We start from the raw sequence: 56,012 nt of genomic DNA on the forward strand, positions 1-56,012 counted from the left end.
TACAGTGCGGTCACGAGGGTGTTCAAGTTCGTCGTCACAAACGATCATGAACACCCTCTCTTGGCGCCCGCAGGCATTCGGAAAGACTCGTCTAGGAGGCCGCCGCCAGTGCCGGCTCCGTCGTCGCCCGCGTCGCCCGCGTCGCCGTCTCGTCGTAGCGGTGCAGGAGCAGACGGGCCATCAAGGGGTGTGCGCCCAGCGGGTCCGACGCGATGCCCGGGGCCGCCTCGGCGCACTCCGTCGCGAATCTGCCGGGCGCCGTGAAGTACGAGGCCACGGCGATGTCGTGACGGCCCTCCGCCCTGAGGATGCGGACCGCCTCCGAAACGGTGGGGGACGCGGCCGAGGCGTAGGCCGCCAGGACCGGGACGCCCAGGCGGGCGGAGAGGAGTCCTGCCGTGCGGCCGGTGTCGACCGCCGCGTCCGGGTCGCGGGAGCCGGCCGCGGCGAGGATCACGGCGGACGAGCGGCGTGCGGAGCCGGTCGCGGGGGTGCGCAGGCCCGCCTCGGCCAGGCGGGTGCACAGGGTCTCCACCAGGAGCGGGTGCGGGCCGAGGGGGGCGGCCACGCGGAGGCGGGCGCGGGCGGCGGCGGCCGTCTCGGGGATGTCCCGCTTGACGTGGTGGCCTCGGCTGAGCAGGAGCGGTACGAGGATCGCCTCCTCGTCGCCGAGTGCCGCGAGGGTGGCGGGCAGCAGGGGCTCGTTCAGCTCGATGTGGCCGAGGCGCAGGCGCAGGCCGGGGCGCAGCTCGCGGATCCGGTCGAGGAGGCTGTGCACCGTGGCGAGGGTGCGGGGGTCGCGGCTGCCGTGGGCCACCAGGACCAGTGCCGGGGAGCCGGGGAGGTGGCCGGTCTCGTCGTGAAGTGGAAGCAACGCCGTCATGAACCGATCGTTGCGCGACGAGGTTGCCTGCCCGTTGCGCGCGCGTCACGGGTGTTTTCGTCAGGTTCACCGTGCCGGGTCAGGGGTGTGTGAGGCCGGATGACCAGGGATTTCGGCAGCTGGCGTGAGGACGGTCACGGAACCCTTCGGCCTCGTGGGGCGTCTCTTCGTGTCGAAACCGATGTGTCGCCGACGTGTCGGAGCCGACCGGGAGGGCGTCCCATGAAGATTGGCCGACCGCGTCTGCCGCGCACCCGGACCGGGCAGCGGCGGCTGGTGCAGGCGCTGGTCGCGGGGTGCGTGCTCGCGCTGCTGCCGTCCACGTGGATGCGCCTCGGCACGGACGACCGGCTGCGTACGACCGCCGACGCGCCCCGCACGGGGGTCGCGGTCGTCTTCGGCGCGGGTCTGTGGAACGGCGAGCCGTCGCCGTACCTCGCCCACCGTCTCGACGCGGCGGCCGAGTTGTATCGCGCGGGGCGGGTGAAGGTGGTGCTCGTCACCGGCGACAACAGCCGGGAGGACTACGACGAGCCGGACGCCATGCGCGCCTATCTCACGCGCAACGGCGTGCCGGACGCCCGCATCGTCAGCGACTACGCGGGCTTCGACACCTGGGACTCCTGTGTGCGGGCCCGGAAGATCTTCGGGGTCGAGGAGGCGGTGCTGATCAGCCAGGGTTTCCACATCCGGCGCGCGGTCGCGCTGTGCGAGGCGGCCGGGGTCGTCTCGTACGGCGTCGGAGTGGACGAGCGGCACGACGCGACCTGGTACTACGGCGGCGTCCGCGAGATCCTCGCGGCGGGCAAGGGCGCGCTGGACGTCGTGTTCCGGCCCGATCCGCGGTTCCTCGGGCCGCGGGAACCCGGCGTGCGGCGGGCGCTGGCGGCGGGCGGGGACCTATGACGACGCCTTCTGAATCTTGACCGGAACTGGTCGCTGAGCTGCGGCTTTTGGGACGTTGTGAGTTCGGGCCGGTTCGCCTCGCACAGTGCTGAACCGGCGGTGACGGTGCCGGCCGCCGGTCCGCGTCCCGGCCGGCCACCCGCCGGACGCCTCACGACGGGCCGGGCCGGGCGGGGAGATGAGCGTCGCGCCCGTGTAACAAGGAGCCGTCGCGGCACGTAACACGGCCGACGCACGCTGACGTGCATGGAAACCTCCGCGACGCCCACGCACTGCCCCTACTGCGCCTTGCAGTGCGGCATGAACCTCACGCCCGCCCCGGACGGCACGGTCGAGGTGAGCGAGCGCGCGGACTTCCCGGTGAACCGTGGCGCGCTGTGCGGCAAGGGCCGTACGGCGCCGGCGGTGCTGTCGTCGCGGGTGCGGCTGACCACGCCGCTCGTGCGCGAGGACGGAGCGCTGGTGCCCGCCACCTGGGACGATGCCCTCGGCCGTATAGCAGGCGCGCTGTCCTCGATCCGCTCGGCGCACGGGCCGGACGCGCTGGGCGTGTTCGGCGGGGGCGGCCTGACGAACGAGAAGGCGTACACGCTCGGCAAGTTCGCGCGGATCGTGCTGGGCACCTCCCAGATCGACTACAACGGGCGGTTCTGCATGTCGTCGGCCGCGGCGGCCGGCGTCGCGGCCTTCGGGCTTGACCGGGGGCTGCCCTTCCCGCTGGAGGACATCCCGAGGACAGGGTGCGTGATCCTGGTCGGGTCGAACCTCGCGGAGACCATGCCGCCGGCGCTGCGGTATCTGACCGAGCTCAAGGACAACGGCGGCACGCTGATCGTCGTCGATCCGCGCCGCACCAGGACCGCCGAACAGGCCGATCTGCATCTGGCGCCCCGGCCCGGAACCGATCTCGCGCTCGCCCTGGGGTTGCTGCACCTGGTCGTGGCCGAGGGGCGGACCGACGAGGACTACATCCGGGAGCGGACGACCGGCTGGGAGGACGCGCGGGCCGCGGCGATGGCGCACTGGCCGGAGTACGTGGAGCGGATCACCGGGGTTCCGGTGCCGCAACTGCGGGAAACGGTACGGATGTTCTGCGCGCCTGAGGCCGCGATGGTGCTCACCGCGCGCGGTCCCGAGCAGCAGTCCAAGGGCACGGACACCGTGGGCGCGTGGATCAACCTGTGCCTGGCGACCGGGCGCGCCGGCCGTCCGCTGTCCGGGTACGGCTGTCTCACCGGGCAGGGCAACGGCCAGGGCGGGCGTGAACACGGCCAGAAGGCCGACCAGTTGCCCGGCTACCGCAAGCTGACCGACCCGGCGGCGCGGCGGCATGTGGCCGAGGTGTGGGGCGTCGACCCCGACAGCCTGCCGGGTCCCGGCCGCAGCGCGTACGAGCTGCTGGACGCGCTCGGCGGCGACATCCGGGCGCTGCTGCTCATGGGTTCCAACCCGGTGGTGTCCGCGCCGCGCGCCGCGCATGTGGAGGAGCGCCTCAGGTCCCTCGGCTTCCTCGCCGTCTGCGACGTGGTGCTGTCGGAGACGGCGGCCCTCGCGGACGTCGTGCTGCCGGTGACGCAGTGGGCGGAGGAGAGCGGCACGACGACCAGCCTGGAGGGCCGGGTGCTGCTCCGCCGGCAGGCGATCACCCCGCCGGAGGGCGTCCGCAGCGACCTGGAGGTCCTGCACCAACTCGCGGCCCGCCTCGGTGTGGAGAAGGGCTTTCCCACCGACCCCGAGGAGGTCTTCGAGGAACTCCGGCGCGCGAGCGCGGGCGGCCCGGCCGACTACTCCGGGATCACGTACCGCCGGCTGGCGCGGGAGAACGGGGTGTTCTGGCCGTGCCCGGGACGGGGGGAGGATGCGGAGGTGCTCCCCCGGGCGCACTCCGGCGGCACCGGCGCTCCCGGGGACGGGGGGCCGGTGGGCGGCGGCACCGAGGAGGCCGGGGACGGGGGGCCGGTGGGCGGCGGCACCGAGGAGGCCGGGGACGGGGGGCCGGGCGGCCTTTCGGAGACCGGAGCGAGGGACCAGGACACCACCCGCGGGACCGGGGCCGCCACCCGGGGCGGCATCGGGGAAGCCGGAGCCAGGGATCAACGCGGCGCCGGGGCAACGGGCGGGGCGGGCGGTGGCGCCGCCCGGCAGGCCGGGGCGGCGGACGCCGGCCCGCGGAGGGTGGGCCGTGAGGGCCGTGGCGCGTACCCGAGCGCGGCGCCGGACGTCGCCGTGCGCGGCGACGACGGGCCCGGCGTCCACCCCGGCACCCCACGCCTCTTCCTCGACCGCTTCGCCACGGCGGACGGTCGTGCCCGCTTCGTGCCCGTGTCGCACCGGGGCGTCGCCGAGGAACCCGACGCCGAGTACCCGGTGCTGCTGACCACCGGGCGCGTGGTGGCCCAGTACCAGTCAGGCGCCCAGACCCGTCGCGTGGACGAGCTCAACGCGGCCGCGCCCGGACCCTTCGTGGAACTGCATCCGCGGCTGGCGGCGCGGCTGGGCGTGGCCGAGGGCGGCCCGGTGGCGGTCGTGTCCCGGCGGGGCCGGGCGGTGGCGCCGGCCCGGATCACCTCCTCCATCCGCCCGGACACCGTCTTCATGCCCTTCCACTGGCCGGGCGAGGGCCGCGCCAACACCCTCACCAACCCGGCGCTGGACCCCACCTCACGGATGCCGGAGTTCAAGGCGTGTGCGGTTCGGGTGGAGGCCGTGGAGGCTGTGGAGGCGGCGGGGGGTTTCGCGGGCTGAGCCCGCCGGGTTCACCGCCGCCGCCAGTCCCCGCCCTCGATCAGCTCGCCCCGGGTCCGCAGCCGGGCGGCGACCGCGGGGGCGGCCACGTACACCCAGGCCCGCCGCGTCGTGCCGTCGGTGTCCAGGACCACCTCACGGGCGACGCGTTCGTAGAGGTTGCGGGCGTCTCCGGGGGCGTACTGCTCCAACTGGTCGAGGGCGGCGAGGAGTTCGCCGTAGGCGTCCGGCAGCGGCGTGATCAGTTCGCCGGTCACCACCGACTCGGGTTCCTCCACCGCGTACGGGTAGCCGGGGCCGGCGTACAGCACCGCGCCCGTGAGGCGGGCCGGTTCCTCGGTGTGCGTGCGGCCGCGCAGGAACGTGGCGTGGTGGGGCTCACCCGGGCGGAGGGTGCCGTAGACGAAGAACGGGAGGGTCACAGAAACGATTCTCACCCCTCACACACCCACACCGGACGCCTATGGACATGACAAGTCATGATCGCGTAAACCTCGGTGAACATCCGCGCCGCCCCCCACTGCGGCGCCTTCCCGAGGAGACCGATGAGTCGAATACGGCACGCGCGAGGTTCCCGACTCGCCGTCACCGCCGCCACCGCAGCCCTGCTGGCCGCCGCCCTCTCCCCCACCACCGCGGGCGCGGCCGACCGGCCCACCCGGGCCCAGGCGGTCCGGTACGCGGCCGTGGCACTCGCGCGGCAGGCCGGCCCCCTGGGCCTCACCGCCGTCCAGCAGACACAGGTCCGGGACGTCATCGTCGACCGGGACGGCACCCAGCACGTCCGCTACGACCGCACCTACCGCCGACTCCCCGTCCTCGGCGGCGACTTCGTCGTCCACCTGACGCCGGACGGCACCTACCGCGGGGCGAGCCGGGCCACCCGCGGCACCCTCTCCCTGCCGTCCGTCACGCCCCTGATCTCCGCGCCGAAGGCCGCCGGCCGCGCCGCCGACTCGCTGCGCGCCACGCGCCTCGGCGAGACGCTGAAGCGGCTGACGGCCAAGCCGGAACTGGTCGTGGACGCCCTGCACGGCACGCCGAAGCTGGCCTGGCGGACCGATGCGGCGGCCCTGGACGCGCGGGGCAACCCGGTCGCCCGCACGGTGCTGACCGACGCCCGCAGCGGCGCGCAGATCGACGCCTGGGACACGCTGGAGTCGGCCTCGGGGGACGGGCGTTCGCTGTACGGCGGGACGGTGCCGCTGGAGACGACGGCCACCGGATCGTCGTACCAGCTCAGCGACCCGACGCGCGGCGGCACCTACACCGGTGACGCCGCGAACCGGTCCGACCTGTGTTTCCTCGGCACCATCTGCGTGGTGCGCGCGCCCTCGACCGTCTTCACGGACGCCGACAACCACTGGGGCGACGGCACGACGGCGGACCGGGCGTCGGTGGCCGTGGACGCCCAGTACGGGACCGACACCACCTGGGACTACTTCCACGACGTCCACGGGCGCAACGGCATCGCGGGCGACGGGAAGGGCTCGTACAACCGCGTCCACTACGGCACCCGGTACAACAACGCCTTCTGGGACGACACCTGCTTCTGCATGACCTACGGAGACGGGGACGGCACGAACATGGGGCCGCTGGTGTCCCTGGACATCACCGGCCACGAGATGGCCCACGGCGTGACCTCCAAGACGGCCGCGCTGACGTACTCGGGCGAGTCCGGCGGACTGAACGAGGCCACCTCCGACATCTTCGGCACGCTGGTGGAGTTCCACGCGGGCAACCCGTCCGACGAGGGCGACTGGCTGATCGGCGAGAAGGTGGTGCGCGAGGGCTTCGGGCGCGAGGCGCTGCGCCACATGGACCGTCCGTCGCGCGACGGGCTCTCGGCCGACTGCTGGACCGCCACCGCCGGCAGCCTGGACGTCCACCACTCCTCCGGCATCGGCAACCACTTCGCGTACCTGCTGGCGGAGGGCAGCGGCACGAAGACCCTCGGCGGCGTGGCCCACACCTCCAGCACCTGCGACGGCTCGACGGTGCGGGGCATCGGCCGGGCCAGGCTGGGCGCGATCTGGTACCGGGCGCTGACGGTGTACATGACCTCGTCGACGGACTACGCGGGGGCGCGCGCGGCGACCCTGAACGCGGCGCGGGACCTGTACGGGGCGGGGAGCGCGGAGTACGCGGCCGTGGGGGCGGCCTGGAGTGCGGTGAACGTGGGCTGAGCGGCCCTGCGCCGGTTCCGGCCGGCCGTCCTCGGGGCTCCGGGTCCGCGACTCGTCCCGGGGACGGCCGGCCTCGCCGCTTGTCCGCCGTCCGTGCCGGCGGTGCCGTTCGACGTCGCCCCGTTCGCCGTCGCCCCGTCCGCCGTACCGGCGACGACGGCGCTCTTCGTGGCACAGGTGCCGGTCACCGGACTCGCGGCCGGCACCTGGACCGCCGCGCTCCGGCAGCGGCACCGGCCGGCGCCGCTGCCCGGCCCGCCCGGGGACCCACCACCGGCGCAGCGGCGGCGGCACGGTCTGCCCTGGCCGCGAAGCCGGCGCCCGGTCCCCGGAGCGGTGCGGAGGGCGGTGTCGCCCGGGTGGTCGGGAGGACGAGCCCGCCACGGGGGACGCACCGCGTACGAAAGACACCCCCGCGAGGCTCGGTCACCCGTTCACACCTCCACCTCGCGCCCTTCGGATTCCTTTGCCCGCGGCGCTCACCGAACGGCCGTGACCTGCTGAAACACCGCCGGGTGCATGAGCTTGGAGCGGCCCCGGGCACCCGCTCACCGTGAATCTGACGGACCCTCAGAGAGCGGGCCGCTCGTCATGCCCTTTACCTCGGAAGTGCAGGGGTGCGACCGACGGCGGCACATGGGGGTGCCGCGGGCCGTGGCCCGCCGGAGAGCTCGTGAGGAGCAGCGATGCGACGCACCGCCCGTCTGCTGATCGGTACGGCACTCGTCGCCGCGACCACGGGGTCGCTCGCCGCGCCCGTGTACGGCGCGGCGAGCGGGCGCCTCGAGGTGTTCCCGTCCACCGTGGTGCCCGGCGGCGACGTGACCGTGAACACCGCCGCCTGCGGCAAGGACGGTACGGCGGACGGCGACGCCAGCGCGGTGGGGGCCGGGCGCTTCACGCTGGCGCCCAGCACGCACGAGGGCGACGCGATCGGGCAGTTCCGGGTGCCGCCGAGCGCGCAGCCGGGGACGTACGAGATCGTCGCGAAGTGCCCCGCCGGCGGCCCGGAGGTCCGCGGCGACCTGGTGGTCGTCCTGGAGTCGGCGCGGGGCTACGTGCACCCCAGAGGGATTGTGAAGACGGGGGTCGGAGGCGCTCTGGGCTCCGACCCCGTGAAGACCGCGGCCGGCGTGGCGGCTCTCGCCGTCGCCGGCGCGGGCGGTACCTGGCTCCTGCATCGCCGGGCGAGAGGCGACGGGATCTGACGGACACCCTCCGCTGTCCGTCCGCCGGTACCGCAAGTCCCCGCCCCCTCCGGGTCCGACGCCCCTCGCGGCCCGGAGGGGGAACGGGTGGAACAGTCGAGCTGGGAGGCCGACATGGGCAGGTACGGCAACACCGGCGACGCCGCGATAGCCGGCGTCACCGTCTTCGCCCTGTGCGCCGGCGCGTGGCTGCTGACCGACGGCCGGGACGCGCCCGCCCCGCCGCAGCCGTCGGCCGCCGAGGCGCGGGTCGGCCCGGCCACACGGCTGTCCGCGGCGCCGGGGCTGCCGCCGTCCCCGCCGGACCGTATCCGCATCCCCGAGATCCGGGTGAACGCGCCCCTGATGGGCCTCGGCCTGACCCGCGCCGGCAGCCTCGACGTACCGCCCGCCGCGCACAAGAACCTCGCCGGCTGGTACGAGGCCGGCACCACACCGGGAGAGACCGGCACCGCCATCGTCGCCGGGCACGTCGACAACTCCGAGGGCCCGGCCGTCTTCTTCCGCCTCGGCGCCCTGAAGCGCGGCAGCACCATCGAGGTGGACCGCCGGGACGGCAGCGTGGCGCGTTTCCAGGTGGACGCGATCGAGGTGTACGACGCCAAGGACTTCCCCGACGAGAAGGTCTACGGCGCCGCGTCCCGTCCCGAGCTGCGGGTGATCACCTGCGGCGGCGGCTACTCGCGCAGCACCGGCTACCAGGGCAACGTCGTCGTCTTCGCGCATCTCACGGGCAGCGCGTGACTCCGGCCCGGGACCCTGCGCACGCTGCCGAAGGCGACCTGGGAGAAGCGCCGTACCGCGGCGGACCCTGCTGCGCACCGCCGAGGAGCAGGGCGTCAGCACGGAGCTGCTCACGCCGTTCATGGACCTGATGGAGCGCCGCCTGGCCGCCGGGCACGGCGACGAGGACACGACGGGGGTCGTCGAGCTGCTCGCGGCCGGACACACCGGCTAGGCGATCCACTGTTCGTACGCCAGGTTCGCCACCAGCGCGAAGACCACGGTCAGCAGCACGACGCGGACGAAGCCGCTGCCCTTCTTCAGCGCGGTGCGGGCGCCCAGGGTGCCGCCCGCGAGGTTGAACACGGCCATCAGCGCGGCCGGCTGCCACAGCACGGTGCCCTGCCAGGCGAAGGTGACGAGGGCGCCGGCGTTGGTGCAGCAGTTGACGATCTTGGCGGTGGCGGAGGCGGTGACCAGGTCGAGGTGGAGTACGGCGGTCAGGGCGAGGACCAGGAAGGTGCCGGTGCCGGGGCCGATCAGGCCGTCGTAGAAGCCGATGCCCAGGCCCGCGAGGCCGATCGCGGCGAGGACCCGGCGCCGGGTGACCGGGCCCGGCGCCGGGGCCGTGCCGAAGGCGGGCTTGAGGATTACGAAGGCCGCCACGGCGAGCAGCACCACCATGATCAGCGGCTTCAGGACCTCCGTGCTCATGCCGGCCGCGAAGAAGGCTCCGCCGCAGGAGCCCGCCAGCGCGGCGAGGCCGATGCGGATCGCCATGCGCACGTCCACGGGGGCCTTGCGGGCGTACGTCACGGCGGCGCCGGTCGTGCCGACGATGGCGACGGCCTTGTTGGTGCCGAGCGCGTACGCGGCCGGGGTGCCGGCGGGCAGCCCCAGCAGCAGGGCGGGCAGGAGCAGCAGGCCACCCCCGCCGACCACGGCGTCGATCCAGCCGGCCGCGAGGGCGGCGAGGCACAGGGCGGCGACCATGGTGAGGGGTATGTCGGGCATGACCGGGACCCTATCCCGCGCCCACCCGCCCCTTCGGCTGCCCTCACCTCACACCCGACCCCTCGCACCCGCCCCCTCACACCCGCCCCCCGCCCGTGCTGAGGGCAGCGTTCCCCGGGGGAAACAGGGGTGATGCGGCCGGGTAACACCCGCCGCGCACGCTGCGGTGCATGACCTCGACTACGCGTGTGGTGGTGATCGGCTCCGGCCTCGCGGGCGTACGGCTCGCCCGGCGGCTCGGGGAGCTCGGCACGCCCGCGCTGCTCGTCGGCGAGGAGGAGCACCGCCCGTACAACCGCGTCCTGCTCGCCGAGGTGCTGGCCGGCCGGTACGAGCCGGACGTCATCTCCCTGCCCGCCCTCACCGCCCCCGCGGAGCTGGTCCGCGCCCGGGTGACCGGGATCGACCGCGCCGCGCGGACCGTGAGCTGCGCGGACGGATCGGTGATCGGCTACGGCACGCTGGTCCTGGCCACCGGTTCCAACCCCGTGCTGCCGCCCCTGCGCGGACTGTTCACCCCGGGCGACGCGCTGCCCGAGGGCGTCCACGCCTTCCGCACCATGGACGACTGCCTGGACCTGTCCAAGGCGGTCCGGCCCTCCGCGCGCGCCGTCGTCATCGGCGGCGGCCTCCTCGGTGTCTCCGCCGCCCGCGCGCTCGCCGTGCGCGGCGCGCAGGTGGTGCTCGCCCAGCAGTCCGAGCGGCTCATGGAGCGGCAGCTCGACCCGGCCGCGTCCCAGCTGGTCGGGCGCCATCTGGCGGACCTCGGCGTCGAGGTGCACACCCGGTGCCGGGTGCGGGACGTACGGGTCGTCGCCGGCGCGGTCCGCTCGGTCGAGCTGGCCGACGGCTACGCCCTCGACGCCGACCTCGTGGTCCTCGCCTGCGGCGTCCGCCCGCGCGCGGGTCTCGCCCGGGCGGCAGGGCTCGCGGTCGGCGAGGGCGTCCTCGTCGACGGTGAGCTGCGCACCTCCGACCCGCACATCCACGCGATCGGCGACTGCGCCCAGCACGACGGCACCGTGTACGGCCTCGCGGCCCCCGCGCTCGACCAGGCCGACATCCTCGCCGGGCTGCTGACCGGCAGCGCGACCACGCGCTACACCGGCACCCGCGCCCTCACCCGCCTCACCCTCGCCGGCCTGACCCCCTTCGACCTCGCCGCGTTCGGGGAGACGGATCCCCGCCCCGGGGACGACGTCGTGCAGCTCGCCGACGCCACCCGGGGCACCTACCGCAAGGTCGTCGTCCGCGACGACCGGCTGGTCGGCGGGGTCCTCGTCGGCGAACTCGGCGCCGTCGGCGCGCTCGCCCGCGCCTGGGAGGGAGCCGAACCCCTTCCCGGCGAGGGCCCCCTGCTTCACCTGCTCACCCACGATGGAGGCTCCTGAATGTCCGCCACCCCGGGGGCCACCCCCACGATCGTGCTCGTCGGCCACGGCATGGTCGGCCAGCGCTTCCTCGAGGCGCTCGCCGAGCGCGGCCTGACCGCCACGCACCGCGTGGTCGTGCTCTGCGAGGAGCCGCGTCCCGCCTACGACCGCGTCCAGCTGACCTCGTACTTCTCGGGCAGGACGCCCGAGGACCTCTCCCTGACCGACAGCGGCTTCATCGACGGGCACGGCATCGACCTGCGCGTCGGCGACCCGGCGGAGACGATCGACCGCGAGGCGCGCAAGGTCACCGCCCGTTCCGGGCAGGTCTTCGACTACGACGTCCTGGTCCTCGCCACCGGCTCCTACCCCTTCGTCCCGCCGGTCCCCGGCAAGGACGCGGCCGGGTGTTTCGTGTACCGCACGATCGAGGACCTGCTCGCCATCGAGGAGTACGCGAGGGGCGGGGCCCGGACCGGCGCGGTGGTCGGCGGCGGGCTGCTCGGCCTGGAGGCCGCGGGTGCGCTCAAGGGACTCGGGCTCGCCACGCACATCGTGGAGTTCGCGCCGCGCCTGATGCCGGTGCAGGTCGACGACGGCGGCGGCGCGGCGCTGCTGCGCACCGTCGAGGGCATGGGCCTGACCGTCCACACCGGCACGGGCACGCAGGAGATCGTCACCGACGCCGCGGGCGCCGTGACCGGCATGAAGCTGTCCGACGGCGGCGAACTCGCCGTCGACATGGTGGTGTTCAGCGCCGGCGTCCGCCCCCGCGACCAGCTGGCCCGCGACTGCGGCCTGGCGGTCGGCGAGCGCGGCGGCATCCGCGTCGACGAGCGGTGCCGCACGGTCGACGACCCGCACGTGTACGCGATCGGCGAGTGCGCGCAGGCGGTGGACGGCCGGGTGTACGGCCTGGTCGCGCCGGGCTACGAGCAGGCCGAGACGGCGGCGGCGACGATCGCGGCCGACGAGGCCTCCTTCACCGGCGCCGACCTGTCCACCAAACTCAAACTGCTCGGCGTGGACGTGGCGTCCTTCGGCGACGCGCACGGCACCGGCGGCGACTGCCTCGACGTCGTCTACTCCGACTCCCGCAGCGGCCTGTACAAGAAGCTGGTCGTCGGCCGCGACGGCACACTGCGCGGCGGCATCCTGGTGGGTGACGCGGAGGCGTACGGCACCCTGCGCGCCCTGACCGGCTCGGTCCCGCCCGTCACCCCCGAGTCCCTGGTGCTGCCGGCTGGTTCCGGCGGCGGCGCCCAGCTCGGCCCGTCCGCGCTCCCCGACGACGCGGTGATCTGCTCCTGCCACAACGTCACCAAGGGCACGGTCCGGGCAGCGGTGACGGACCACCGGTGCGTGACCGTCCCCGAGGTGAAGAAGTGCACCAAGGCCGGCACGGGCTGCGGCAGTTGCGTCAAGGTGCTCGGTCAGCTGGTCACCGCCGAACTGGAGGCGAGCGGCGTCGAGGTCGACAAGGGCCTGTGCGGCTGCTTCGGGCAGACCCGCGAGGAGCTGTACGAGATCGTCCTCGCGCTGCGCATCACGTCGTACCAGGACCTGCTGGACCGCTACGGCCGGGACGGCGCCCGGGGCGGCGACGGCTGCGAGGTCTGCAAGCCGGCGGTCGCCTCGATCATCGCCTCCCTCGCCCCGGCGATCGGCGCGGACGGCTACGTCCTGGAGGGCGAGCAGGCGGCCCTGCAGGACACCAACGACCACTTCCTCGCCAACCTCCAGAAGAACGGCTCGTACTCCGTCGTCCCCCGGATCCCCGGCGGTGAGGTCGCCCCGGAGAAGCTGATCGTGATCGGCGAGATCGCCCGCGACTTCGGCCTCTACACGAAGATCACCGGTGGGCAGCGCATCGACATGTTCGGGGCACGCGTCGAGCAACTGCCGCTGATCTGGGCCCGCCTGGTGGACGCGGGCTTCGAGTCGGGCCACGCGTACGGCAAGTCGCTGCGCACCGTGAAGTCCTGTGTGGGGCAGACCTGGTGCCGCTACGGCGTCCAGGACTCCGTCCGGATGGCGATCGACCTGGAGCTGCGCTACCGGGGCCTGCGCTCCCCGCACAAGCTCAAGTCGGCGGTCTCCGGCTGCGCCCGGGAGTGCGCGGAGGCCCAGTCGAAGGACTTCGGGGTGATCGCCACGTCGAACGGCTGGAACCTCTACGTCGGCGGCAACGGCGGGGCGACTCCCCGCCACGCGGACCTGCTGGCGCAGGACCTCACGGACGCCGAGCTGATCCGCCTGATCGACCGCTTCCTGATGTTCTACATCCGCACGGCGGACCGTCTGGAGCGCACGTCGACGTGGCTGGAGCGCGTCCCCGGCGGCCTGGACCACGTACGGGAGGTGGTGGTGGAGGACTCCCTCGGCATCTGCGAGGAGCTGGAGCGGCTGATGGCGTCCCACGTCGCGCACTACCGCGACGAGTGGGCGGAGACCATCGGCGACCCCGAGAAGCTCGCCCGCTTCGTCTCCTTCGTGAACGCGCCCGACACCCCCGACCCGGTCGTCGCCTTCGTCCCCGAACGCGACCAGATCAAGCCCGACCTGCCGCTGCTGTCGATCGGCATGCACCGTGCGGCAGACGTCCTGGAAGGAACCGCGCAGCGATGACCCTGGCACCCGAGACCACTGACCTCAAGGTCCAGCTCCAGCTGGCCGGCGGCTGGTTCACGGTCTGCGACCTGCATCTGCTGGTACCCGGCCGTGGAGTGGCGGCCCTGCTGCCGGACGGCGAACAGGTCGCCGTCTTCCGCGACCGGGGCGGCAGCCTGTACGCGATCGGCAACCGCGACCCGTTCACCGGCGCGGCGGTCCTCTCCCGGGGCCTCACCGGCACCCACCTGGGCCGCCCGTTCGTCGCCTCCCCCCTGCTCAAACAGCGTTTCGACCTGCTCTCCGGCCAGTGCCTGGACGACGAGACGGTGCGGGTGAAGGCGTACGAGGTACGGGCGGCCTGAGCGGTGCGGCGGCTGCCCGGCCGGCCGCCGCGTCACCGCTCCAGGAAGGCGTCGGTGACCGCCAGCGCCGCGGCCATGATGCTCAGCTGCGGGTTCACCTCGGGACAGCCGGGCAGCACGGAGGCATCGGCGATCAGGACGCCCCGTACGCCGCGCAGCCGCCCCTGCGGGTCGGCCGGGGCGCGTGCGGCGTCGGAGCCCGCGGCGACCGTGCCGGTGGGGTGGTAGGCGGACAGGTGGAGCCGGCGCGCACCCGCCCCGGCGAGGACGGCGTCCAGATGGGCGGGTGTGCGGGCGCGGGGAGCGGAGGGGATGCCGGTGAGGACCTCCTGCGCGCCCGCGGCGAACAGCAGCTCGCCCATGGCGCGCACGGCCCGCATGAGCCGGCCCGCGTCCCGCCGGTGCAGGTCGTAGCGCAGCAGCGTGCGCTCGCGGCCCAGGACCCGGCCGGAGGGGCGGTCGGCGATCATCGCGCCGAGCGTGGCGAGGTGCCCGGCGCCCGCCAGCTCGCGCCGCAACTGCCTGCCCAGCCCCGGCAGGACGAACGACCCCATGCCCGGCGGGGTGGCCGTGGCCTCGATCAGGACGCCCTCGTCGTGGTGTTCCTCGACGCCGACGCTCTGCAGTACGCCCTCCCAGGCGGTGACCGGTTCGGAGAACCGCCCGGCGACACTCGTGGCCGGATGGACGCTGAGGTTGCGGCCCAGCCGCGGATGGCCGCCCAGGCCGGAGCGGCGCAGCAGCGGCGGTGACTCCAGGGCGCCCGCGGCGACGACCACGAGCGGCGCCAGGATCTCGAACTCCCCGCCTCCCTCCCGCCGCACCCGCACGCCCGCGGCACGCGGCAGGCCGGGCCGGTCGCCGTCCACCAGGATCCGGCGTACGCGTGCGCCGGTCACGATGCGCGCGCCGGCGGCACAGGCGCCGGGCAGCACGGAGAGCTGGACGCTCTGCTTGGCGCCGGCCGGGCAGCCGACCACGCACTGGCAGGAACCCTTGCAGCCCGGCGCGTTGCGGCGCAGCGGTGCGGCCCGCCAGCCGAGCCGCGCCGCGCCGGCCAGCGCGAGGCGGCCGTTGGTGCCGAGGACGTCGAGGGGCTGGCGGCCGACGCGCAGGGTGCGTTCGGCCTCGTCGAGGCAGGGACCGAGGCGTTCGGCGAGCACGAACCCGAAGTGGCGGGTCCAGCGGTCCAGGACGTGGCCGGGGGTGCGGTAGCAGGTGCCGGAGTTGACGACGGTGGTGCCGCCGACCGCCCGGCCGACGGGCAGCAGCAGGGGCGGGCTGCCCAGGGCGACGGTGGCGCCGCCGTCGCGGTACAGCTCGGCGAACCGGTCCAGCGGGGCACGCCTGCCGAAGGAGTCGGTGCGGTGGTGGTGCCCCTCCTCCAGGACGACGACGTCGAGCCCGGCGCGGGCCAGGGTGCGGGCCGCCATGGCGCCGCCCGCGCCGGAGCCGACGACCACGGCGTCGGCGGTGGAGCGCGCGGGCCAGGCGTGGGCGGGCGTGCAGTCGAGCGGGGGATCTGCGGGCGCCGCGGCGGTGGCCGGCCCCCCGTCCTGGAGCATCCGCTCGGTACCGGCGGCGAGCAGGACGGGCACCTTGAGCACGTCGAGGAGCGGGACCAGCGCACGGCGGGCGCCGAGGCCGGCGAGCACCGACTCCCGCTCGGCGGCGGTGAGGGCGGCGAGCGGGCGGCCCGCGCGGGCCAGGGCGTAGGCGTCGACGGCGAGCGCGGCCGCCCGTACGCCGCAGCGGGCGGGAAACGGCATCGAGTCGAGCACTCGGTCGAGACGGGCGGGCACGCGGGCGGCCCAGGGCTCGGTGCCGTCGTCGGCGAGCAGCGCGGCCACGAATCCGGCCGCGCTCACCGGGTGCCCACTTCGGCGTGGGCGGTGCCGTCGAGATGCCACTCGGCCTCGGTGCGCCAGCCGCCCGGCCACCACCGGCGCTCCAGCAGCACATGGGCGTCGGCGCGTTCGGAGTTGCGGCAGAGCGCGCGGGCGCCGTCGGGGTCGGTGTAGTCGAGCGCGAGGGTGCGGTCCGCGGGCTGGGTGACCTCGACCCGGATCCGGCGCCGCCCGGCGCGGCCGCTCACGGTCCAGGTCGGCAGGGCGACGTCGGCGCGGAACCGGCCGAGCCCGGCCCAGCCCACGGCGCTGCGCTCCGCGCGGCGCGGCCAGGTGGCGCCGCTTCGCCGCAGCCGCAGGAACACCAGTGGGGGCAGCCGGCGCAGCACCGGCCGCATGGACACCGCGGCGACGATCTCCAGGACGTCGCCACCGCCCAGGTCGGCGTGCAGCCAGGCCCAGCGGCGGGCGTTGCCGTGGCCGTAGATGCGGGCCGAGCCGCCGGGGGCGCCGTCGAGGGTGAGGGTGGTGCCCTCGAAGGTGAAGGTCCCGTCGTAGGCGGCACGTGCGGCGGGCAGGATCTGGGCGGCGGGCAGCAGGGGCCGGCGCCAGGACCAGCGCGGGAAGGTGAACAGGGGTGCGCCGGCCCGTCGTTCGGCGAGGTCCCAGCGGAAGGTGCCCGCGGATCCGGTCAGCCGCCCGGGAGTGGCCGACACCCCCGCCGCCGTGAATCCCTCGCCCGGCCGCTCCCACGGATGCGGGCCGAAGCGGGCGTGCCGCACCGGTCCGTGCGCGGGAAAGGCCGCCGCCCAGCCGTGCGCGTACGGCGGGGAACCGTCGGCGGGCGCGGTGAGTTCGTGGTGCAGCCAGAGCCCGGTGCCGGTGGCCGGGTCGGTGAGCGTGGTGTACCAGACCTCGGTGCGACCCGGCTCGCCGTTCCAGCGGGGCGCGGTGAGCGCGTCCGCGGCCTCGCGGCGGGGGAGGCGGAAGCTCGCCAGGAACGGTACGAGGCCGGTCGTGAGGGGGAAGCGCAGCGTGCCGGTGCCGACGCGCGCCCCGTTCTCGTACAGGGTGAACGGCAGCACGGTCATGGACGTGAGGGGCCGGCGCGGGGTCACCGACTTCCAGCCGTCCAGGGTGAGGCGGCGGCCGTCGGCGGTGAATCCGATGCGGTAGCGGATGCGGCGCCGGGCGAGCGGGGAGATCTCCAGCTCGCCCTCGGCGCCGGGATCGTCGGCCAGACCGGTGATGCGCAGGCGTCCGCCTGCCCGCGCCTCGGTCGTGGCGTGCGGGCGCAGCACCCGGTCGGCCGCGACGCGCAGGTCGAGGCGGATCCGGCGGGTGCGGTCCTCGCCGTCGAGCCGGACCGTGCCGAGCATCGTCTCGCGGAACGCCGTGCCGCGCCTTGTGCGCGTCCGGGCGCCGGGCTCGAAGCGGGCGCCGGTGCCGGCCGTCATGCGAGTCCCTCCCGCATGATGCGTTCGGTCGCGGTCAGATACGCCTCGGCCGCCCGCCGTGCGCGGCTCTCGTCGCCGGCCACCACGGCGTCCACCACCGGGGCGAGCCGCGCGTGGGCGGTCCCGGCGTCGGTGAAGGGCGCCACGAGGGCGGCCCGCACGGGCAGGTAGGCGTTGAAGAGCGTGTTGGTCAGCAGGACGTAGACCCGGTTGCCGGTGGCGCGGGCCAGGGCCCGGTGCACCTCGATGTCCGCGAGCTGGACGGCCGCGCCGCCCTCGGCGACGCGCACGCCGGCGAGCAGGGCGCGCAGGTCGGCGCGTTGGTCCGCGGTGGCCCTGGCGGCGGCCTGCCCGGCGATCACCTGACCTATGGCGCGCCGCACTTCGAAGATCTCACCGATCCAGTCCGGGCTGTGCCGCACCAGCATGGGTAGCAGATCGGCGCCGCCGAGGCGGGTGAAGTCCCGCACCCGGGTGCCCACTCCGTGCCTCGTCTCCAGAAGGCCCGCCTGGACGAGGCGTCCGAAGGCGTGCTTGAGGGTGGTGCGGTTGACGCCGTAGCCGTCGGCGAGCCGGCGCTCGGGCGGCAGATAGCTGCCGACGGGGTGCCGCCCGGCGAAAATGTCCTCGCGCAGCCGCTCCTCCAGGACGTCGACGACGGTGTCGCGGGGCAGTGCCTCCATGAGGTTTCCTCCGTGGTGCGCTCCGGCCACCGGGTGACCCGGTGACCCAGTGGATGAGCCACCCAACCAACATGTCCATGTGAAGTCAATGGGTCGCGCGCACAGGGCACTTGACGACCGGGCAGGTCGGGGCCGGACCGGCGAGGCCCGCCCGGCCGGCACGGCACCCCATCTCCGTAGCCGCCGCCGACGCGTCACGGCCCGTCCACGACGCGTCCACCCCGCTCCCCTAGGGTCCCTGACCGCACGACCCCGCCGCCGACCGGCGGCGGGGCGGTCACGGCACCTCCTGGAGTGAGAGTGGAACGTCGCAACCTCCTGCGTGCGGCCGTCCTCGGCGGCTCAGCGGCAGCCCTCGGCGGAAGCCTGTGGCGCGGCGCCGCGTACGCGGCCCCCGCCCAGCCGGGCACCGGCCCCTACGGGGCGCTCGGTTCCGCCGACGCCAACGGCATCAGGCTCCCCAGCGGCTTCTCCAGCCGGGTGATAGCCCGTTCCGGACAGCGGGTCACCGGCACGTCGTACACCTGGCACAACGCCCCCGACGGCGGCGCCTGTTACGCCGACGGCAGCGGCTGGATCTACGTCTCCAACTCGGAGATCAACCCGTCCGGCGGCGCGAGCGCGGTGAAGTTCTCCTCGACGGGCACCGTCACGTCGGCGTACCGCATCCTCTCCGGCACCCGCACCAACTGCGCGGGCGGCACGACCCCGTGGAACACCTGGCTGTCCTGCGAGGAGGTGTCCCGCGGCTACGTCTTCGAGACGGACCCGTGGGGTGTGAAAGCGGCGGTGCGGCGGGACGCCATGGGCCGCTTCAAGCACGAGGCCGCGGCGGCCGACCCCGTCCGCAAGGTCGTCTACCTGACCGAGGACGAGACGAACGGCCGCTTCTACCGCTTCGTGCCCACCACATGGGGCGACCTGTCCGCCGGCACCCTGCAGGTGATGGTCGCGGGTTCCGCCACCTCGGGCTCCTTCACCTGGGCGAACGTGCCCGACCCGGACGGCTCCCCGACGGCCACCCGCTCCCAGGTCTCCGGCTCGAAGTCCTTCAACGGCGGCGAGGGCTGCTACTACGCCGACGACACGGTCTGGTTCACCACCAAGGGCGACAACCGGGTCTGGCAGGTCAACCTCACGAACAACACCTACGAGCTGGCCTACGACGACTCCCTCGTCAGCTCCGGCACGGCCCCGCTGACCGGCGTCGACAACATCACCGGCTCCTCCTCCGGCGACCTGTTCGTCGCGGAGGACGGCGGCAACATGGAGATCTGCGTGATCACGCCGAACGACGTGATCGCCCCCTTCCTCCGGATCGACGGCCAGTCCGGCTCCGAGATCACGGGACCGGCGTTCTCCCCCGACGGCCGGCGGCTGTACTTCTCCAGCCAGCGCGGCACGAGCGGCACCTCGTCCGGCGGCATCACGTACGAGGTGACGGGGCCCTTCCGGTCGTAGCGTCGTGCCGGGCCGGTGGGGCGGTCGACGCGGCGGGCCTGTCGGGCCCCTGTCGCCGCCGCCGAGCGGGCCATGCCCGCCGGGAACGTGGAGTTCCCGCCGCCCCACCGGCCCTTCACGCCCCGCCCCACGCGGCGGCACGACCACGGCCGTCGGCACCGGCACGGCCGAGGCCGGTACGAGGCCCGCCCGACCGACGCGGCCCCCGCTCCCGCCCGGACGCGGAGCATGCCGGATCCGCGGCCTGGCTACGGTGGGCGTATGAGGCTCGCGCCCGCCGACGCCAGGCGGCGTCTGGTCGCCGCGCCCGTCGCACGGCTGGCGACGGCCGGCGCCGACGGCGCCCCGCACGTCGTACCCGTGACGTTCGTCGTGCTCGGCGAGGTCCTCTACTTCGCCGTGGACCACAAGCCCAAGAGCACCTGGGACCTGCGGCGGTTGCGCGACATCCGGGAGAATCCCGCGGTGGCGGTGCTGGCCGACCACTACGACGAGGACTGGACGGCACTGTGGTGGGCCCGTGCCGACGGCCGGGGGGAGATCCTCCAGGACGGGGAGGAGCGCCGTCGCGCCGTCGAGTCGCTGTGCGGCAAGTACGGCCAGTACCGGACCTCCCCTCCCCAGGGCCCCGCGGTGGCCGTCCGGGTCGGCCGCTGGAGCGGCTGGGCCTTCGGCTAGCTCACCGCACCGCCGGCTCCACCAGAGCGCCGAGCCCGCCGTCGGTGCCCGGTCCGAGCGTCGTCAGGACGTGCCGGCCGGCCGCCAGATCGCCGCCGGGCCAGGCAAGGTCACGTCCCGGCTCGCGCCGGGGACCCGCGGTGTGCAGCCCGGTGGCGCACCGCCGATACGCAGCAGCGCGGGGGCGACGTCGTCGGCTGTGATCCACTCGTCGCGGCCGGGAGGCCGGGCGGCCCGGGGGGCGACGTACGCCCCCATCCGCCGTTCGCCCCGCTCCCCGATGGGCGCGCAAACGGTACCTGCTCCCGCGCTCGCCCTGACCTTCCTGCTCGGCATCGGCGCGGCCGGCGGCGGGGAGAAGACGGCCGAGGCGATACCGGCGGCCGCCGGACCCACCCCGACCGGGACCGTCACCGCGACGGCGACGGTGACGCAGACCCCGGAGGCCGAACCGGCGCCCGCGATGACCGTCACGAAGACGGTCACCGCGACCAGGACGGTCACCGCCGAACCGGCGGCCGACGGCGGCTTCGACGACTCGTCCGGCTCGGACAGCGGGGTCTGCTACGGCAACTGCAGCGAGGCCCGGGCGGCCGGCGCCGCCCCGATCCGTCGCGGCGAGCCCGGCTACGCCTCCCATCCGGACCGGGACAACGACGGTGTGGCCTGCGACGCGTAGGTCAGCGGCCGACGAGGCCGCTGGGAAGGATCGTGCTGAGCGAGGTGACCGGGTGCCCCACCTCCAGTGAACCGAGCAGGCCGTCCAGGAGACGGCTTCCGGGGACGCCCCTGGACGAGTCGGGGGCCGGGGCGGCCTGGGCGGCGGGGGCGGCCGCCAGCAGGGCGGTGGCCATGGCTGAGACGCAGACGAGTTTCTTGATCATGCCCGGCCCAACGACACACGCCGCCCCCGGGGCATCGCCCGTCACCCGGTTGCCCCCTCGGCGCGGGCGAGGCACGGCTCGGCGGCCACGCCGTCCGGGCCGGCACAGCCCCCTTCGACATGGCGGACCAGCGAGGCGGCGGCAGCGGCGGCTTCCCGCTCCGCACCGGCCCCGCGCGGGCGAATCCGCCCCTCGGGGGTGAAGCGGGGCGGCGCCCTCCACGCGACGGGCATGCGCAGTCCCTCGGCGGTACACGTCCGGATGGGACACTCACCGCCGACGTCCCGTCCGCGACACCCACTCCGCCTCTGGGGGCTCCATGGTCACGACCATCCGCAGGGCAGTCATCCCCGCCGCCGGCCTCGGTTCCAGGCTTCTGCCGCTGACCAAGGCCACGCCCAAGGAGATGCTGCCCGTCGGTGACAAACCCGTCATCGAGCACACCGTCCGGGAGCTCGTGGCCTCCGGCATCACCGACATCACCATCGTCGTCTCGGGCGGAAAGGGCCTCATCCAGGACCACTTCCGGCCCAACCCCGCGCTCGTCGCCCAGTTGCGGGCCGACGGCAAGACGGCGTACGCGGACGCCGTGGAGGAGGTCGGCGAGCTGTCCCGGCTCGGCCACATCACCTATCTCGACCAGCACGGCCCGTACGGCAACGGCACCCCCGTCCTCAACGCCGCCCGCAACTTCGGCGACGAGCCGATGCTCGTGCTGTGGCCCGACGACGTCTTCGTCGCCGAGGTACCGCGCGCCCAGCAGCTGATCCGGGCCTACGAGGCCACCAGCTGCCCCGTCCTCGCGCTGATGCCGATGGAGCCGGGCGACTCGCAGCGCTACGGCGTGCCCGTGGTCAGGGAGGACCTCGGCGAGGGGCTGCTGCGCATCACCGGCCTGGTGGAGAAGCCCAAGCCGCAGGACGCGCCCTCGGCGTACGCGGCCATCGGCGGGTACGTCATCACGCCGGGCATCGTCGACGAGCTGCGGGAGCAGACCAAGCGCTGGTACGAGCACCGCACCGGCGAGATCTACCTGACCGACGCGATCAACGCCTACGCCGGCAGCCGGGCCGTGTACGGGCAGGTCATCCAGGGCCGCTGGTACGACACCGGCAACCCGCTCGCCTACCTCACCGCCCAGTTCGCCGCCGCCCTCGCGGACCCGGAGTACGGGCCGCCGCTGCGCCGGCTCGCCACGGAGCTCGACCACCCGGCCGACGGCACGTGACACGAAGAGGGCGGCACCCCCGCACAGGGTGCCGCCCGCTCCTCGTACGCCGGAACCGCCGCCGGATCGTGAGGGTCGGGGATCAACGGCGGTTCCGGGGACCTCGGGTCAGCGGTGGTCGCTGCCCGCCGACTGCGACGCGGCCCGGCCGGCCTCCAGTCGCGCCACCGGGATCCGGAACGGCGAGCAGGAGACGTAGTCCAGCCCCACCTCGTGGAAGAAGTGGACGGACTCGGGGTCGCCGCCGTGCTCGCCGCAGACGCCGAGCTTCAGGTCGGGGCGGGTCTCACGGCCCGCCTTCGCGGCGGCCGCGACCAGGGAACCCACGCCGTCCTTGTCGATCGTCTCGAACGGGGAGACGCCGAAGATGCCCTTCTCCAGGTAGGCCGTGAAGAACGAGGCCTCCACGTCGTCCCGGCTGAAGCCCCACACCGTCTGCGTGAGGTCGTTGGTGCCGAAGGAGAAGAACTCCGCGGCCTCGGCGATCTGAGCGGCGGTCAGCGCGGCCCGCGGCAGCTCGATCATGGTGCCGATGGCCAGCTTCAGCTTCGTGCCGGTCGCGGCCTCGACCTCGGCGATGACCTGGTCGGCCTCGTCGCGGACCAGCTCCAGCTCCTGCACCGTGCCGACCAGCGGGATCATGATCTCGGCGCGCGGGTCGCCCTTCGCCGCCTTGCGCGCGGCCGCGGCCTCGGCGATCGCCCGGACCTGCATCGTGAACAGGCCGGGGATGACCAGGCCGAGCCGGACGCCGCGCAGGCCCAGCATCGGGTTCTGCTCGTGCAGCCGGTGGACGGCCTGGAGCAGGCGGAGTTCGTTCTCGTGCGGCTCCTGGCGGGACTCCGCGAGGGCCACGCGGACCGACAGCTCGGTGATGTCGGGGAGGAACTCGTGCAGCGGCGGGTCGAGCAGCCGGATGGTGACGGGCAGGCCGTCCATCGCCTCGAACAGCTCCACGAAGTCCCGCTTCTGGAGCGGCAGCAGCTCCTTCAGCGACTCCTCGCGCTCGGTCTCCGTGTCGGCCAGGATCAGGCGCTCCACCAGCTCACGGCGGTCGCCGAGGAACATGTGCTCGGTACGGCACAGGCCGATGCCCTGCGCGCCGAAGCGGCGGGCCCGCAGCGCGTCCTCGGCGTTGTCCGCGTTGGCGCGCACCCGCAGCCGGCGCTTGCGGTCCGCGAACGCCATGATCCGGTGCACGGCCTCGACCAGCTCGTCGGCGTCGTCCGCGCCCGCGTGCATCCGGCCCTCGAAGTACTCGACGACCGGGGAGGGCACCACCGGCACCTCACCGAGGTACACCTTGCCCGAGGAGCCGTCGATGGAGATGAGGTCGCCCTCCTCCACCACGTGACCGCCCGGGACGGTCATCCGGCGGCGCTTGGTGTCGACCTCCAGCTCCTCCGCGCCGCAGACACAGGTCTTGCCCATGCCGCGCGCGACCACGGCCGCGTGGGAGGTCTTGCCGCCGCGCGAGGTCAGGATGCCCTCGGCCGCGATCATGCCGTCCAGGTCGTCGGGGTTGGTCTCGCGGCGGATCAGGATGACCTTCTCGCCGGAGCGCGACCACTTCACCGCGGTGTACGAGTCGAAGACCGCCTTGCCGACCGCCGCGCCCGGCGACGCCGCGATGCCCCTGCCGACCTGCTCGACCTTGGCGCTGTCGTCGAAGCGGGGGAACATCAGCTGGGCGAGCTGGGCGCCGGTGACCCGCTGGAGCGCCTCGGCCTCGTCGATCAGGCCCTGGTCGACCAGCTGGGTCGCGATGCGGAAGGCGGCACCGGCGGTGCGCTTGCCGACGCGGGTCTGGAGCATCCACAGCTGACCGCGCTCGATGGTGAACTCGATGTCGCACAGGTCCTTGTAGTGGTTCTCCAGCGTCTCCATGATCTGCATCAGCTGGTCGTACGACTTCTTGTCGATCTGCTCCAGCTCGGCGAGCGGGACGGTGTTGCGGATGCCCGCCACCACGTCCTCGCCCTGGGCGTTCTGCAGGTAGTCGCCGTAGACGCCCTGGTGGCCGGAGGCGGGGTCGCGGGTGAAGGCGACGCCGGTGCCGGAGTCGGGGCCGAGGTTGCCGAAGACCATCGAGCAGACGTTGACCGCCGTGCCCAGGTCGTGCGGGATGCGCTCCTGGCGGCGGTAGAGCTTGGCGCGGTCGGTGTTCCAGGAGTCGAAGACCGCGTGGATGGCGAGGTCCATCTGCTCGCGCGGCTCCTGCGGGAAGTCCCGGCCGGCCTCCTTTTTGACGATCTTCTTGAAGGAGGTGACGAGCTTCTTGAGGTCCGCGGCCTCCAGCTCGGTGTCGACCGAGACCTTCTTGGCCTGCTTGGCCTTCTCCAGCGCCTCCTCGAAGAGGTCGCCGTCGACGCCGAGGACGGTCTTGCCGAACATCTGGATGAGGCGGCGGTAGGAGTCCCAGGCGAAGCGTTCGTCGCCGGCCTGCTTGGCCAGGCCCTGGACGGACTTGTCCGACAGGCCGATGTTGAGGACGGTGTCCATCATGCCGGGCATCGAGAACTTGGCACCGGAGCGGACCGACACGAGGAGGGGGTTGTCGGCCTGACCGAGCTTCTTGCCCATCGTCCGCTCCAGCGCGTCGAGGTGCGCACTCACCTCGTCACGCAGTGCCGCGGGCTCCTCGCCACTGTCGAGGTAGACCTTGCAGGCCTCGGTGGTGATGGTGAAGCCCGGAGGCACGGGAAGGCCCAGGTTGGTCATCTCGGCGAGGTTCGCGCCCTTGCCGCCGAGGAGGTCCTTGAGGTCCTTGTTGCCCTCGGTGAAGTCGTAAACGAACTTCACGCCCTCAACGCTGTTGCCGGATACGGCTACCTGGGGATCTTTGTTTTCCGACACGGTCTCGACTCCTCGAGGACGCGGTGGCTGCCCTGACGGCGAGGAACATACCCAGATCGAAGGCGCCTGGGTACGTCTACTTGTGCGTCATGCGCCTGTAACCACTCGTCCGCCACCGGATCGAAAGTCAAAGCTTGGTAAGCGGCGACGGGCGTATGTTTTCACTTCTTGAACGCGGCACCACCCGAAGGCGGGGTTTTCTGCTCATGTGAGCGGCATCCGGCACGTCTGATTTCGATCGATGAACGATCACAGGGTGGCACTCAGTGCCACCCCTTGGAGAAGTGCAGTCGCTCAAGATCCGCTCATCTGAGCGCAACCCTTATCAAGGGTGGCGAGAATCACGCTGCCACAGGCGAGGGGTTTTCACCATGCGGACGCCGTCGGGAGACGGAAATCCGCTCGTCACACGCCCAGTGCCCGCAGCCGCTCCTCCACCCGCTCCGGCGCGTACAGGTGCTCCACCACCAGCGCACCCGCCCCCACCAGCCCCGCACGCTCCCCGAGCCGCGAGGTCACGATGTCCAGCCGGGCCGTGGAGCGCGGCAGCGCCCGCTCGTAGAGCAGTTCCCGTACGCCGGTCAGGAAGGGAGTTCCGGCCAGATCCCCGGCCATCATGAGGACCCCGGGGTTCAGCAGCGTCACCACGGTCGCCAGCACCTCTCCTACTCGGCGCCCGGCCTCCCGTGCCAGGGCCACCGCCTCCGGGTGCCCGGCCGCCAGCAGTTCCCGCACGTCCGAACCGGACGCCGCCGGCACCCCGGCCTCGGCCAGCCGCCGGGCCACGGCACCCCCACTGGCGACGGCGGCCAGGCAGCCGTACGAACCGCACCGGCACAGCGCGTCCGCGCCCTCCGGCACCCGGATGTGGCCGATGTCCCCCGCACCGCCGTCCACGCCCCGGTAGACCGAGCCGTCGACGACCACGCCCGCGCCGATGCCGGTGGAGACCTTGACCAGGACGAACGCCGAGCAGCCGGAGTGGCCGGCGCGCTGTTCGCCGTACGCCATCAGGTTCGCGTCGTTGTCGACCAGGACGGGGACGGGCCCTGCACCCGTGTGCTCGGTGAACGCCCCTGCCATGCGCCCGCGCAGGTCGTAGCCGTCCCAGCCCGGCATCATCGGGGGCTGGACCACCCGGCCGGTGTCGGTGTCGACCGGGCCGGGCACGGCCAGGCCGATGCCGCAGACCTCCCCGGCGCCGTGGCCGGCCTGCCGTAGCAACTGCGCGAACCACCGTCCGAGTTCGCCGAGCACCGGCTCCGGGCCGTCCTCGATGACCAGCGTGCCGCCGTGTTCGGCGAGGATCTCGCCGCTCAGCGACAGGACGGACGCGCGGGCGTGCCGGGTGTCGAGGTCGGCGGCGAGCACGACCGCGTGCTCGGCGTCGAACTCCAAGGTGATGGCGGGGCGGCCCCCGAGCGGGGAGTCCACCGGGCCGCCGGCCCCCTCGCGCAGCCAGCCCGCGCGGAAGAGGCGGTCGAGGCGCTGGCCGACGGTGGCCCGGGACAGACCGGTGGCCTGCTGGAGCGCGCCCCGCGTGGTGGCTCGCCCGCTGCGCACGAGCTCCAGCAGCTCCCCCGCGCTGGCCCGGGTCGTGTTGCGTCCGGTCATGCGCACCCCCTTGCGTCTCCCGGCCCCGCATGACGGGGCAGGTTATGCGTGCCAAATAGACGTAACTCTACGGCAGCCGGGTCCGAACCGCGGCCGACCGGGCCTGCGAGCCGTCGCGGGCACGCGGCCGGCTCGCCGGGGCCCGCGGGCCGCGCGTTGCGCAAGCCGCGAGCGGCGGGGCCCGAAAGCCCGTGATCCGCCGGCGGCGGTGTTGTTCCGGGGGTGCGCTGAACGCGGCGGCGCCGCGGGCCGTACGAAGGGGCGGCGGACCCGATCCCCCACGCCGGGTCCGCCGCTTTTCGGCGCTTTCGTACGGAGGGACCCACGGGTGGCAGTCTTCACGCGTCAACCGCGAACGACCGATGACGCAGCGGAGACCGCTCCGGACACCCCGGAGCCGCCCGCCCCGTCCGGGCGCCTCGCACGGTGGCGCGCCGAGCGTCCCACGGCCGCCCGCGTGCTGCGCCACACCGCCACCACCCTTGCCGCGGCCCTCGTGCTGTGCGCGCTGCTGCTGCCGAACACCGTGCACACCGTCACGCCCGGCAAGTTCTTCCGCATCCCGGTCGAAGCGATCATCGGTGCCGCCGTCCTGCTGGCGCTGCCGCGCCGCCCCCGGCTGGTGGCAGCCGTCGCCGGCGGGCTCTCCCTCGCGGCGCTGACCGTGCTGAACCTGCTCGACATGGGCTTCTACGAGTACCTCGGCCGCGGCTTCAACCTGGTCCTCGACTGGGGTCTGCTCGACGACGCCCAGGCGTACATGGAGGACGCGATGGGCGGGGCGGGAGCCACGGCCCTCGCGATCGGCGCCGTCGTCCTGGCGGTGCTGCTGTTCGCGGTGACGACCCTGGCCACGGTCCGGCTGAGCAACGTGCTCGCCCGGCATCGCGCGGTCGCCGTCCGTTCCACGCTCGCCGCCGCCGTCGCCTGGACGCTGGCGTCCACACTGGGCCTGCAGGTCGGCACGCTGCCGTTGGCGACCGACCACGCCTCGGTGCTGGTCGAGGTCCAGGCGCGGCGTGTGCAGACGACGCTGCGGGACGAGGCGGCGTTCGAGCGGGAGGCGAGGACCGACGTCTTCGGCGGGACGCCCGGCGAGCAGCTCGTGCCGGACCTGCGGGGCAAGGACGTCCTCTTCGCGTTCATCGAGAGCTACGGCCGCAGCGCGATCGAGGACCCCCTGATCGCCCCCGGCGTCCGCCGGACCCTGGACTCCGGCACCGACTCGCTCGCGAAGGCGGGGTTCGCCTCGAAGAGCGGGTGGCTGACGTCGGCGACCTACGGCGGCAGCAGCTGGCTCGGCCACTCCACGTTCCTGTCCGGCCTGTGGATCGACAGCCAGCAGCGCTACCGGACCGTCACCTCCGGCGACCACCTCACCCTGACCAAGGCGTTCCAGAAGACCGGCGACTGGCAGACGCTCGGGGTCATGCCGGGCGTGCGCAAGGGCTGGCCGGAGGCGAAGTTCTACGGCCTGGACAACGTCTACGACGCCTTCGAACTCGGTTACAAGGGACCGAAGTTCAGCTGGTCGACCATGCCGGACCAGTACACCCTGGAGGCCTTCCAGCGGCTGGAGCACGGCAGGGAGCGCGACAAGCCGCTGATGGCGGAGATCATCCTGACGTCCAGTCACCAGCCCTGGTCGCCACTGCCGAAGATGGTCGACTGGGAGGACCTCGGCGACGGCTCGCTCTTCGGCCCGATCCAGCGGGCGGGCACGGACCCGACGGAGGTCATCGCCGACAGCACCCGCTCCAAGGAGGAGTACGGCAAGTCCGTCCAGTACTCCGTCAGCAGCCTCACCCAGTGGCTGGAGCGCTACGGCACGAAGGACACCGTCCTGGTCTTCCTCGGCGACCACCAGCCCATCGCCCGGGTCAGCGGCCACCGCGCCAGCCGGGACGTGCCGGTCTCGATCGTCGCCAAGGACCCGGAGGTGCTGGACAGGATCGCGGGCTGGGGCTGGACGGACGGGCTACGGCCCGCGCCGGACGCGCCGGTCTGGAGGATGAGCGACTTCCGCGACCGCTTCCTGACGGCGTACGGCTCGACCCCGTCGAGGAAGACCGGCTGACCGCGATGCGGCGCACCGCTGCCGCCCTCCTACTTCACGGACGCGGAATGCAGTGCCCCCCGTCGGCCCCACCGGACACGGCCCGGCCGGCCGGCGGCGGGCCGGCTGTTCAGCCGCCGGAGGTGTCCAGTTCGGCGTCCTCGGCGATGCCCGCGCAGTCGTAGGGGTCCTTCAGCCAGCCGTCCGGCAGCACGACACGGTTGTTGCCGGAGCTACGGCCGCGCGGCCCGTCGGCGCCGGCCGGCCAGGGCTGGTCGAGGTCCAGCTCGTCCAGCCCGGCGCGCAGTTCGCCGAGCGAGGACGTGACGGCGAGCCGCCTGCGCATCTCCGAGCCGACCGCGAAGCCCTTCAGGTACCAGGCGACGTGCTTGCGGAAGTCGATGACGCCGCGTGACTCGTCCCCGATCCACTCACCGAGCAGGGAGGCGTGCCGGACCATGATGTCGGCGACCTCCCGCAGGGCGGGCCGCGTGATGTCCTGGTCGCGGCCCTCGAAGGCGGCCACCAGATCGGCGAAGAGCCACGGCCGCCCCAGGCATCCGCGCCCCACCACGACCCCGTCGCAGCCGGTCTCCCGCACCATCCGCACCGCGTCCTCGGCGGACCAGATGTCGCCGTTGCCGAGCACGGGGATCTCCGGCACATGCTCCTTCAGCCGGGCGATGGCGTCCCAGTCGGCGGTGCCGCCGTAGTGCTCGGCGGCGGTACGGCCGTGCAGGGCGATGGCGGTGACGCCCTCGTCGACGGCGATCCGGCCGGCGTCGAGGTAGGTGATGTGGTCGTCGTCGATGCCCTTGCGCATCTTCATGGTGACGGGCAGGTCACCGGCCCCGGAGACCGCCTCCCGGAGGATGGCGCGCAGCAGGTTCCGCTTGTACGGCAGCGCGGAGCCACCGCCCTTGCGGGTCACCTTGGGCACCGGGCAGCCGAAGTTCAGGTCGATGTGGTCGGCCAGGCCCTCCTCCGCGATCATGCGGACGGCCTTGCCGACGGTAGCGGGGTCCACGCCGTACAGCTGGATCGAGCGCGGCTTCTCGGTCGCGTCGAAGTGGACCAGCTGCATGGTCTTCTCGTTGCGCTCGACCAGTGCCCGCGTCGTGATCATCTCGCTCACGAACAGGCCCTTGCCACCGCTGAACTCCCTGCACAGGGTGCGGAAGGGCGCGTTGGTGATCCCGGCCATGGGGGCCAGGACTACGGGCGGCTGGACGGTGTGCGGACCGATCTGCAGGGGCGTGGGCATTCCTCCATTGTGCCGTGCAATGAGCGGGGAATTTTCTTTAGTTAGCCACACTATCGAAATCGGCGTACGATGACGGCATGCCCGAGCTCAGCCCTCGCCGACGTCTGCTCGTCCTCGCGATCTGCTGCATGAGCCTGCTGATCGTGAGCCTGGACAACACCGTCCTGAACGTCGCCCTGCCCTCCCTGCAGGACGACCTGGGAGCCGGCACGTCCGGCCTCCAGTGGACGATCGACGCCTACACCCTCGTCCTCGCGTCCCTGCTGATGCTCGCGGGCTCCACGGCCGACCGGATCGGCCGCAAGCGGGTCTTCATGGCGGGCCTGATCGTCTTCACCGTCGGCTCGGCACTCTGCTCGATGGCGCCCGACCTCGACACGCTGGTGATCTTCCGCATGGTGCAGGCGGTGGGCGGCTCGATGCTCAACCCGGTCGCCATGTCGATCATCACGAACACCTTCACTGACCCACGCGAGCGCGCCCGCGCGATCGGGGCGTGGGGCGCGGTCGTCGGCATCTCCATGGCCGCGGGTCCACTCGTGGGCGGCCTGCTGGTGGAGGCGGTGAGCTGGCGGGCGATCTTCTGGGTCAACCTCCCGGTGGGAGCCGCCGCACTGCTGCTGACGCTGCGCTTCGTCCCCGAGTCCCGTGCCCCGAAGCCCCGGCGGGCCGATCCGGTGGGCCAGGTGCTGGTGATCGCGCTGTTCGGGGCACTGACGTACGCGATCATCGAGGCGCCGAGCGCCGGGCTCGCGGCGGTGCTGCCGTTCGCGGCGGTGGCGGTGGCCGCGCTGCTGGGGCTGCTCTCCTACGAACCGCGGCGTCCGGAGCCGCTGATCGACCTGCGGTTCTTCCGTTCGGCACCCTTCAGCGGGGCGACCGTGACAGCGATCAGCGCGTTCGCGGCACTGGGCGGTTTCCTGTTCCTGTCGACGCTGTACCTCCAGAACGTCCGGGGGCTGGACGCGCTGCACGCCGGGCTGTGGATGCTGCCGATGGCCGTGCCGACGTTCCTGTGCGCCCCGTTGGCCGGGCGGCTCGTGGGCAGCCGGGGCCCACGGCTGCCGCTGCTGATCGCGGGGGTGGCGATGACGGCGAGCGCGGTGCTGTTCGCGGGGTTCGAGGGGGAGACGTCGGACGTCGGGCTGTTCGCGGGATACGTGCTGTTCGGCGTGGGCTTCGGGTTCGTGAACGCGCCGATCACCAACACCGCGGTGTCGGGGATGCCGCGGACCCAGGCCGGCGTCGCCGCTGCCGTCGCCTCCACCAGCCGCCAGCTCGGCCAGACGCTGGGAGTCGCGGTGGTGGGTGCGGTACTGGCGGCCGGGATCGGGGCGTCGTCGTACCAGGACGCCTTCGTCACGGCCGCCCGGCCGGGCTGGTGGGTCCTCGTGGGGTGCGGCGCCGCGGTGCTGGCCGTCGGCCTGCTGACCAGCGGGCGCTGGGCTCGGGGGACTGCCGAGCGGGCGGCTGAGCGGTTGGAGGGGGATGGGGTGCGGCAGGTGGTGAGGGCTGCTGAGCGTGGCTAGTGGCGCATCGGACAACGTTTGCCCTGCGGTGCGGCGCCGCCGCGGTCTCCTTGCCACCGGCCATGACGTCTCGGCTGAGAAACGGCGGAACGGCTAGAGTCGGGAGCCCGCCCCTTCACTGCAGAGTGGAAATCACCGTGTCGACCGGACAGCGCCATCCCGCAATTCGCCGTGCGACCGGGGAAGACCTTGATGAGCTCCAGGATCTCGCGCGTCGCACGATCGACACCTGTTACCGCCCGTTCCTCGGCGACGAGGCGGTGGACTGGTTCATCGACAGCGGCGCATCGGACGCTCACGTCAAGAGCCATGTGGAGCAGGGCGGCGTGCACTGCCTCAGCCAGGACGGCTCGATCGCCGGCTTCTCCATCCTCGATGGCCCGACCATCGACCTGATGATGATCGACCCGCATCATCACCGTCGAGGCCTGGGTCGCCTGCTGCTTCGGCACGCGGAGGAGACGCTGCTCGCCCGGTACGCGACCATCCGGCTTGAGAGCTTCGCGGACAATGCCGGGGCCAACTCGTTCTACGAGGCGTGTGGCTGGGTGCATGGGGATCGGCTGGAGGGCGAGAGGCCGGACAAGGTCGAGTACACCAAGAACGGCACGGACGGCTGAAGGCTGCCCCGGTCGGATCAGGCGATCTTTCGCGCCGGTGACGAGGGCGCATAGGCGTCGATCATCCGCACGGCGGTTTCGCCGGATGACGCAGCGGCGGATCATGCTGCCCTTCCTGGGAGCCCGCGACACCTGCGCCGTGTTCCGGCACCCGCAGCAGCACGCCGGCGCCGGCCAGGCCCGAGGACTCGGGGTCGAAGCCCGAGCACGAGACCCGGGTCGAGGACGCCGACCAGGCGCACGCCGTCCTGCGGGAGCTGGGGCATGCCGAGCTGATCGCGCTCGAGAAGCGATGCCGCAACTACGACTTCACCGCTCGCGGTCGGCGCATGCTCGCCATGCTCGTACGGGTGCCGGAGATCGACGGCACGTTCCTGGAGGTCGGAACGCTCGTCGACGAGGACCAGGTGTCCGCGGCCCTGGACGACATCAGCGCGGTGTTCGCCGAACCGGGCATCGGGCGGAGGACCTGGCACGGGAGACCTACACGGGCGCGGTGGCGGCCCAGCGAGCGGCCTGACCGGTGCAGCACACCGTTCCAGCCAGGCACACCAGGACGGGGCAGGCCGACCCGCTCGGGGGTGATCCGCTCGCGGCGGCTGCGCAGGAACGCGGCGTCACCTGGATGTGGGCCCCGGCGACGCAGGGCGTCCGCGCAGGCGTGGCGTGTCCACCGGTGGTCCGTCTCGTACGTCACCTCGATACCGCGCTCGATCATCGGCGCAGACCGGCCGGAGAAGGTCGCCGGTGACGGCGTGGACGACGCTCAGGTCGCTCAGGTCGGATTCCAGGGCGACGCGAGGGCACAGCTTGGACAACTCGGTGTGAAGAGGTCCCCGTTGATGTTGATCCTGCTGCACACTCCTTGCTGCGCGGAGGGGCCGCCCGAACAGGCCGCGTGAACAGGCCTCGCGAAGAGACAGTCGGACGAACGGATCGCCGGACCCGACGCTGGAGGCGTCATGCCGCAGATCGACACGAGCAAGGTCAGCCGGTGGGATCAGCACGGGCGCGAACACGTGGTCCGCGTCCAGCGCACCGGTGTGCAGCGCACGATCCGATGCGACACGTGCGGCTGGCGGCGGGGTGCGCAGTTCCTGCCCTGGCTGAAGGCGCAAGAGCATCTCGCCGAGGCGCACCAGGCGACGGTGGACCCGGCGGGGGCCTGAGCCCCCGGGTCTCAGGCCCGCAGCCCCCGCACGACCAGTTCCACCACCGCCGCGAAGTCCTCCTCGACGCCCGGCAACGTCCACTCCGGGGCGTGACAGGGGTCGTGGAAGCGCCCGGTGGCCTGGAACACCGCGCGGGCCGCGGCCTGCGCGTCACCGTCGGCGAAGGTGCCTGCCGCGATGCCCGCCGCGACGATGCGCGCCAGCTGGGCGGTGAGGTCGGCTATGTGCTCCGGCACCGCCTCGCCGCTCTCGCCGGTCAGCACCATGTACGTGGCGAACAGCTCCGGGTCGTCGCCCGCCTTGCGCCGCTTGGCGTCGAACAGGCCCCGCAGCCAGTCCCGCAGCCGCCCCTCCGCGTCACGGTCCTCGGCGACGATCCCGGCCAGCGCCTCGGACGTGCGGTCCAGCCAGCGCTTCGTGACCGCCTCCCGCAGGGCCGCCTTGGTGCGGAAGTGCCGGTACACGCTGCCGTGGCTGACGCCGAGCGCGCGGGCCACGTCGACCACGGTGGCCTTGGCCGGGCCGTGGCGGCGCAGCACCTCCTCGGTGGTGGCGAGGATGCGCTCGGCGGTCAGGGTCTCGCTGGTCGGGGACATGAGGTGACGGTACCCCGGGCCCGGGTCAGCGTTCGCTGTCGAGGTGCGCCATCTGCTGGGTTGCGTAGCGCTCGCCTGCGGCGGCACCGGCCGGGACGGCCTCCTCGACGGCCCGCAGGTCGGCCTCGTCAAACGTGACGTCCAGCGCGCCCAGCGCCTCCGTCAGCCGGTCCCGGCGGCGGGCGCCGACCAGCGGCACGATGTCGTTGTCGTGCTGCGAGCCCTGCGAGAGCACCCAGGCGATGGCGATCTGCGCGACGCTCGCGCCCTTCTGCTCGGCGATCTTCCGCAGTTCCTCCACCAGGTTCAGGTTGTGCTGGAGGTTCTCGCCCTGGAAGCGGGGCGACATCGCCCGGAAGTCGTTCGCGGCGAGCTGCCGGTCGGCGGTGAAGTGGCCGGAGATCAGCCCGCGCGAGAGCACGCCGTACGCCGTGACGGCGATGCCCAGTTCCCGGACGGCCGGCAGGATCTCGGCCTCGATGCCGCGCGAGATCAGCGAGTACTCGATCTGCAGGTCCGAGATGGGGGCGGTGGCGGCGGCCCGGCGGATCGTCTCGGCACCGACCTCGCTGAGGCCGATGTGCCGGACGTACCCCTTCTCGACCAGTTCCGCGACCGCGCCGACCGTCTCCTCGATCGGTACGTCCGGGTCGAGGCGGGAGAGCCGGTAGACGTCGATGTGGTCGACGCCGAGTCGCTGGAGGGAGTAGGAGGCGAAGTTCTTCACGGCGGCCGGGCGGCCGTCGTAGCCGATCCAGCTGCCGTCCGGGGCGCGCAGGGCGCCGAACTTCACGCTGAGCAGCGCCTGTTCCCGCCGGGCGGCGGGGGCGGCGCGCAGGGCCTCGCCGATCAGCAGCTCGTTGTGGCCCATGCCGTAGAAGTCGCCGGTGTCGAGCAGGGTGACGCCGGCTTCCAGGGCGGCGTGGACGGTGGCGATGGACTCGGTGCGGTCCGCTTCGCCGTACAGGGCGGACATGCCCATGCAGCCGAGGCCGAGGGCGGAGACCTGGGGGCCGGTGGTTCCGAGAGTGCGTGTGTGCATCGTCATGCCCCCAGCATGCACTGACGGCTGACAGATTTCAATATTTGTCATCTGTCAGTTGCCGAGGTCGTCGAACTGTCATGCCTATGACATCTCATCGCACCCCCACCGGAAGGCCCCGCGTGATCCGCCGCGCCCTGGACGTTCGACGACAACGTCACGGCCCTGCAAGGGTGTTGATCACTCAGCGGGCGGTCAGCGCCAGCTTCGCGCCCAGCGCCACGGACGAGCCCCGGGGTGACGACGACGAGGGTGGTCAGCAGGAAGGCGAGGGTCATGGGTACCACCCTCGGAGCACGACGGCCCCCGGCACAGGTCCAAAGAGGAGCCTGTATCGGGGGCCAATCAGTCTCAGCCGCGGGGCGTACTAGCTGCCGATCAGACGGGAGGCCAGGTAGCCCTCGATCTGGTCCAGCGACACGCGCTCCTGCTTCATGGTGTCGCGCTCGCGCACGGTCACCGCGTTGTCGTCCAGGGTGTCGAAGTCGACCGTCACGCAGTACGGGGTGCCGATCTCGTCCTGGCGGCGGTAGCGGCGGCCGATGGCGCCGGCGTCGTCGAACTCGATGTTCCAGTGCTGCCGCAGCGCCTGGGCGAGGCCCTTGGCCTTCGGCGACAGCTCGGGGTTGCGCGACAGCGGGAGGACCGCCACCTTCACCGGGGCGAGGCGGTGGTCGAGGCGCAGCACGGTGCGCTTCTCCATCTTGCCCTTGGCGTTGGGCGCCTCGTCCTCGACGTAGGCGTCGAGGAGGAAGGCGAGCATCGCCCGGCCGACACCGGCCGCGGGCTCGATGACGTACGGCGTCCAGCGCTCGCCGGCCTCCTGGTCGAAGTACGACAGGTCCTGGCCGGAGGCCTTGGAGTGGGCGCCGAGGTCGTAGTCGGTGCGGTTGGCGACGCCCTCGAGCTCGCCCCACTCGCTGCCGCCGAACCGGAAGCGGTACTCGATGTCAGCGGTGCGCTTGGAGTAGTGGGAGAGCTTCTCCTTGGGGTGCTCGTACCACCGCATGTTCTCCTCGCGCAGACCGAGGCCGGTGTACCAGTTCCAGCGCTGCTCCATCCAGTACTCCTGCCACTTCTCGTCCTCGCCCGGCTTGACGAAGAACTCCATCTCCATCTGCTCGAACTCGCGGGTGCGGAAGATGAAGTTGCCGGGCGTGATCTCGTTGCGGAAGGACTTGCCCATCTGCGCGATGCCGAACGGCGGCTTGCGGCGCGAGGTGGTCTGGACCTGGGCGAAGTTGGTGAAGATGCCCTGCGCGGTCTCGGGGCGCAGGTAGGCGACGGAGCCGCTGTCCTGCGTCGGGCCGAGGTGCGTGGAGAGCAGACCCGAGAACTGCTTGGGCTCGGTGAACTGGCCCTTGGTGCCGCAGTTGGGGCAGTTGACGTCGGCCAGCCCGTTCTCCGGGGCGCGGCCCTTCTTCTCCTCGTAGGCCTCCTCCAGGTGGTCCGCGCGGAACCGCTTGTGGCAGGAGGTGCACTCGGTGAGGGGGTCGGTGAAGGTGGCGACGTGGCCGGAGGCGACCCAGACCTCGGGGGCCAGGATGACGGACGAGTCGATGCCCACGACGTCCTCGCGCGACGTCACCATGTAGCGCCACCACTGACGCTTGAGGTTCTCCTTGAGCTCGACACCCAGGGGCCCGTAGTCCCAGGCGGCACGCTGACCGCCGTAGATCTCACTGCAGGGGAAAACGAAGCCACGGCGCTTGCTCAGGCTGACGATGGTGTCGATCTTGTCGGCGGCCACGGTGCTCTCTTCATTACGACGACGGGCGACGAAGCGAGATGCTTCCAGCGAATGATTCAGGTTACCGGCGCGGACTCCCCCTGAACCAAATCGGGGGCTCCCCCGGATCCGAAACCGGCAGTTTGTTGACAACGGTTTCCAATTTTGTTGAAAATGACTCCCATGAAGATACGACGACGCCTGATACCCACGGCAGCACTGGCCGCTCTCAGCCTCACTGCCGTCTCCGCCTGCTCCAGCGACTCCGCGGGCGCGGGCAACGCGGGCGGATCGGACAAGTTCGACGTCGTCGCCTCGTTCTACCCGATGCAGTTCCTCGCCGAGCAGATCGGCGGGGACCATGTGAACGTCACCACCCTGACCGAGCCCGGTCAGGAGCCGCACGACCTGGAGATCAGCGCCAAGCAGACCGCGCAGCTCCAGGAGGCGGACGCGATCCTCTACCTCAAGAACCTCCAGCCCTCCGTCGACGAGGCCGTCGCCCAGGCCGACGTGGGGTCGAAGGTCGACGCCGCCACCCTGACCAAGCTGGAGGACCACGGCGACGTCGAGCACGAGCACGGGCACGAGGGCGAGGAGCACGCCGAGGGCGAGGAGCACGCCGAGGACGAGCACGCCGGCGAGGAGGAGCACGCCGAGGAGGGTGGGCACGCCCTCGACCCGCACGTCTGGCTCGACCCGGTGAAGTACGCCGAGATCGCCAAGGGCGTCGGCGCCGCCTTCGAGAAGGCCGACCCCGGCCACGCTGCCGACTACAAGGCCAACACGCAAGCGCTCGTGGGCAAGCTGAACGCCCTCGACGCCGAGTTCGCCGACGGCCTGAAGGACACCAGGACCAAGGTCTTCTTCACCAACCACGCCGCCTTCGGCTACCTCGCGGAGCGCTACGGCCTCACCCAGGAGGCGATCTCCGTCTCCCCGGAGGGCGAGCCCAGCCCGGCCCGGATCAAGGAACTCCAGTCGGAGGCCAGGGCCGACGGCGTGACCACCGTGTTCTACGAGACACTGGTGAGCGACCGGACCGCGAAGACGCTCGCGAAGGACGCCGGCCTGAAGACGGACGTGCTCGACCCGCTCGAGGGCATCACCGACAAGTCCAAGGGTGACGACTACATCCAGGTCATGGAGTCGAACCTCAGCGCGCTGAAGTCGGCCCTCGGCGCCAAATGATCGTTACGGAGGCCCCATGAAGAGCGAGCCCGTCATATCCCTGCGCGGCGTCCGCGCCGACCTGGGCTCGCGCCCCGTCCTGCGCGGCATCGACCTCACCGTCTCCCGCGGTGAGGTCGTCGCGCTGCTCGGCGCGAACGGCTCGGGCAAGTCGACGGCGGTGCGCAGCGTCATCGGGCAGGTGCCGGTCGGCGCGGGGACGATCGAGCTGTTCGAAACGCCCCTGCACCGGTTCCGCGACTGGGGCCGGATCGGATACGTCCCGCAGCGCACGACGGCCGCGGGCGGCGTACCCGCCACGGTGACGGAGGTCGTCTCCTCCGGCCGGCTGGCCAGGGCCCGCTTCGGCCTGCTGCGCAAGGCGGACCACGAGGCCGTACGCCAGGCGCTGGAACTGGTCGGCATGGCGGACCGCGCCAAGGACTCGGTCAACGCGCTCTCCGGGGGCCAGCACCAGCGGGTGCTGATCGCCCGCGCCCTCGCCTCCCGGCCCGAGCTGCTGATCATGGACGAGCCGATGGCGGGCGTCGACCTGGCCAGCCAGGAGGTCCTCGCGCGGACCCTGCGGGAGCAGGTCGCCGCCGGCACGACGGTCCTGCTCGTCCTGCACGAACTGGGCCCGCTGGAGCCGCTGATCGACCGTGCGGTCGTGCTGCGCGACGGTTGTGTGACCCACGACGGCCCGCCCCCGGAGGCCGTCGGCCAGCACGCTCCCCCAAGCGCTCAACTCCGTTCGTGCAGGGGGTGCCCCCACCCCGGCCACGACCCCGTCCACCCGCACGCGGCGCACGACGCCGAACCGATCCGCACGGGACTGCTCAGCTGATGGACTTCCTCGACTACGCCTTCATGCAGCGGGCGCTGCTCGCCGCTGTCCTGGTCGGCGTCACGGCCCCGGCGATCGGCATCTACCTGGTGCAGCGCCGCCAGGCCCTGATGGGCGACGGCATCGGGCATGTCGCCATGACCGGCGTCGGCCTGGGCTTCCTGCTCTCCTGGTCCCCGGTGTGGATGGCGACGCTGGTCTCCGTCATCGGCGCGGTGCTCATGGAGCTGATCCGCTGGTACGGCCGCACCCGGGGCGACATCGCCCTCGCCATGCTGTTCTACGGCGGCATGGCGGGCGGCGTGATGTTCATCAACCTCGCGCCGGGCGGTTCCAACGCCAACCTCACCTCGTACCTCTTCGGCTCCCTGTCCACGGTCAGCGAGTCGGACGTCACCGCGATCTGCCTGCTCGCGTCCTTCGTGGTCCTGGTCACCGTCGGGCTGCGCAGGCAGCTCTTCGCGGTCAGCCAGGACGAGGAGTTCGCGCGGGTGACGGGGCTGCCGGTGCGGGCGCTGAACCTGCTGACGGCCGTCACCGCGGCGGTGACGGTCACCGTGGCGATGCGGGTGGTCGGCCTGCTGCTGGTGTCCGCGCTGATGGTGGTCCCGGTGGCCGCCGCCCAGCAGCTCACCCGCAGTTTCGCCGCGACGTTCGCGATCGCGGTCGCCCTCGGCGTGGCCGTGACCCTCGGCGGTACGGTCACCTCGTACTACCAGGACGTTCCGCCCGGCGCGACCATAGTGCTGCTGACCATCGGCGCGTTCGTGGTGCTGACCGCGCTGGCGGCCCCGCTGGCCCGGCGGCGCGCGCGGGCGCTGGCCGCGGCCCACCCCTCCGGGGACCCGGCGGAGTGCGCAATTCCGGCCACCCGTGGGGCCGCGGACGGGGCAGGCGTCTGACCACGCATGGTCCGGGCTGGCACAATGGCCCGGCAGACGCAGACGCAGAGGCAAGGAGGCAACCGGTGACCACCGCTGGACCGCCCGTGAAGGGCCGCGCCACCCGGCAGCGTGCCGCTGTGGCGGCTGCCCTGGAAGAGGTCGAGGAGTTCCGCAGCGCTCAGGAACTCCACGACATGCTCAAGCACAAGGGCGACGCGGTCGGTCTCACCACGGTCTACCGCACCCTGCAGTCGCTCGCCGACGCCGGCGAGGTGGACGTGCTGCGCACCTCCGACGGCGAGTCCGTCTACCGCCGGTGCTCCAGCGACGAGCACCACCACCACCTCGTCTGCCGCGGCTGCGGCAAGGCCGTCGAGGTCGAGGGCCCCGCGGTGGAGACCTGGGCGGAGGCCATCGCCGCCGAGCACGGCTTCGTCAACGTGGCCCACACGGTGGAGATCTTCGGCACCTGCGCGGAGTGCGCGGCCACGAAGGGCTGATACCAGCGGTCAGACGCGGGTCAGGTTGCGGTCGAGGATCTCCCGCAACCTGTCGGCGTCGGCGGGTGCATGAATGCCGCGCTTGGGCAGGACCGCGATACCCAGGGCATTGTTGTCGGCGCTGAGCAGGACGAACACCTCCGCGGTCTCCGCGTAGCGCGGCATCCCGGCCCATTTGATGGTCGTCGTGGTGGCGTCGTTGGTGATGCTCACTGCGGTGTCCGTCACCAGCGTGCGGCAGGTTCCCTGCCGCTGGGCGAACCGATGCACCTGGCGGGCCTGGAACCAGGGAACGACCGCCACCATCACCGCCGCCACGAGCAACCAGACGATGAGCACGGGCGATCCGTCTCCTCCGGAGATCATGAACGCCAGCAGCAACAGGGCAAGGACGGCCATGGCGCCGGGCAGCCACCGTTGCATCCGTCCCGACCGGCTGGCGCGCTGCCGCGCCAGCAGCGCCTGATGGAGATCCCTCGCCGTCGGCTGGTACACCAGCTCGACGACGTCCTGCTCCTGAGTGGCGTCCCGCCCCGTGTCCACGACCATGAGGCGGGATCGTACCGTCAGCCGGTGGCTAGGAGTCCTGCTGCCTGCCCTCCATGGCCAGCAGTTCCTCGTTCGGGATCGCCCCGCCGAACCGCCGGTCGCGCGAGGCGAATTCCACGCACGCCCGCCACAGGTCGCGGCGGTCGAAGTCCGGCCACAGGACGTCCTGGAAGACCATCTCCGCGTAGGCGCTCTGCCAGAGCAGGTAGTTGGAGGTGCGCTGCTCACCGCTGGGGCGCAGGAAGAGGTCGACGTCCGGCATGTCGGGGTAGTAGAGGTACTTCGCGAAGGTCTTCTCGGTGACCTTGGACGGGTCCAGGCGCCCGGCCCTCACGTCCTCCGCCAGTGCCTGCGCCGCGTCGGCGATCTCGGCCCGGCCGCCGTAGTTCATGCAGAAGTACAGCGTGAGGCGGTCGTTGTCCTTGGTCTGCTCCTGGGCGATCTGGAGCTCCTTGGCGACCGACTTCCACAGCTTGGGCATCCGGCCCACCCAGCGCACCCGGACACCGAGTCCGTCGAGCTGGTCGCGGGTCTTGCGGATGAAGTCGCGGTTGAAGTTCATCAGGAAGCGCACCTCGTCCGGCGACCGCTTCCAGTTCTCGGTGGAGAACGCGTACAGCGAGATCGCGCCGACGCCCATCTCGATCCCGCCCTGGAGGACGTCCAGCACCCGCTCGGCGCCGACCTTGTGCCCCTCGGTGCGCGGCAGCCCGCGCTCCTTGGCCCAGCGGCCGTTGCCGTCCATGACGATCGCCACGTGGCGGGGGATCAGCTCGCCGGGCAGCCGCGGCGGGCGGGCACCGGACGGATGCGGCTCCGGCGTCAGGTACTCGCGCCGCTGGCGCCCCAGGAACCCGCGTACGGCCATGTGCTTCTCGTCTCCCTCAGCTCTTACTTTTCCACGTACCGAAGGGAGCGCAGCCCGCGCTCCAGATGCCAGTGCAGATACGCGGACACCAGCCCGCTGCCCTCCCGCACATGCCGCGGCTCGCACACGTCCGCGGTCTCCCAGTCTCCCGTAAGCAGTGCCCCGAGGAGTTCCAGGGTCCGCGGCGAGGGTACGACGCTGCCGGGGACCCGGCAGTCGGCGCAGACGGAGCCGCCGGACGCCACCGAGAAGAACCGGTTGGGTCCGGGCATTCCGCACTTCGCGCAGTCGCCGAAGCTGGGGGCGTAGCCGTTGACGGCGAGGGAGCGCAGCAGGAAGGCGTCGAGGACGAGGTGCGGGGCGTGCTCGCCGCGGGCGAGGGTGCGCAGGGCGCCGACCAGCAGCAGGTACTGCTGCACGGCCGGCTCGCCCTCGTGGTCCGTGAACCGCTCCGCCGTCTCCAGCATCGCCGTACCGGCGGTGTACCGCGCGTAGTCGGTGACGATCCCGCCGCCGTACGGCGCGATGGTCTCGCTCTGTGTGCACAGCGGCAGCCCGCGCCCGACCAGCTCGCTGCCCCGCGCGAAGAACTGCACGTCGACGTGCGAGAAGGGCTCCAGCCGGGCCCCGAACTTCGACTTGGTCCGCCGCACCCCCCGCGCCACGGCCCGCACCCGCCCGTGCCCCCGCGTGAGCAAGGTGATGATCCGGTCGGCCTCACCGAGCTTCTGGGTACGCAGCACGATGCCGTCGTCGCGGAACAGGCTCATGCCGACATTCTCTCCTACGCCGGCCAGGCCTCCTTCAAGGTACCTCGCCCCGGCTGCGGGCGTTCGCGTAGGCAGTCGCCGCGCTGAGCCGCTCCGCGGCGGTGGCGGTGCGCAGGGCGTCCGTGCCGCAGTCCCACTCCTTCCCGCCGCCCACGGCTCTCAGCTGCACGTACGGCCCCTCGTGCCCCATGACGATCCCCACCTTCCCGCTGCGGGTGTCCACGACGTACGAGCCGATCGGCGGCTTCGGCGGCTTCTTCGACTTCATCGGCTTCCGGCCTTTTCCAGTGCGGCGTGCAATTGCATCACCGTGTGGTTCCCCGACCCCCTCGGGTTTCACTCTTTGCGACCCGCCGGCCGCACACTGCCTCTACACTCGGCAGATTCCCGCCGCACGCTCCGCGCGCAAATGCCATCACCGCACCCGGCGTCCAGCCACCGCCTCAGCGCCGGGCGAGGGGTTCCGGGGCCTCCTGGACCGCCCAGCCGTTGCCGTCGGGGTCCTGGAAGAAGAGGAAGGAGTTCCACGTCTCCTCGCCCCGGCCCGCCGCCCAGCCGGCGTCGGTCACATGCAGGACCGGGGTCACCTCGACCCCGCGTCCCGCGAGCTCGGCCCTGGCCGCCTCGATGTCCGTGACGCACAGCTGGAGTCCCTGCATGGCGCCCGGGGCCATCCGGAGCTGTCCCGGCGAGTCGGGCATCCCGGACTCCAGCACGATGGAGCAGCGGGAGCCGGGCGGTGTGAGCTGGACGAAGCGGCCGACGCCCTCGAAGAACGACGCGTCGATGTCGGCGCGGAAACCGCACTGGTCCTGGTAGAAGGCCTTGGCCCGGTCCAGGTCGGTGACCGGTACGACGATCAGCTCAAGGGTCCATTCCATGCGCGCACCTCCCCGGCCATGGTCCCCCGGCGCCCCGTCCCATGCCCGTCGGCCGTACCGGCGGGCCGGCGCCGCGTCGCCTGCTTCGGCTCCCGGTGCGGGCCCCTCGGCTCGAAGACGTCCGGCAGGCAGGTCAGGCAGGCGGCCGGGATGCGCTCGCCGCGCACAAGGCCTCGTCGAGCGGCGCCGGCGGGTGCCTGTGACCGGTACGGCGCTGGTGACGCGCGCGGCACTGCCCGTCGGGGCGTTCGCGCTGACGGGCGGGGGGGGGCAAGGCGGACACCGCCACGCCGGGTCCGCCCGCCACCGCCCCGCCGGCCCCGGCGACCACCCCTCGGCCTGCCCGCGTCAGGGGGTACGACGCCGCCGCGCGGCTCGTCCGCGACTCCGGATAGGACGAGCACTGCACGCGGACGCTGCCGTGGCGACGCCCCCTCGCCCGGCCGGTCCTCTCCGCCACGGAAGTGAACCGCCGTCGCGCGCTGCGCGCCCTCCACGTCGCGGGCGCGCAGCGCGGAGATGATGGCGCGATGACGGTCAACGGTGAGCTCGGGGGACGGTTCGTCCGGGCGGTCACGGGCGTAGCCGCCGTCGCCGTGCCTGATCTCCGCGGTGTCGAGCGCCTGGAGCGCCGGGAGCCTGGGAGCGAGGATCAGCTGGACGATCTCGCGCCGTACCCGGCGGTCGCGCGGCTCCCCGGGCATGCGCCGCATCGCGCGCGCACCGGACGGAGCGCGTCCCACCCCGGGCGCCGAGCCGCGTCAACTCCCGCCGCTGCGCACTGCCCTTGGCGCGGCCCGTGGCAGATACGCCATTCGTGTGCGACCGCTTGACCGCCCCCACGGCCGCTCCTGTCGTCGCGCTCACCGCAGGACGTAGGACGTCGTATCTCCTCATCATCCGACTTGGCACCCGACCTGTCGTCCGGCGCGTCCGCCGCACCCCTCGCCGGCCGCCGGAGTGACGCGGACCCGTCCGACCGCCTCCCCCCACCACTCTTCGGAGGACCCGTGCGCGACGTGACCCACGACGTGCCGGCGCCGCACCGCCGGTCGTTCCTGAAGTACTCCGGCGCGCTCGGCGCTGCAGCCGCCGTCCCGGCGTCGCTGACGGCCTGTTCGGCGGGCCCCGAGTCCACGAACGACTTCGGTGACGGCGACGGCGCGAACCGGACGCTGACGGCGGTCATCGGCTACGGCAACGACGGGACCTGGGACCCGACGCAGACCGCGTCGGCGTTCTGCATGGCCGCCAACAACCACATCTACGAGGGCCTGCTCGACACCGACCCGATCTCCCGGGAGCCGTATCCCGCGCTGGCGACCCAGATGCCCGCGGACCCCGGCGGCACCTCCTGGAAGTTCACCCTGCGCCCGGGCGCCACGTTCCACGACGGCAAGCCGGTCACCGCGGACGACGTGGTCTTCGTCTTCGACCGGATCCTGGACCCGGACACCCAGACCCTGGCCAAGGGATTCTTCGAGCCCTGGCTGAAGGACGTACGGAAGATCGACGAGCGCAACGTCGAGCTCGTGCTGAAGTTCCCCTTCCCCGAAGGGGTCTCCCGGCTCACCCTGGCGAAGATCATGCCCCAGCACGTCTTCTCCCGGCCGGGCGCCTGGAACGACGCGATCGCGGGGCTGGCCGTGGGCTCGGGGCCGTACCGGCAGACCGCGCACCACCCGAAGTCCAACACCACCTTCGAGGCCTACGCCGGCTACAACGGGCCGCGCCGGCCCGCGTTCAAGAAGATGAACTGGCTGACGATCGTCGACGCCGCGCCCCGCGTCGCCAAGATCTCCGGCGGCAGCGCGGGCGCGCAGATCGCCGACAACATCCCGTACGCCAACATCGGGGTGCTGGAGAGCGGCGGCCTGACGGTGGCGGGCGGGGCCGGGATGAACAACCTGTTCCTGATGTTCAACACCGCGCACAAGCCGTTCGACGACGTACGGGTCCGGCAGGCCCTGCACTACGCCATCGACACCGAGAAGATCGTCGAGGTGGCCCTCAAGGGGCACGGCAAGCCGTCGTCGTCGTTCCTGGACGAGGCCAATCCGGCCTACCGGCGGGCGAAGACGGTCTACGACCACGACCCCGCCAAGGCGCGGGCGCTGCTGAAGGAGGCCGGAGTCGGCGGACTGCGGATCGAGATCCTCGCCGTGAACGTCAGCTGGATCGTCGACTGCCTGCCGACCATCAAGTCGTCCTGGGACGCGATCGGCGTGCGCACGACGCTGTCACCGCAGGAGACCACCGCCGTCTTCACCAAGCTGGACCAGAAACAGGACTACCAGGTGGTGGCCGCCGCCTCGAACCCCAACCAGTTCGGTCTCGACGCGGACCTGATCATGCGTTACAACCACGGCCCCGGGAACCTGTGGATGCGGTACGCCCGCTGGGCCGGCGAGCCGGTCGCCCGGCAGCTCTTCAAGGACATGGACCGGGCCACCCGCGAGCCGGACCCGGCCCGCAAGAAGGCGATGATCCAGGACTACGTCGACGTCGTCGCCGAGCAGGCCGTGCTCTACCCGGTCGTCCACAACGAGCTGATGACCGCCTGGGACCCGCGGGCGCTCGCCGGGATAAGGGCGCAGGCATACCCCGGGATCAACGTCCTCCGGGCCAGGTGGGCCTAGCCGGTGGTCGCCGTCGTCCGGATCCTGGCCCGCCGTGTCCTGCTGCTCGTGCCGCTGATGCTCGGCATCGTGCTGTTCGTCTTCCTGGTGATGCGGTTCTCGGACGTCGACCCGGCGTCCGCGTTCTTCCAGGGCGCCAACCCCACGCCCCAGCAACTGCACGACTTCCGGGAGGAGCACGGCCTGCTCGACCCGCTGCCGGTGCGCTACGTCGCCTTCGTCGGCGATCTGCTCCACGGCGACATGGGCACCAGCGCGCTCACCCGGGGCGAGGTGGTCGACCAGGTCATGACCGCGCTGCCGCTCACCATGCAACTCACCTTCCTGGGCCTCGGCATCGCGGTGGTGCTGTCGCTGGCCGGCGGGGTGATCGCCGCCATCTACCGGGACCGGCTCCCCGACCAGATCATCCGCGTGGTGTCCCTGACCGGTGTCGCCGCGCCCGGCTTCTGGCTGGCGCTTCTGATGATCCAGTACCTGGCGGTCGACCTGGGCTGGTTCCCCACCGGTGGCTACATCAACCCGCGGGACTCCGTCACCGGCTGGCTGAAGACGATGACGCTGCCCGCCCTCGCGCTGTCCCTGCCGGTCGCCGCGCAGCTGACCCGGATCGTGCGGACGGCGGTCGTCGAGGAGCTGGACAAGGACTACGTGCGCACGGCGATCGGCAGCGGGCTGCCGCCCCGGGTGGTGGTCGGCCGCAACGTCCTGCGCAACGCCCTGATCAACCCGCTGACGGTGCTCGGCCTGCGCGTCGGCTATCTGCTCGGCGGCGCGGTCGTCATCGAGACGATCTTCTCGCTGCCCGGCATGGGCAAGCTGATGATCGACGCCGTCAAGAACGGCGACCCCGCCGTCGTCCAGGGCGTCGTCCTGACCACGGCGATCGGCTTCGTGGTCGTCAACCTCGTCATCGACATCCTCTACCTGCTGGTCAACCCGCGACTGAGGGATGCCGCCTGATGTTCTCGCGCAAGAGCCTCACCGAGGCGCTCACCCGCCCCGGCGTCCGGCTGCGCGGCTGGCGCCGGCTGCCGCTGCTGTCGAAGGCCGCCGTCTGCTTCCTCGCCCTGGTGGTGCTGGTCGCGGTGTTCGCACCGCTGCTCGCGCCCTACGACCCGCTGGAGCAACTGCCGCCCGCCGACGGCACCGGACATCCGTCGGCCGGGCACTGGATGGGCCAGGACAGCCTCGGCCGGGACATCCTCAGCCGGTTGATGTACGGCGCCCGCTGGTCCCTCGCCATCGGACTCGGCGCCACCACCCTCGCGCTGCTGGTGGGCTCGCTGATCGGCGCGGTCGCCGCGACCTCACGCAAGGCGGTGGACGAGACGCTGATGCGCTGCCTGGACGTGGTGATGGCCTTCCCCGGGATCGCCCTGGCCGCCGTCCTGGTCGCCGTGTTCGGCGGCGGGATCGCGGTGCTGATCTGCGCCATCGCGTTCCTGTTCACCCCGCCGGTGGCCCGCGTCGTCCGGGCGAACATCCTCGACCAGTACGGCGAGGACTATGTGACGGCCGAACGCGTCATCGGCGCCCGCACCCCGCACATCGTGCTCAGGCACGTGGCCGTCAACTGCGCCGCGCCGGTGCTGGTGTTCTGCACGGTGCAGGTCGCCGAGGCCGTCGTCTTCGAGGCGTCGCTGTCCTTCATCGGGGCGGGCGTACGGCCGCCCGACCCGTCCTGGGGCAGCGTCATCGCGGACGGCAAGAACATGGTGCTGACCGGCGGCTGGTGGGCGACCGTGTTCCCCGGCCTGCTGATGCTGGTGACCGTGCTGTCGCTGAACATCCTCTCTGAGGGGGTGTCCGACGCGTGGGCGGCTCCCGCCCCCCGCGAGGTCGAAACCCCCGAGGACCGCCTGGAGACCCCCGAGCCCGGCAGCGGCAAGGTCACCCCGCTCCCCGGCCTCGCCGAGGCCGCCCTCCGGCTCCGCTCCCGCGCCCGCCCGCTGCCCGGCGGCGGGCCGGTGCTCGCCGTCGAGAACCTCGCCGTCGGCTTCCCCGCCCGGCACCACGGCGTGGACATCGTCGACGGCATCAGCTTCGAGGTGCGCGCCGGTGAGGTGCTCGGCCTGGTCGGCGAGTCGGGCTGCGGCAAGTCGCTGACCGCGCTGACCGTGATGGGCCTGCAGCCCGAGGGCGCCCGGGTGCGCGGCGAGGTCCGCTTCAACCAGCGGCCCCTGCTCACCGAGCCGATGCGGGTCCGCCGCAAGCTGCTCGGCCACGAGATGGCGATGATCTACCAGGACGCGCTGTCCTCGCTGAACCCGGCGATGACCATCCGCGCCCAGCTGAAGCAGGTCGTGCGGCGCGGCGGCCGGCGCAGCCCCGCCGAACTGCTCACCCTGGTCGGCCTCGACCCCGACCGCACCCTGCGCAGCTATCCGCACGAGCTCTCCGGCGGCCAGCGCCAGCGCGTCCTGATCGCCATGGCCCTCTCCCGCGACCCGAAGCTGATCGTCGCCGACGAGCCGACCACCGCGCTCGACGTGACCGTGCAGGCGCAGATCATGGAGCTGCTGCTCAGGCTGCGCGAGGAACTGGGCTTCGCGCTGATCCTGGTCTCGCACGACCTGGCGCTGGTCGCGGCCGTCACCGACCGGGTGGTGGTGATGTACGGCGGGCAGATCGTGGAGACCGGCGTGACCGCCGACCTGGTCGAGGCGCCGGCCCACCACTACACGCGCGGGCTGCTCGGCAGCGTGCTGTCGCTGGAGGGGGCCGCCGAGCGGATGACGCAGATCAAGGGCGTCGTACCGTCACCGGCGGACTTCCCGGCGGGCTGCCGGTTCGCGGACCGCTGCCCGATGGCGAGCGAGGTCTGCCGGACCACCACCCCCGGCCTCGCGGGTACCCGGACGCACACGGCCGCCTGCCACCATCCGGCGGTCCTGCTGGTGAACACCGGCGAGGCGGAGAGCGAGGTCGTCACGTGAGCGCACTGGTGGAACTCGCCGGCGTGCATGTCGTGCACAAGGCCCGCAGCGGCGGGCTGTTCACCCGCGACAAGGTGTACGCCCTGACCGGCGCCGACCTCGCCGTCGCGCCCGGTGAGACCGTCGGCGTGGTCGGTGAGTCCGGCTGCGGCAAGTCGACGCTGGCGAAGGTGCTGGTGGGCGTGCAGCCGCCGACGTCCGGGACGGTGTCCTTCCAGGGCCGCGACCTGTGGGCCATGGCGCCCGGCGAACGCCGGACGGCCGTCGGCAGCCACACCGGCATGATCTTCCAGGACCCGTCGACCGCCCTGAACCGGCGGCTGACGGTACGGCAGATCCTGCGCGACCCCCTGGACGTGCACGGGCGCGGCACGGCCGCCCGGCGGGAGGAGCGGGTGCGGGAGCTGATGGCGCTGGTCGGCCTGCCGAAGGCACTGGCCGACGGGCTGCCCGGCCAGCTCTCCGGCGGGCAGCGGCAGCGCGTCGCCATCGCCCGCGCTCTCGCCCTCGACCCCGAGCTGGTGGTGGCCGACGAGCCGACCAGCGCGCTGGACGTGTCGGTGCGCGCCCAGATCCTCAACCTGCTGCTGGACCTGAAGGAACGCCTGGGTCTTGCACTGGTGTTCGTGTCGCACGACATCCAGACGGTGCGGCGGATGAGCGACCGGGTGATCACCATGTACCTCGGCCGGATCGTGGAGGTGGCCCCGGCCGGCCGGGTCACGGACCGGGCCCGGCACCCGTACACCCGTGCCCTGTTCTCCGCGACCCCCGGCATGCTCGACCCCATCGACCCGATCCCGCTGGCCGGGCCGGTGCCGTCGGCGACCCGGCCGCCCAGCGGGTGCCCGTTCCGCACCCGCTGCTGGAAGGCCGACGGGGAGTGCGCCACGTCGATGCCGGGATTCTCCGACGCGGCCACTCCTACGCATCGTTTCCGCTGCCACCATCCGGTGGGAGAGGAAGAGTCGACCCGAGAACTCGTCGGCCAGGCTCAGGCACCAAAGGAACCCACATGACCTTCACCTCACCGCTGACCGGTGTCGTCCCGCCCGTGTGCACACCCCTGACACCGGACCGCGAGGTGGACGTCCGCTCGCTGCTCAGGCTGGTCGACCATCTGGTGGCCGGTGGTGTGCACGGGCTGTTCGTGCTCGGCTCCACCTCGGAGGCGGCCTACCTCACCGACCGGCAGCGCGCCCTCGTCGTCGAGACCGTGGCCGCTCACCTCGGCGGGCAGCTCCCGTTGCTCGCCGGCGCCATCGACATGACGACCCCGCGCGTCCTGGACCACGTCCGGGCGGTCACGGAGGCCGGCGCGGACGCGGTCGTCGTCACCGCGCCCTTCTACACCCGCACCCACCCGGCGGAGATCGCCCGCCACTACCGCCTCGTCGCCGCCGCCTGCCCGGTCCCCGTCCTGGCGTACGACATCCCGGTCGCCGTCCACAGCAAGCTCCCCGCCGAGCTGGTCCTGGAGCTGGCCGCCGAGGGGGTGCTGGCCGGGCTGAAGGACTCCAGCGGGGACCTGACCGGCTTCCGCCAGATCGTCAACGGCGTCCAGGCCCACCACGGCACCCTGGCCTTCAGCGCGCTGACCGGCTCCGAGACCCTCGTGGACGCCGCCCTGACGCTCGGCGCGGACGGCGCGGTACCCGGCCTGGCGAACGTCGACCCGCACGGCTACGTCCGGCTGTTCCAGCTGTGCCGGGCCGGCGACCTGGAACGCGCCCGTGCCGAACAGGAGCGGCTGTGCGCCCTGTTCGCGCTGGTCGGCGTCGGTGCCCCCGCCCGGATGGGCGGGAGCTCCTCGGCGCTGGGCGCCTTCAAGGCGGCGCTGCACCTGCGCGGGGTCATCGACTGCCCTGCGACGGCTGAGCCGCAGGTGCCGCTGTCACCGGAGGAGGTCGAGCGGGTCGGCAAGTTCCTGGCGGCGGCGGGGCTGCACTGACGGCGGCCGGTAGTGCATTGCCAGGTTCTGGATCTTCTTGTGGTGAGGGTTCGGCCAGCTGGTGCGGGTGCCGGTCCAGCGCTGCAGCAGGCCCTGGAATGCGTCCAGGACTTGGTGAGGGTTGGCCCGGCGTCTGGGCTCTGGGCCGAGCCGCCGGAGGGCGAGCACAGCCCGGGCGGCGGTGGAGCGGGGGACATCGTGATGTCGGCCGCTCCATGTGCGGCCTTCGAAGTGGTCCAGCCCAGACCGTGCTTTTCTGGAACGGCTGCTTCTGATTCGCCTGCCATTTGACCTTACTTGACCTTCACTTGGCGGCTACCTTTACGCTGCAACTGAAGATCAGCTTTGGGTGGGGTGGCACGGATGTGGGTTGCCCTGCGGGTCGCGGGCGGAGACGTAGAGCGTGCCGTCGGGGAGTTCGGCGGCCGTGCTCTCGTTGGCGTTGTCGTGGCCGTCGTAGGAGGTGTCCACGAAGCCCAGCCGCCAGGTGAGGCCGCCGTCGTCGCTGTAGAGGGCGTGGGCGCCGTAGTACTTGGGTTCCTGACCGGTGTCGGTGGACCCGGCGGGCGGCGTGGCGGAGTGGTTGGCGGGGACCACCAGGCGGCCGGCGTGCCGGCCGTGGGTGAGGGCGACGGCGTGCCCGGGACCGGTGGCGTACCAGCGCCAGCCGGCCCGCTTCACCGTCCTGGTGATCTCCCGTGGCGGGCTGAAGCTGCGCCCGTCGTCGCCGCTGCGCTGCACGAACACCCGGCGGCTCTGTGCCGGCGTCACTTCGCCGCGCATGATCTGCGCCTCCGTCACGGCGCCGCTGTTGTAGGAGGTGAGCAGCACGACGGTGCCGGTGCGCGGGTCGACGACGGGTGCCGGGTTGCCGCGGGTGTCGCCCTGCCCGGCGGCCACGACCGTCCGCGGGCCCCAGGTGCAGCCGCCGTCGGTGGAGCGGCGCACGAGCACGTCGATGTCGCCGGAGTCGCCGGCGCCGCCGCGCCGGCCCTCGGCGAACGCCAGGACGGTACCGGCGCGGGTCGTGACGGCCACCGGGATGCGGTAGGTGTCGTAGCCGCCCTTTCCCGCGGTGTAGGGCACGGAGGAGGTGCAGCGGGCCGCGGACGCGGTGGGGGTGCCGGTGAACGGGCTGGACAGGAGCGGGACGAGGACGGCTGCGGCGGTCAGGAAGGCACGTCTGGGACGTCTCATCGGGCGGGCTCCTCGGGGTCGGTGACGGTGTGTCAGTCACATCGTTCCCCGGGAGACCGGCCCGCCCTGGCAGGCCGCGGCGACCGGTCGCGGGTGTCAGGAGGGCGTGCGGGCCGTGGCCAGCAGGCGGGTCACCTCGTCCGAGGTGATGGTGAGGGCGGCTCCGACGGTGGCGAGGACCTCGCGTTCGGCGGCGGTGTAGGGGCCGTCGGCGAGTGCGATGCGGGCGCCCTGGAGGAGGATCGACTCACGGCCCGCGGGGGCCAGGTGCGGGGCGAGCGGGTCGAGGGCCTCGTGCAGCTCTATGGCCAGCCCCGGGCCGCAGGGCTGACCGCAGACCCGGCCGGTGTCCGCGGCGAGCGCCTCGACGAGGGCGTTCAGCTGCTCCTCGGTGCAGTCCTCGAAGCCGGCCGCGCGGACCGCGCCGGCGGCCGCGGCGAGCGACGGGCGGGTGCGGGTGCCCTCCGCGGCCAGCACCGCGAGGGCGACGGTGTGCACGGCGTCGCGGAGCATCGCGGAGAATCGGGTCGTGGTGGGGTGGTCGAGGACGTCGGTGCCGAAGTGCCGGCGGCAGGCCGCGCACTCCACGACGGGCCCGGTGTCGCCGCGCCGCAGCACGGGCAGGCCGAGCAGGGTGAAGCGGCGACGCCCGGTCAGCCGCTGGTAGTTGCGGTCGCCCCCGCAGCCGGGGCAGAAGAACTCGCCGTCCCCGACGGCCGTCCACGCGGTGCGGGTGCCCAGTACGCGCACCCGCCTGGCGGCACGGCCGTTTCGTCCCCGGACTGGCAGCACGTCGCACCTCCGTAACCCCACGGCAACATCGCCGCGCTGGCGTGATGTTAGCCACATCCGTGAGGCGGAGTCAGCACCCCGGACGAGACCTCTCCGTGACCTGGCCGGTAACCGACGGGGCCCCGCCCGCCGGAAATCGGCGGACGGGGCCCGAAACGCCCGGTCAGAGGGGTCAGCGAGCCGCCCGGTTGACGGCCGAGACGACCGCCTTCAGTGACGCACGTGTCGTGTTCGCATCGATGCCGATCCCCCAGAGGACCTTGTCGTCGATCGCGCATTCGATGTACGAGGCGGCCTGGGCCGAGGCGCCCTCGCTCATGGTGTGCTCCTGGTAGTCCAGCAGCCGTACGTCGATGCCGATGGACTGCAGGGCGTCGAAGAACGCCGAGATCGGGCCGTTGCCGGTGCCGGACAGGACGGTGTCCTCGCCGTCGACGGTGGCCTCGACGGTGAGCTCGTCCACGCCGTCCGTGTCGGTCGTCGACTGTCCCGTCCTGACCTGGATCCGGCCCCACGGGTTCTCCGGGTTCGGCAGGTACTCGTCCTCGAAGATCGCCCAGATGTCCTTCGGCGTGACCTCGCCGCCGTCGGCGTCCGTCTTCGCCTGGATGATCTTCGAGAACTCGATCTGCATCCGGCGCGGCAGGTCCAGCTTGTGCTCGTTCTTCAGCACGTACGCGACGCCGCCCTTGCCGGACTGCGAGTTCACGCGGATGACCGCCTCGTAGGAGCGGCCCACGTCCTTGGGGTCGATCGGCAGGTACGGGACCGCCCACTCGATGTCGTCGACGGTGACGCCCCTGGCCGCCGCGTCGGCCTCCATGGCGTCGAAGCCCTTCTTGATGGCGTCCTGGTGGGAGCCGGAGAAGGACGTGTAGACCAGGTCGCCCACGTACGGGTGGCGCGGGTGGACCTCCATCTGGTTGCAGTACTCCCACGTGCGACGGATCTCGTCGATGTCGGAGAAGTCGATCTGCGGGTCGACACCCTGCGAGAACAGGTTCATGCCCAGGGTGACCAGGTCGACGTTGCCGGTGCGCTCGCCCTGCCCGAACAGGCAGCCCTCGACCCGGTCGGCGCCGGCCATCAGCGCCAGCTCGGCCGCCGCCACGGCCGTACCGCGGTCGTTGTGCGGGTGGACGGACAGGCAGACGTGCTCACGGCGGGAGAGGTGGCGGCCCATCCACTCGAAGCGGTCGGCGTGCGTGGAGGGCGTGGAGCGCTCGACGGTGGCGGGCAGGTTCAGGATGATCTCGCGGCCGGGACCCGGCTGCCAGACGTCCATGACCGCCTCGCAGACCTCCAGCGCGAAGTCCAGCTCGGTGTCGGTGAAGATCTCGGGGCTGTACTGGTAGCCGAACTCGGTCTCCGCGTCGAGCAGCTTGTCCGCGTACTCCATGACCAGCCGGGTGCCGTCGACGGCGATCTGCTTGATGTCGTCCTCGGAGCCGCGGAAGACGACCCGGCGGAAGACCGGAGCGGTGGCGTTGTACAGGTGCACGGTGGCCCGCCTGGCGCCCTTCAGGGACTCGACGGTGCGCTCGATGAGGTCCTCACGCGCCTGCGTGAGCACCGAGATCGTGACGTCGTCCGGGATGGCGTTCTCGTCCTCGATGATCGAGCGCACGAAGTCGAAGTCGGTCTGGCCGGAGGCCGGGAAACCGACCTCGATCTCCTTGTAGCCCATCCGGACCAGCAGATCGAACATCGCGCGCTTACGGGCCGGCGACATGGGGTCGATCAGCGCCTGGTTGCCGTCGCGCAGGTCGGTGGAGAGCCAGCGGGGGGCAGCGGTGATCCGGTTCTGCGGCCAGGTACGGTCGGGGATGTCGACCTGGTCGTAGCGACCGTACTTGTGGATCGGCAGGGAACTGGGCTGCTGGCGATTTGCCATGGTGGCGTGGGCTCCTCGAGAAATCCGGTGGGATCCGGGGTCCGGAAGGACGGCCGACGACGCAACGCCAAGCTCCGCGGGGAGGGAGTCGGCCTCGACTACAGGCCCTCGCCGCGGCAGCTAAGAAGAAGCAGCCCGAAACGCATGATGCACAGCATGCTAGTCGAGCCCCTCACAAACGTGCGGTTCCGTATCAGTATGCGGGATCCGGAGGTATTCGCGGGGCGCGGGGAACGACGCGAGAACCACCCGCACACCCGCACACCCGCACACCCGCACACCCGCAGCCAATAACACAGCGCGACCACCCCCCACCCGCACATCCCCACATTTCACCAATCAAGGTTGCGGATAGTGACACTCCGACGACTCGGTGCCAAGGTGCGGAGCATGACTCGCGTCTTCTGCACGATCGTGCCCCCGCACGTCCTCGACAAGCTCGCCCGGTCCGAGGACCCGGCCCTGTCCGGCCCCGCCCGCCGGACCCTCCAGCGTGACGCCTACGAGCGCACCCACCGCCGCCTCACCACGGTCATCGGCGCGCCCACCGTCACCCCGCCCGCCGCAGCCGCCGAAGGCAAACCGCACCGCACGATCTACGACGCCCAGCACCGCACGGGCCTGCCCGGGAAGAAGGTCCGCGACGAGGGTGACGAGCCCGGCAGGGACGCCACGGTCAACCGCGCCTACGCCGGCCTCGGCGCCACCTTCGAGCTGTTCCTCAAGGCCTACGGCCGCGACTCGATCGACGGCTGCGGCCTCCCCCTCGACGCGACCGTGCACTACGACGAGGAGTACAACAACGCCTTCTGGAACGGCGAGCAGATGGTCTTCGGTGACGGGGACGGCGAGATCTTCCTCGACTTCACCCTTCCGATCGACGTCATCGGCCACGAACTCGCCCACGGCGTGACCCAGTACACGGCGAACCTCACCTACTTCGGCCAGCCCGGCGCCCTCAACGAGTCCGTCTCCGACGTCTTCGGCGCGCTGATCAAGCAGTACACGCTCGGCCAGACCGCCGCCGAGGCCGACTGGCTGATCGGCGCCGGCCTGCTCGCCCCGCGGGTGAGCGGGGTGGCCCTGCGCTCGATGAAGGCCCCGGGCACGGCGTACGACGACGACGTGCTCGGCAAGGACCCGCAGCCCGCGACGATGGACGCGTACGTGCGCACCGGGCGCGACAACGGCGGTGTCCACATCAACTCCGGGATCCCCAACCACGCCTTCTACCTCGCCGCCACCGCCCTCGGCGGGCACGCCTGGGAGCGGGCGGGGCAGGTCTGGTACGACGTGCTGACCGGCGGCGAGCTGAAGGAGGACGCCATGTTCGCCGAGTTCGCCACGCTGACCGTCTCCGCCGCGAAGGCGCGCTTCGGCGACGGCAGCGACGAGCTGCGGG

General features: G+C 72.5%; 49 protein-coding genes and 2 pseudogenes (1 of these 51 running past the window's edge). 28 read left to right on the forward strand and 23 right to left on the reverse strand.

Annotation, left to right across the window (positions count from 1 at the left end):
- Positions 1 to 91: 91 nt before the first annotated feature.
- Entirely contained in the window at positions 92 to 883 is a 792-nt protein-coding gene (locus tag ACGF8A_RS26325) for a sirohydrochlorin chelatase (protein ID WP_393112266.1), read from the reverse strand.
- 222 nt (positions 884 to 1,105) lie between these two features.
- On the opposite strand from ACGF8A_RS26325, the gene ACGF8A_RS26330 reads away from it, so the two are divergent.
- Positions 1,106 to 1,789 carry a vancomycin high temperature exclusion protein gene (locus ACGF8A_RS26330; protein ID WP_393112268.1) on the forward strand — a complete coding sequence of 228 codons (684 nt, stop codon included), beginning with the start codon at positions 1,106 to 1,108 and terminating at the stop codon, positions 1,787 to 1,789.
- A 246-nt stretch (positions 1,790 to 2,035) separates the two neighbouring features.
- On the forward strand, positions 2,036 to 4,534 hold the full coding sequence (locus tag ACGF8A_RS26335; RefSeq protein ID WP_393112270.1) for a molybdopterin oxidoreductase family protein: 2,499 nt from the start codon (positions 2,036 to 2,038) through the stop codon (positions 4,532 to 4,534).
- A gap of 11 nt (positions 4,535 to 4,545) precedes the next feature.
- On the opposite strand, the gene ACGF8A_RS26340 is transcribed toward ACGF8A_RS26335, so the two are convergent.
- Entirely contained in the window at positions 4,546 to 4,956 is a 411-nt protein-coding gene (locus ACGF8A_RS26340) for a gamma-glutamylcyclotransferase family protein (RefSeq protein ID WP_393112272.1), read from the reverse strand.
- Between the two features lie 123 nt (positions 4,957 to 5,079).
- Here ACGF8A_RS26340 and ACGF8A_RS26345 point away from each other — a divergent pair, with 123 nt between their 5' ends.
- From ACGF8A_RS26345 to ACGF8A_RS26360, 4 genes and pseudogenes are all read left to right on the forward strand, one after another.
- A complete protein-coding gene (locus ACGF8A_RS26345; protein WP_393112274.1) occupies positions 5,080 to 6,720 on the forward strand; it encodes a M4 family metallopeptidase in 1,641 nt (546 codons plus the stop codon).
- Between the two features lie 686 nt (positions 6,721 to 7,406).
- Entirely contained in the window at positions 7,407 to 7,928 is a 522-nt protein-coding gene (locus ACGF8A_RS26350; RefSeq protein ID WP_393112276.1) for a hypothetical protein, read from the forward strand.
- Positions 7,929 to 8,042: 114 nt separating this feature from the next.
- Positions 8,043 to 8,672 carry a class F sortase gene (locus tag ACGF8A_RS26355; RefSeq protein WP_393112462.1) on the forward strand — a complete coding sequence of 210 codons (630 nt, stop codon included), beginning with the start codon at positions 8,043 to 8,045 and terminating at the stop codon, positions 8,670 to 8,672.
- A 64-nt stretch (positions 8,673 to 8,736) separates the two neighbouring features.
- Positions 8,737 to 8,886 (forward strand): annotated as a pseudogene (locus ACGF8A_RS26360) (NAD(P)-dependent oxidoreductase); the annotation flags it as partial.
- On the opposite strand, the gene ACGF8A_RS26365 reads toward ACGF8A_RS26360, so the two are convergent.
- The gene (locus ACGF8A_RS26365) at positions 8,883 to 9,665 is read right to left on the reverse strand and encodes a sulfite exporter TauE/SafE family protein (RefSeq protein ID WP_393112278.1); all 783 of its coding nucleotides are present in this window, start codon (positions 9,663 to 9,665) and stop codon (positions 8,883 to 8,885) included. The pseudogene ACGF8A_RS26360 and the gene ACGF8A_RS26365 sit on opposite strands and share 4 nt — an antisense overlap.
- Before the next feature lie 170 nt (positions 9,666 to 9,835).
- Here ACGF8A_RS26365 and ACGF8A_RS26370 point away from each other — a divergent pair, with 170 nt between their 5' ends.
- From ACGF8A_RS26370 to nirD, 3 genes are read left to right on the forward strand one after another with little or no spacing between them, the layout of a single operon-like run.
- Positions 9,836 to 11,056 carry an NAD(P)/FAD-dependent oxidoreductase gene (locus tag ACGF8A_RS26370; protein WP_393112280.1) on the forward strand — a complete coding sequence of 407 codons (1,221 nt, stop codon included), beginning with the start codon at positions 9,836 to 9,838 and terminating at the stop codon, positions 11,054 to 11,056.
- Positions 11,057 to 13,666: a nitrite reductase large subunit NirB gene (gene nirB / locus ACGF8A_RS26375; RefSeq protein ID WP_393112282.1), complete on the forward strand. Its 2,610-nt coding sequence runs from the start codon at positions 11,057 to 11,059 to the stop codon at positions 13,664 to 13,666.
- The gene (gene nirD / locus ACGF8A_RS26380; RefSeq protein ID WP_393112284.1) at positions 13,663 to 14,013 is read left to right on the forward strand and encodes a nitrite reductase small subunit NirD; all 351 of its coding nucleotides are present in this window, start codon (positions 13,663 to 13,665) and stop codon (positions 14,011 to 14,013) included. The genes nirB and nirD overlap by 4 nt, the downstream gene beginning before the upstream one ends.
- 32 nt (positions 14,014 to 14,045) lie before the next feature.
- Here the strand turns inward: nirD and ACGF8A_RS26385 are convergent, their stop codons facing one another.
- The 3 genes from ACGF8A_RS26385 to ACGF8A_RS26395 are packed head-to-tail and all read right to left on the reverse strand — an operon-like array spanning position 14,046 to position 18,000.
- Positions 14,046 to 15,881 (reverse strand): GMC family oxidoreductase N-terminal domain-containing protein, encoded by a 1,836-nt coding sequence (locus tag ACGF8A_RS26385; RefSeq protein ID WP_393112286.1) that lies wholly within the window; start codon positions 15,879 to 15,881, stop codon positions 14,046 to 14,048.
- Positions 15,878 to 17,317: a hypothetical protein gene (locus ACGF8A_RS26390; RefSeq protein ID WP_393112288.1), complete on the reverse strand. Its 1,440-nt coding sequence runs from the start codon at positions 17,315 to 17,317 to the stop codon at positions 15,878 to 15,880. The genes ACGF8A_RS26385 and ACGF8A_RS26390 overlap by 4 nt, the downstream gene beginning before the upstream one ends.
- Positions 17,314 to 18,000: a FadR/GntR family transcriptional regulator gene (locus tag ACGF8A_RS26395; RefSeq protein ID WP_393112290.1), complete on the reverse strand. Its 687-nt coding sequence runs from the start codon at positions 17,998 to 18,000 to the stop codon at positions 17,314 to 17,316. Before ACGF8A_RS26395 ends, ACGF8A_RS26390 begins: the two co-directional genes overlap by 4 nt.
- A 300-nt stretch (positions 18,001 to 18,300) precedes the next feature.
- On the opposite strand from ACGF8A_RS26395, the gene ACGF8A_RS26400 reads away from it, so the two are divergent.
- From ACGF8A_RS26400 to ACGF8A_RS26410, 3 genes are all read left to right on the forward strand, one after another.
- Positions 18,301 to 19,461: an alkaline phosphatase PhoX gene (locus tag ACGF8A_RS26400; RefSeq protein ID WP_393112292.1), complete on the forward strand. Its 1,161-nt coding sequence runs from the start codon at positions 18,301 to 18,303 to the stop codon at positions 19,459 to 19,461.
- Between the two features lie 261 nt (positions 19,462 to 19,722).
- On the forward strand, positions 19,723 to 20,139 hold the full coding sequence (locus ACGF8A_RS26405) for a TIGR03668 family PPOX class F420-dependent oxidoreductase (protein WP_393112294.1): 417 nt from the start codon (positions 19,723 to 19,725) through the stop codon (positions 20,137 to 20,139).
- 280 nt (positions 20,140 to 20,419) lie between these two features.
- Positions 20,420 to 20,818: an excalibur calcium-binding domain-containing protein gene (locus ACGF8A_RS26410; RefSeq protein ID WP_393112295.1), complete on the forward strand. Its 399-nt coding sequence runs from the start codon at positions 20,420 to 20,422 to the stop codon at positions 20,816 to 20,818.
- 1 nt (position 20,819) lies between these two features.
- Here ACGF8A_RS26410 and ACGF8A_RS26415 read toward each other — a convergent pair whose 3' ends face one another.
- Together ACGF8A_RS26415 and ACGF8A_RS26420 are read right to left on the reverse strand one after the other, a co-directional pair.
- On the reverse strand, positions 20,820 to 21,023 hold the full coding sequence (locus ACGF8A_RS26415; RefSeq protein ID WP_393112297.1) for a hypothetical protein: 204 nt from the start codon (positions 21,021 to 21,023) through the stop codon (positions 20,820 to 20,822).
- A gap of 41 nt (positions 21,024 to 21,064) precedes the next feature.
- Positions 21,065 to 21,256, reverse strand: coding sequence for a hypothetical protein (locus tag ACGF8A_RS26420; RefSeq protein ID WP_393112299.1), 192 nt, complete (start codon positions 21,254 to 21,256; stop codon positions 21,065 to 21,067).
- A gap of 86 nt (positions 21,257 to 21,342) precedes the next feature.
- On the opposite strand from ACGF8A_RS26420, the gene ACGF8A_RS26425 reads away from it, so the two are divergent.
- The gene (locus ACGF8A_RS26425) at positions 21,343 to 22,251 is read left to right on the forward strand and encodes a UTP--glucose-1-phosphate uridylyltransferase (RefSeq protein WP_393112301.1); all 909 of its coding nucleotides are present in this window, start codon (positions 21,343 to 21,345) and stop codon (positions 22,249 to 22,251) included.
- A gap of 108 nt (positions 22,252 to 22,359) precedes the next feature.
- Here the strand turns inward: ACGF8A_RS26425 and ppdK are convergent, their stop codons facing one another.
- Positions 22,360 to 25,107 carry a pyruvate, phosphate dikinase gene (gene ppdK, locus ACGF8A_RS26430; protein WP_393112303.1) on the reverse strand — a complete coding sequence of 916 codons (2,748 nt, stop codon included), beginning with the start codon at positions 25,105 to 25,107 and terminating at the stop codon, positions 22,360 to 22,362.
- Between the two features lie 405 nt (positions 25,108 to 25,512).
- Positions 25,513 to 26,721, reverse strand: a complete 1,209-nt coding sequence (locus ACGF8A_RS26435) for an ROK family protein (RefSeq protein ID WP_393112305.1) — start codon at positions 26,719 to 26,721, stop codon at positions 25,513 to 25,515.
- Positions 26,722 to 27,049: 328 nt separating this feature from the next.
- On the opposite strand from ACGF8A_RS26435, the gene ACGF8A_RS26440 reads away from it, so the two are divergent.
- Positions 27,050 to 28,798, forward strand: coding sequence for a CDP-alcohol phosphatidyltransferase (locus ACGF8A_RS26440; RefSeq protein ID WP_393112307.1), 1,749 nt, complete (start codon positions 27,050 to 27,052; stop codon positions 28,796 to 28,798).
- Between the two features lie 109 nt (positions 28,799 to 28,907).
- Here ACGF8A_RS26440 and dusB read toward each other — a convergent pair whose 3' ends face one another.
- Complete coding sequence (gene dusB / locus ACGF8A_RS26445) at positions 28,908 to 30,041, reverse strand: tRNA dihydrouridine synthase DusB (RefSeq protein WP_393112309.1); 1,134 nt, start codon at positions 30,039 to 30,041, stop codon at positions 28,908 to 28,910.
- A 77-nt stretch (positions 30,042 to 30,118) separates the two neighbouring features.
- Here dusB and ACGF8A_RS26450 point away from each other — a divergent pair, with 77 nt between their 5' ends.
- The 4 genes from ACGF8A_RS26450 (at position 30,119) to ACGF8A_RS26465 (ending at position 33,359) form a co-directional block, all read left to right on the forward strand.
- Positions 30,119 to 31,570 carry an MFS transporter gene (locus ACGF8A_RS26450; protein WP_393112311.1) on the forward strand — a complete coding sequence of 484 codons (1,452 nt, stop codon included), beginning with the start codon at positions 30,119 to 30,121 and terminating at the stop codon, positions 31,568 to 31,570.
- A 125-nt stretch (positions 31,571 to 31,695) separates the two neighbouring features.
- A complete protein-coding gene (locus ACGF8A_RS26455) occupies positions 31,696 to 32,190 on the forward strand; it encodes a GNAT family N-acetyltransferase (protein WP_393112313.1) in 495 nt (164 codons plus the stop codon).
- A 329-nt stretch (positions 32,191 to 32,519) separates the two neighbouring features.
- Positions 32,520 to 33,092, forward strand: a complete 573-nt coding sequence (locus ACGF8A_RS26460; protein WP_393112315.1) for a hypothetical protein — start codon at positions 32,520 to 32,522, stop codon at positions 33,090 to 33,092.
- 60 nt (positions 33,093 to 33,152) lie between these two features.
- Positions 33,153 to 33,359 (forward strand): hypothetical protein, encoded by a 207-nt coding sequence (locus ACGF8A_RS26465; protein ID WP_393112317.1) that lies wholly within the window; start codon positions 33,153 to 33,155, stop codon positions 33,357 to 33,359.
- 11 nt (positions 33,360 to 33,370) lie between these two features.
- Here the strand turns inward: ACGF8A_RS26465 and ACGF8A_RS26470 are convergent, their stop codons facing one another.
- The 3 genes from ACGF8A_RS26470 to ACGF8A_RS26480 all read right to left on the reverse strand — a co-directional run bounded on the left by ACGF8A_RS26470 (position 33,371) and on the right by ACGF8A_RS26480 (position 36,750).
- Positions 33,371 to 33,958 carry a TetR family transcriptional regulator gene (locus ACGF8A_RS26470; protein WP_393112319.1) on the reverse strand — a complete coding sequence of 196 codons (588 nt, stop codon included), beginning with the start codon at positions 33,956 to 33,958 and terminating at the stop codon, positions 33,371 to 33,373.
- Positions 33,959 to 33,983: 25 nt separating this feature from the next.
- Entirely contained in the window at positions 33,984 to 35,006 is a 1,023-nt protein-coding gene (locus ACGF8A_RS26475) for an aldo/keto reductase (protein ID WP_393112321.1), read from the reverse strand.
- A 361-nt stretch (positions 35,007 to 35,367) separates the two neighbouring features.
- Positions 35,368 to 36,750, reverse strand: a complete 1,383-nt coding sequence (locus ACGF8A_RS26480) for a glycine--tRNA ligase (RefSeq protein ID WP_393112323.1) — start codon at positions 36,748 to 36,750, stop codon at positions 35,368 to 35,370.
- 162 nt (positions 36,751 to 36,912) lie between these two features.
- On the opposite strand from ACGF8A_RS26480, the gene ACGF8A_RS26485 reads away from it, so the two are divergent.
- From ACGF8A_RS26485 to ACGF8A_RS26500, 4 genes are all read left to right on the forward strand, one after another.
- Positions 36,913 to 37,920 (forward strand): metal ABC transporter solute-binding protein, Zn/Mn family, encoded by a 1,008-nt coding sequence (locus ACGF8A_RS26485; RefSeq protein ID WP_393112325.1) that lies wholly within the window; start codon positions 36,913 to 36,915, stop codon positions 37,918 to 37,920.
- 16 nt (positions 37,921 to 37,936) lie between these two features.
- Positions 37,937 to 38,746 (forward strand): metal ABC transporter ATP-binding protein, encoded by an 810-nt coding sequence (locus ACGF8A_RS26490; RefSeq protein WP_393112327.1) that lies wholly within the window; start codon positions 37,937 to 37,939, stop codon positions 38,744 to 38,746.
- Positions 38,746 to 39,648: a metal ABC transporter permease gene (locus ACGF8A_RS26495; protein ID WP_393112330.1), complete on the forward strand. Its 903-nt coding sequence runs from the start codon at positions 38,746 to 38,748 to the stop codon at positions 39,646 to 39,648. The genes ACGF8A_RS26490 and ACGF8A_RS26495 overlap by 1 nt, the downstream gene beginning before the upstream one ends.
- Before the next feature lie 65 nt (positions 39,649 to 39,713).
- Entirely contained in the window at positions 39,714 to 40,130 is a 417-nt protein-coding gene (locus ACGF8A_RS26500) for a Fur family transcriptional regulator (RefSeq protein WP_393112332.1), read from the forward strand.
- Positions 40,131 to 40,139: 9 nt separating this feature from the next.
- Here the strand turns inward: ACGF8A_RS26500 and ACGF8A_RS26505 are convergent, their stop codons facing one another.
- From ACGF8A_RS26505 to ACGF8A_RS26530, 6 genes are all read right to left on the reverse strand, one after another.
- Positions 40,140 to 40,679: a YcxB family protein gene (locus ACGF8A_RS26505; protein WP_393112334.1), complete on the reverse strand. Its 540-nt coding sequence runs from the start codon at positions 40,677 to 40,679 to the stop codon at positions 40,140 to 40,142.
- 28 nt (positions 40,680 to 40,707) lie between these two features.
- The gene (locus ACGF8A_RS26510) at positions 40,708 to 41,547 is read right to left on the reverse strand and encodes an isoprenyl transferase (RefSeq protein WP_393112335.1); all 840 of its coding nucleotides are present in this window, start codon (positions 41,545 to 41,547) and stop codon (positions 40,708 to 40,710) included.
- Between the two features lie 23 nt (positions 41,548 to 41,570).
- On the reverse strand, positions 41,571 to 42,317 hold the full coding sequence (gene recO / locus ACGF8A_RS26515; protein WP_393112337.1) for a DNA repair protein RecO: 747 nt from the start codon (positions 42,315 to 42,317) through the stop codon (positions 41,571 to 41,573).
- A 34-nt stretch (positions 42,318 to 42,351) separates the two neighbouring features.
- Complete coding sequence (locus tag ACGF8A_RS26520) at positions 42,352 to 42,585, reverse strand: hypothetical protein (protein WP_393112339.1); 234 nt, start codon at positions 42,583 to 42,585, stop codon at positions 42,352 to 42,354.
- A 175-nt stretch (positions 42,586 to 42,760) separates the two neighbouring features.
- Positions 42,761 to 43,198: a VOC family protein gene (locus tag ACGF8A_RS26525; RefSeq protein ID WP_393112341.1), complete on the reverse strand. Its 438-nt coding sequence runs from the start codon at positions 43,196 to 43,198 to the stop codon at positions 42,761 to 42,763.
- Positions 43,177 to 43,911: an FCD domain-containing protein gene (locus tag ACGF8A_RS26530; protein ID WP_393112343.1), complete on the reverse strand. Its 735-nt coding sequence runs from the start codon at positions 43,909 to 43,911 to the stop codon at positions 43,177 to 43,179. Before ACGF8A_RS26530 ends, ACGF8A_RS26525 begins: the two co-directional genes overlap by 22 nt.
- Before the next feature lie 297 nt (positions 43,912 to 44,208).
- On the opposite strand from ACGF8A_RS26530, the gene ACGF8A_RS26535 reads away from it, so the two are divergent.
- The 5 genes from ACGF8A_RS26535 to ACGF8A_RS26555 are packed head-to-tail and all read left to right on the forward strand — an operon-like array spanning position 44,209 to position 50,727.
- Positions 44,209 to 45,837, forward strand: coding sequence for an ABC transporter substrate-binding protein (locus ACGF8A_RS26535; RefSeq protein ID WP_393112345.1), 1,629 nt, complete (start codon positions 44,209 to 44,211; stop codon positions 45,835 to 45,837).
- A 3-nt stretch (positions 45,838 to 45,840) separates the two neighbouring features.
- Positions 45,841 to 46,800, forward strand: a complete 960-nt coding sequence (locus tag ACGF8A_RS26540; protein WP_393112347.1) for an ABC transporter permease — start codon at positions 45,841 to 45,843, stop codon at positions 46,798 to 46,800.
- The gene (locus tag ACGF8A_RS26545) at positions 46,800 to 48,776 is read left to right on the forward strand and encodes a dipeptide/oligopeptide/nickel ABC transporter permease/ATP-binding protein (RefSeq protein ID WP_393112349.1); all 1,977 of its coding nucleotides are present in this window, start codon (positions 46,800 to 46,802) and stop codon (positions 48,774 to 48,776) included. The genes ACGF8A_RS26540 and ACGF8A_RS26545 overlap by 1 nt, the downstream gene beginning before the upstream one ends.
- Positions 48,773 to 49,795: an oligopeptide/dipeptide ABC transporter ATP-binding protein gene (locus ACGF8A_RS26550; RefSeq protein WP_393112351.1), complete on the forward strand. Its 1,023-nt coding sequence runs from the start codon at positions 48,773 to 48,775 to the stop codon at positions 49,793 to 49,795. The genes ACGF8A_RS26545 and ACGF8A_RS26550 overlap by 4 nt, the downstream gene beginning before the upstream one ends.
- Positions 49,792 to 50,727, forward strand: coding sequence for a dihydrodipicolinate synthase family protein (locus ACGF8A_RS26555; protein WP_393112353.1), 936 nt, complete (start codon positions 49,792 to 49,794; stop codon positions 50,725 to 50,727). The genes ACGF8A_RS26550 and ACGF8A_RS26555 overlap by 4 nt, the downstream gene beginning before the upstream one ends.
- Before the next feature lie 372 nt (positions 50,728 to 51,099).
- On the opposite strand, the pseudogene ACGF8A_RS26560 reads toward ACGF8A_RS26555, so the two are convergent.
- The 3 genes and pseudogenes from ACGF8A_RS26560 to leuA form a co-directional block, all read right to left on the reverse strand.
- Positions 51,100 to 51,924, reverse strand: a pseudogene (locus tag ACGF8A_RS26560) (exo-alpha-sialidase); the annotation flags it as partial.
- A gap of 96 nt (positions 51,925 to 52,020) precedes the next feature.
- The gene (locus ACGF8A_RS26565) at positions 52,021 to 52,716 is read right to left on the reverse strand and encodes a TerB family tellurite resistance protein (RefSeq protein ID WP_393112355.1); all 696 of its coding nucleotides are present in this window, start codon (positions 52,714 to 52,716) and stop codon (positions 52,021 to 52,023) included.
- Positions 52,717 to 52,888: 172 nt separating this feature from the next.
- The gene (gene leuA / locus ACGF8A_RS26570; RefSeq protein ID WP_393112357.1) at positions 52,889 to 54,610 is read right to left on the reverse strand and encodes a 2-isopropylmalate synthase; all 1,722 of its coding nucleotides are present in this window, start codon (positions 54,608 to 54,610) and stop codon (positions 52,889 to 52,891) included.
- Positions 54,611 to 55,000: 390 nt separating this feature from the next.
- Between leuA and ACGF8A_RS26575 the strand changes: the two genes are divergently transcribed.
- Positions 55,001 to 56,012 carry the 5' portion of a M4 family metallopeptidase gene (locus ACGF8A_RS26575; RefSeq protein ID WP_393112359.1) on the forward strand. The gene runs 44 nt beyond the window's last position, so 1,012 of the gene's 1,056 nt are visible here — the first part of the coding sequence; its start codon is at positions 55,001 to 55,003; the stop codon falls past the right edge of the window.

It is taken from the genome of Streptomyces sp. NPDC047706, from assembly GCF_043204795.1.
Classification (GTDB): domain Bacteria; phylum Actinomycetota; class Actinomycetes; order Streptomycetales; family Streptomycetaceae; genus Streptomyces.

Coding starts and splice junctions, on each gene's coding strand:
- ACGF8A_RS26325 (WP_393112266.1), bottom strand. CDS start 883: ATGACGGCGTTGCTTCCACTTCACGACGAGACCGGCCACCTCCCCGGC.
- ACGF8A_RS26330 (WP_393112268.1), top strand. CDS start 1,106: ATGAAGATTGGCCGACCGCGTCTGCCGCGCACCCGGACCGGGCAGCGG.
- ACGF8A_RS26335 (WP_393112270.1), top strand. CDS start 2,036: ATGGAAACCTCCGCGACGCCCACGCACTGCCCCTACTGCGCCTTGCAG.
- ACGF8A_RS26345 (WP_393112274.1), top strand. CDS start 5,080: ATGAGTCGAATACGGCACGCGCGAGGTTCCCGACTCGCCGTCACCGCC.
- ACGF8A_RS26350 (WP_393112276.1), top strand. CDS start 7,407: ATGCGACGCACCGCCCGTCTGCTGATCGGTACGGCACTCGTCGCCGCG.
- ACGF8A_RS26355 (WP_393112462.1), top strand. CDS start 8,043: ATGGGCAGGTACGGCAACACCGGCGACGCCGCGATAGCCGGCGTCACC.
- ACGF8A_RS26365 (WP_393112278.1), bottom strand. CDS start 9,665: ATGCCCGACATACCCCTCACCATGGTCGCCGCCCTGTGCCTCGCCGCC.
- ACGF8A_RS26370 (WP_393112280.1), top strand. CDS start 9,836: ATGACCTCGACTACGCGTGTGGTGGTGATCGGCTCCGGCCTCGCGGGC.
- nirB (WP_393112282.1), top strand. CDS start 11,057: ATGTCCGCCACCCCGGGGGCCACCCCCACGATCGTGCTCGTCGGCCAC.
- nirD (WP_393112284.1), top strand. CDS start 13,663: ATGACCCTGGCACCCGAGACCACTGACCTCAAGGTCCAGCTCCAGCTG.
- ACGF8A_RS26390 (WP_393112288.1), bottom strand. CDS start 17,317: ATGACGGCCGGCACCGGCGCCCGCTTCGAGCCCGGCGCCCGGACGCGC.
- ACGF8A_RS26395 (WP_393112290.1), bottom strand. CDS start 18,000: ATGGAGGCACTGCCCCGCGACACCGTCGTCGACGTCCTGGAGGAGCGG.
- ACGF8A_RS26405 (WP_393112294.1), top strand. CDS start 19,723: ATGAGGCTCGCGCCCGCCGACGCCAGGCGGCGTCTGGTCGCCGCGCCC.
- ACGF8A_RS26410 (WP_393112295.1), top strand. CDS start 20,420: ATGGGCGCGCAAACGGTACCTGCTCCCGCGCTCGCCCTGACCTTCCTG.
- ACGF8A_RS26415 (WP_393112297.1), bottom strand. CDS start 21,023: ATGATCAAGAAACTCGTCTGCGTCTCAGCCATGGCCACCGCCCTGCTG.
- ACGF8A_RS26420 (WP_393112299.1), bottom strand. CDS start 21,256: ATGCCCGTCGCGTGGAGGGCGCCGCCCCGCTTCACCCCCGAGGGGCGG.
- ACGF8A_RS26425 (WP_393112301.1), top strand. CDS start 21,343: ATGGTCACGACCATCCGCAGGGCAGTCATCCCCGCCGCCGGCCTCGGT.
- ACGF8A_RS26435 (WP_393112305.1), bottom strand. CDS start 26,721: ATGACCGGACGCAACACGACCCGGGCCAGCGCGGGGGAGCTGCTGGAG.
- dusB (WP_393112309.1), bottom strand. CDS start 30,041: ATGCCCACGCCCCTGCAGATCGGTCCGCACACCGTCCAGCCGCCCGTA.
- ACGF8A_RS26450 (WP_393112311.1), top strand. CDS start 30,119: ATGCCCGAGCTCAGCCCTCGCCGACGTCTGCTCGTCCTCGCGATCTGC.
- ACGF8A_RS26460 (WP_393112315.1), top strand. CDS start 32,520: ATGCTCGCCATGCTCGTACGGGTGCCGGAGATCGACGGCACGTTCCTG.
- ACGF8A_RS26465 (WP_393112317.1), top strand. CDS start 33,153: ATGCCGCAGATCGACACGAGCAAGGTCAGCCGGTGGGATCAGCACGGG.
- ACGF8A_RS26470 (WP_393112319.1), bottom strand. CDS start 33,958: ATGTCCCCGACCAGCGAGACCCTGACCGCCGAGCGCATCCTCGCCACC.
- ACGF8A_RS26475 (WP_393112321.1), bottom strand. CDS start 35,006: ATGACGATGCACACACGCACTCTCGGAACCACCGGCCCCCAGGTCTCC.
- ACGF8A_RS26485 (WP_393112325.1), top strand. CDS start 36,913: ATGAAGATACGACGACGCCTGATACCCACGGCAGCACTGGCCGCTCTC.
- ACGF8A_RS26490 (WP_393112327.1), top strand. CDS start 37,937: ATGAAGAGCGAGCCCGTCATATCCCTGCGCGGCGTCCGCGCCGACCTG.
- ACGF8A_RS26495 (WP_393112330.1), top strand. CDS start 38,746: ATGGACTTCCTCGACTACGCCTTCATGCAGCGGGCGCTGCTCGCCGCT.
- ACGF8A_RS26505 (WP_393112334.1), bottom strand. CDS start 40,679: ATGGTCGTGGACACGGGGCGGGACGCCACTCAGGAGCAGGACGTCGTC.
- ACGF8A_RS26510 (WP_393112335.1), bottom strand. CDS start 41,547: ATGGCCGTACGCGGGTTCCTGGGGCGCCAGCGGCGCGAGTACCTGACG.
- recO (WP_393112337.1), bottom strand. CDS start 42,317: ATGAGCCTGTTCCGCGACGACGGCATCGTGCTGCGTACCCAGAAGCTC.
- ACGF8A_RS26520 (WP_393112339.1), bottom strand. CDS start 42,585: ATGAAGTCGAAGAAGCCGCCGAAGCCGCCGATCGGCTCGTACGTCGTG.
- ACGF8A_RS26525 (WP_393112341.1), bottom strand. CDS start 43,198: ATGGAATGGACCCTTGAGCTGATCGTCGTACCGGTCACCGACCTGGAC.
- ACGF8A_RS26530 (WP_393112343.1), bottom strand. CDS start 43,911: ATGCGGCGCATGCCCGGGGAGCCGCGCGACCGCCGGGTACGGCGCGAG.
- ACGF8A_RS26545 (WP_393112349.1), top strand. CDS start 46,800: ATGTTCTCGCGCAAGAGCCTCACCGAGGCGCTCACCCGCCCCGGCGTC.
- ACGF8A_RS26555 (WP_393112353.1), top strand. CDS start 49,792: ATGACCTTCACCTCACCGCTGACCGGTGTCGTCCCGCCCGTGTGCACA.
- leuA (WP_393112357.1), bottom strand. CDS start 54,610: ATGGCAAATCGCCAGCAGCCCAGTTCCCTGCCGATCCACAAGTACGGT.